The following is a 56,492-nucleotide window of genomic DNA, read 5'->3' as shown; positions in this document are numbered from 1 at the left end:
CGCTCGCAGATGCAGAAGTCGCCAAATCTGGCGGGCATGACGCGCCTGCTCGAAGCGCAGCAAGCCGTCGCGGAAGAGCCGCGGCGCAGCGAGCTCGAACTGATGCGCACGCTGATCCGTCAGCGCACCAAGAATCTGCCGCGCTATACGTGCCAGAATTGCGGTTTCAGGGCGCGGCTGTTCTATTGGCAGTGCCCGGGTTGCAGCGGTTGGGAAACCTATGCGCCGCGCCGCGTCGAACCGATCACGGCGTCGAACTGACGCCAGGGCGACTGCGGCCCCGGTCGTGCGGTCGCCGCGCCGCGCGTGTGGCAGCAGTGTCTGCGCGGGCGGATTTCGCAACGGGTTCTTCACCGGCATCACTACCGGCAATCATCGCCGGAACCTTCTACCGGAAAGCGTATGAAAATCACCATTATCGGCACGGGCTACGTCGGCCTCGTCACTGGCGCGTGTCTCGCTGAGATCGGCAACGACGTTTTCTGTCTCGACGTCGATCCCCGCAAGATCGAAATCCTCAACAACGGTGGCGTGCCGATTCACGAGCCGGGCTTGCAGGAAATCATCGCGCGTACCCGCGCGGCTGGCCGCATCACGTTTTCGACCGATGTCGAAGCGAGCGTGGCGCACGGGGACGTGCAGTTCATCGCGGTCGGCACGCCTCCCGACGAAGACGGCTCGGCCGATCTGCAATACGTGCTCGAGGCGGCCCGCAACATCGGCCGCACGATGAACGGCTTCAAGGTGATCGTCGACAAGTCGACGGTGCCGGTCGGCACCGCGCAGCGCGTGCGCGCGGTGGTCGAAGAGGAGCGGGCCAAACGCGGGCTTGCGAATAGCAAGCAGCATCGCTTTTCGGTGGTCTCCAACCCCGAGTTCCTGAAGGAAGGCGCGGCCGTCGACGACTTCATGCGACCCGATCGCATTGTGCTCGGCATCGACGAAGACGAAGCCGGCCTGCGCGCGCGCGAGCTGATGAAGCGTCTGTACGCGCCGTTTAACCGCAATCACGAACGCACGCTGTATATGGACGTGCGCTCGGCCGAGTTCACCAAATACGCGGCCAACGCGATGCTCGCGACGCGCATCTCGTTCATGAACGAGATGTCGAATCTGGCGGACCGGGTTGGCGCGGATATCGAAGCGGTGCGGCGCGGCATTGGCTCGGACCCGCGGATCGGCTATCACTTCCTGTACGCTGGCTGCGGCTATGGCGGCTCGTGCTTCCCGAAAGACGTGCAGGCGCTGATTCGCACCGCCAGCGAGAGCGGCCACAATTTGCGCATTCTCGAAGCAGTCGAGGACGTGAATTACCGGCAGAAGGACGTGCTGGTGGACAAGATCACCGCAAAGCTCGGCGAAGATCTGAGCGGTCGCACGTTCGCCGTGTGGGGCCTCGCGTTCAAGCCGAATACCGATGACATGCGCGAAGCGCCGAGCCGTCGCGTGATTGCCGAACTGCTGGCGCGTGGCGCGCAGGTGCGCGCGTACGATCCGGTCGCGGTCACTGAAGCGCGCCGCGTGTTCGCGATGGACCTGCACGCCGTGCCCGAGCAGCTCGCGCGTCTGACCTTCACTGGCACGCAGGACGAAACGCTGACCGGCGCCGACGCGCTCGTGATCGTGACGGAGTGGAAGGAATTCAAGAGTCCTGATTTCGTGCATCTGAAATCGGTGCTGAAGTCGCCGCTGATTTTCGACGGCCGCAATCTATACGAACCGGACGCGATGACCGAGCTCGGCATCGACTATCACTCGATTGGACGCCCCTATGCCCAACCCATTGAACTTCCGGCCGATGCCTGAGGCCGTGCCGGTGGCCGCCCCGTCCACGCCGGCACCGGAGCTCACGGTCGTGCCGCGTGCGCGGCTCGGTGCGGCGCGCGTGCTGGTGGTCGGTGACGTGATGCTCGATCGCTACTGGTTCGGCGACGTGGACCGTATTTCGCCGGAAGCGCCGGTGCCCGTGGTGCACGTGCAGCGTCAGGAAGACCGCCTCGGCGGCGCGGCGAATGTCGCGCGCAATGCGGTCGCACTTGGCGCGCAAGCCGGTCTGCTGTGCGTGGTAGGTCACGACGAACCCGGTGAGCGCATCGTCCAGTTGCTGGGCGAAAGCGGTGTGACGCCGCATCTCGAACGCGATCCGGCGCTCCTCACCACAATCAAGCTGCGTGTGCTGTCGCGTCAGCAGCAGTTGCTGCGGGTCGACTTCGAAAACTCGCCGACGCACGAAGTACTGCTCGCGGGTCTCGCCCGTTTCGACGAGTTGCTGCCGTCGCACGACGTGATTCTGATGTCCGATTACGCGAAGGGCGGCCTGACCCACGTCACGCAAATGATCGCGCGGGCGCATGCGGCCGGCAAGCCGGTGCTGGTCGATCCGAAGGGCGACGACTGGGAACGCTATCGCGGCGCGACGCTGATCACGCCGAATCGCGCGGAGTTGCGCGAGGTCGTGGGTCAGTGGAAATCCGAAGAGGATCTGGTCACACGCGTGACGAAACTGCGTGCCGATCTGGCGTTCGGTGCGTTGTTGCTGACGCGTTCGGAAGAGGGCATGACGCTCTTCTCCGACGACGGCATCCTGCACGCGTCGGCCGTTGCACGCGAAGTGTATGATGTCTCGGGTGCGGGCGACACCGTGATCGCCACGCTTGCCGCGATGCTCGGCGCGGGTCTCACGCTGGTCGAGGCGGTTGGGCTCGCGAATCGCGCAGCCGGCATCGTGGTCGGCAAGCTCGGCACGGCCACCGTCGACTACGACGAACTCTTTCATTGACGTGGCCCGCCGGGTCCCATGCAAAGCCCCTTACTGCAAGATCATCATGACCCTCATCGTCACCGGCGCGGCCGGTTTCATCGGCAGCAATCTCGTGAAGGCGCTCAACGAGCGCGGTGAGCAACGCATCATTGCCGTCGACAATCTCACGCGCGCCGACAAGTTCAAGAATCTGGTCGACTGCGAAATCGACGACTATCTGGACAAGACCGAATTCGTCGAGCGCTTCAGGCGCGGCGACTTCGGCAAGGTGCGCGCGATTTTCCATGAAGGCGCCTGCTCGGACACGATGGAAACCGACGGCCGCTACATGATGGACAACAACTTCCGCTATAGCCGCGACGTGCTCGATGTCTGCCTCGCGCAGAACATCCAGTTTCTGTACGCGTCGTCGGCGGCCACGTATGGCGGGTCGAGCCGGTTCGTCGAAGAGCGTGAAGTCGAACAGCCGCTGAACGTCTACGGTTATTCGAAGTTCCTGTTCGACCAGGTGATTCGCCGCGTGCTGCCCACCGCGAAGAGCCAGATTGCCGGCTTCCGTTACTTCAACGTGTACGGGCCGCGCGAAACGCACAAGGCGCGCATGGCGTCGGTCGCGTTTCACAACTTCAACCAGTTCCGCTCCGAAGGCAAGGTCAAGCTGTTCGGCGAATACAACGGCTATGCTGCCGGCGAGCAGACGCGCGATTTCGTTTCCGTCGAAGACGTGGTGAAGGTCAACCTGTTCTTCTTCGACAACCCGGACAAGTCGGGCATCTTCAATCTGGGCAGCGGTCGCGCGCAGCCGTTCAACGACATCGCCAGCACGGTGGTCAACACGCTGCGTTCGCTGAACCACGAGCCGGCGCTGTCGCTCGCGGATCAGGTGCAACGCGGGCTGATCGAATACATTCCGTTTCCCGATGCGCTGCGCGGCAAGTACCAATGCTTCACGCAAGCCGATCAGACGAAGCTGCGCGCGGCCGGTTACGACGCGCCGTTCCTGAGCGTGCAGGAAGGTGTCGATCGTTACGTACGTTGGCTATTCGGCCAGGTGTAAATTTTTCGGATCCCTCTTTAAACTGGCATCTCCCGGTTGGTGATGGTCGCCAACCGGTAGTACGAGGGAGATTCCATATGTTTCGAAAAACTCTGGTTACCGCGGCTATGCTCGCCGCTTTCGGCCACGCGTATGCAACGGTCGACGTCAACTCTGCTAACGAAGACGCGCTGCGCGGCATCAAAGGCATCGGTCCCGCCAAAGCGAAAGCCATTCTCGACGAACGTGGGGCGCATGGCCCGTTCAAGGACCCGGCCGATCTCGGCAAGCGCGTCAAAGGCATGGGCGGGCATACCGTCGAGCGCCTGCAGGCGGAGGGTCTCGCTGTCGGTCCGGCTGGCGCGGCTGCTAGCACGCAGGTTGCAGCGTCTTCACAGACCAAAGGCGCGGCCGCTACGGCCGATGCGCCCAAAACCAATCCTCCGGTGGCGGTGAAGAAATAACCGGACGCCGCTCGTGCGCGCGGGGTAGCTCACTGCGCGTGCGGCTCGCGGCCGTCGTTCCCTTCATGGTCGGAGTCGTTAAGAGCACTCCTTCAGCTGTCATCCAGATGACTGGCTCCCGCGGTTCGCAGCCGCGGGTTTTTTGCGTACCGGACGCACGGCCCAACGTCCGCATCCAACGCTCGCATCCAACGCTCGCTTCGGTACGCTTCAGCCCGCCACTCGCGCGTTGCGGCGCTGCCGCGGGTTGCCGCACTCACCGCCTGCATCCATGCAGGCAGAAGGGCCGCCCGGCAGCCGCGGGCACGGTGGTTTAGAATCAAAGATTGAAGACTCCGCGCATCGACAGCACAGAACCCATATGGCTTACAAAACGATTGAAGATACGATCGGCAATACGCCGCTCGTGCAACTCGTCCGGCTTCCTGACGACGAAATCCGCAGCCGCAATAACGTGGTGCTTGCGAAGCTCGAGGGCAACAACCCCGCAGGTTCGGTGAAGGACCGCCCGGCCTTGTCGATGATCAAGAAAGCGGAAGAGCGCGGGCGCATCAAGCCGGGCGACACGCTGATCGAAGCGACCAGCGGCAACACCGGCATCGCGCTTGCGATGGCGGCGGCGATCCGTGGCTACAAGATGGTCCTGATCATGCCGGAAGACCTGTCGGTGGAACGCCGTCAGAGCATGGCTGCATATGGCGCGCAGATCCTGCTGACGCCCGTCACCGGCGGCATGGAGTACGCACGCGATCTGGCCGAGCAGATGCAGCGCGAAGGCAAGGGCCTCATCCTCGATCAGTTCGGCAATCCGGACAATCCGGCCTCGCACATCGAGGGCACCGGGCCGGAAATCTGGCGCGACACCGAAGGACGTATCACGCACTTTGTGTCGTCGATGGGTACGACCGGCACGATCATGGGCGTGTCCAAGTTTCTGAAAGAGCAGAACCAGGCGATCGAAATCATCGGCGCGCAACCCGAAGAGGGTTCGCGCATTCCGGGTATCCGCAAATGGCCGGAAGCGTATATGCCGAAAATTTTCGACCGCAGTCGCGTGGATCGTGTCGAGAACGTGAGCCAGGCAGCAGCCGAGGCCATGGCGCGCCGGATGGCTTCGGTCGAAGGCATCTTCGCCGGCATCTCGTCGGGCGGCGCGTGCGAAGTGGCGCTGCGTATCGCTCGCCAGGTCGAGAATGCAACGATCGTATTCATCGTCTGCGATCGCGGCGACCGCTATCTGTCGACCGGCGTGTTTCCCGCGTAAGGATGAGTGTGAGCATCAGCGCTCACGCGAGCCAATAGAAAAGCGCCGGTCGAGTGAACTGCACCCCAAAGGTTGGATCGATGTCCAACTTTTGGGGTGCAGTTCAGAGCCGGCGCTTTTTTTGGTCGCTCAAGATGGGGCGCACGAGGCGCCCACAGGAGGCATCACTGCGAAGCCGGGCTCGCCGGCGCCGCGTTATTGCTCGCGTTCGCCGCATCGCTTGCTTGCATCTGCGCCTTGACCCGCTGGCCCAGCTGATACACCGCGAGCGCATAGAAGAAACTGCGGTTATAACGCGTCAGCACGTAGAAGTTCTTCAGGCCCAGCATGAACTCGGTGCCGCGTCCCGGCGACGGCAGATCCACCACCGTCACCGGCGTGCCGGCTTCCGCCGCGATATCCACCTTCGGTTCATTCAGCAGCAGCCCGGCGCGCAGCAACTGGTCGAGCGGCCAGTGCGGCTCCGGCTGGCCATCGGCGGCAGCCTGGGCGACGCCCAGGCTGCCGGCATCCGAGCCGATCCGCCACACTACCGGCCGACCGTTTTCCCAGCCGTTCTGACGCAGATAATTCGCCACGCTGCCGATGGCATCCGCCTGGCTCGTGCGCAGGTCGATCTGCCGATGGCCGTCGTAGTTCACCGCATATTGCACGATGCTGCTCGGCAGGAACTGCGGAATGCCGATCGCGCCGGTGTACGAGCCGAGCACCGTGGTCGGATCGATCTGCGCGTCGCGCGTCCACACCAGGTAGTCTTCGAGATTCTTGCGGAAGGTCGCCTGGCGATCCGCGCGATTGGTGGTGTTCGGGTAGTCGAAGCTGAGCGTGGTCAGCGCATCGAGCACGCGGAAGTTGCCCATGTAGCGACCGTAGATCGTCTCCACGCCGATGATGCCGACGATCACTTCCGGTGGCACGCCGAACTCTTCGTACGCGCGTTGCAGCGTGGCCTGGTTCTCGCGCCAGAACTGCACGCCGGCATTGATGCGCACCGGGTCGAGGAAGCGCGACTGATACACGCGCCAGTTCTTGACCGACGGCGTGGGCGACGGCGTCACCAGCTTGACCGCGGTCGCCGAATAGCTGACGCCCGCAAACAGCGAGTGCAACGCGGCCGGGTCGAAGTCGTAGCGCGCGACCATGTCGTTGATGAACGTGTCGACATTGGCATTGTTCGCGTAGCGCTGCGGGATGATTTCTTCTTCGAACGTTTGCCCTTGCGGCACCGCGGATTGCGGTTGGCTTTGCGCGAGCACCACCGGCGGTTTCTTGCCGGCGCTTTGCGCGACCGCCGGACTGGTTGCCATGAACATGCACGATGCGACGGATAGTGAGGCGGCCAGCGTGCTGGTGCGAAGCCGGTTTCGTGCGGACAGAGCAAGCTTGACGGTCATAGTGGGCAAGGGGCGTGGGGCGCGTGAGACGGGAGAAAAACGGATCGGGGCAGTATACCCGACGGCTTCTGCAAAACCGTGCCCAACGCGCTACGGCGGCATCGTGTGGTAACTTGACGAGTGTTGGCGCGCCGAGGGCGCGCGCCCGTGGACGGAGACACTGCGCGCGCAGCGAAGGCGCCGCGCCGCAGAAGAGAATCATGACAACAGGCTTTTATTCCCACGCCGACTGCTTGCTGCACGATATGGGGCAATGGCATCCCGAATGCCCCGCACGCCTGCAGGCAATCGAAGATCAATTGATCGCGAGCCGCATCGACGCGCTGATCGGGCGCGAGTCGCCGCCGCTCGCCGATGAGGCCGCGCTCTTGCGCGTGCATACGCAAGCGCACGTCGATTACATCCGCAGCCGCTCACCCGTCGAAGGCATCGCCGAGATCGATCCCGACACGACGATGAACCGGCACACCTGGCAAGCCGCGTTGCGCGCGGCGGGCGCCGCGGTGGCCGCGACGGACGCGGTGATCGAGGGCCGCTACGATAACGCGTTTTGCAGCGTGCGGCCGCCCGGCCATCATGCGGAGCCGGCGCGGGCGATGGGCTTCTGCTTTTTCAACAACGTCGCGATCGCCGCGCGCCACGCGCTCGACGTGCATGGCATGCAGCGCGTTGCGATCATCGACTTCGACGTCCATCACGGCAACGGGACCGAGGCGGCGTTTTCGGGCGACTCGCGCGTACTGATGTGCAGCATCTTCCAGCATCCGTTCTATCCGTTCACCGGCGCCGACAATCAGGCGCCCAACATGTGCAACGTGCCGATGCCGGCGCGCTCGAAAGGCATGGCGGTGCGCGAGGCGGTGGACCTGCTGTGGTTGCCGCGCCTGCACGAATTCAAGCCGGAGATGCTGTTCATCTCGGCGGGCTTCGACGCGCATCGCGAGGACGATCTCGGCAACATGGGCCTCGTCGAAGACGACTACGCATGGATCACCGACCAGATGCGCGAGATCGCGAAACGCTATGCGCGCGGGCGGATCGTCAGTTGCCTCGAGGGCGGCTACAACCTGTCGGCGCTCGGGCGCAGCGTGGTCGCGCACGTGCGCTCGCTGGCCGGACTCTGAACCGCCGCAGGCCGCAGACCGAGTCAACCTGAGAGGAGCGAGCTATGACCGCCGACCATGCCGACCTGCGCGGCGCTGCACTGATCGAGATCGAACCCGATGCGTATGGCGTGCCGGGCGTCGTGCGTGTGATGATGAACCGGCCGGACGCGTTCAACGCGCTGTCCGAAGCGTTGCTCGACGAACTACAGCATGCCTTGGCTGGGATTGCACAGACGGATGCGCGCGTGGTCGTGATCGCGGGCGCGGGGCGGGCGTTTTGCGCGGGCCACGATTTGAAGGAAATGCGTGCGGAGCCGTCGCTCGCGTACTACCAGCAGCTTTTTGCCCGCTGCACCAAGCTCATGATGACGATCCAGCGCCTGCCGCAGCCGGTGATCGCGCGTGTCCAGGGCATTGCCACGGCGGCCGGCTGTCAGCTCGTGGCGATGTGCGATCTGGCCGTCGCTGCCGACACCGCGCGTTTTGCCGTCTCGGGCGTGAACCTCGGGCTCTTCTGCGCGACGCCTTCGGTGCCGCTGTCGCGCAATCTGTCGCGTAAGGCGGCGCTTGAAATGCTGCTCACCGGCGATTTCATCGATGCCGCGCAAGCGCAGCAGCAGGGCCTCGTGAATCGCGTGGTGCCAGCGGATAGCCTCGACGCGGAAGTCGGGCGGCTCGCCAGCAGCATCTGCGCGAAACCCATCGAAGCGGTGAGCGCAGGCAAGGGTCTTTTCTATCGTCAGCTCGAAATGGGCATCGAGGCGGCTTACCAGCTCGCCGGCCAGACGATGGCTTGCAACATGATGGACGACTCGGCGCTCGAAGGCGTGCAGGCGTTCATCGACAAACGCGCGCCGGACTGGAAGCGCTAGGCGGCACGCCGAAACCCGCACGCTGAAACCTGTGCGCTGAAACCTGTGCGCTGAAACCTGTGCGCTGAAACCTGTGCGCTGAAACCTGTGCGCCGAAACCTGTGCGCCGAAACCTGTGCGCCGAAACCCGCACGCCGAAACCACGCGCCAAAACCACTCGACCCATCTCCGTTCAACCCCGACCCACCCGCCTTTCGATCCACTCGATCAAAGCCTCGATCACCCGGTCGCGGTCGAGGTCATTCATCGTCTCGTGATAGCTGCCTTCGTGCAGCGTGATCGTTTTGTCGAGCGAGCCCGCGTGCTGGCCGAAGTCGCGGCTGCCTTCGGGCTCGGTGAGTTTGTCGGCGGTGCCGTGATACACCAGCAGCGGCACGCGCAGGCCCGCGCGACCCCGCTCGATGCGCGCCATCGCCAGCAGCAGCTGCGCGCCGGTGCGCGCCGGAATCGCGCCGTGGTGCACGAGCGGGTCATTGCGATTGGCGTTCACCACCGGCTGCAGACGCGAGAGTAGCGCGGCGTCGATTTTCATCGCCGGGAAGCTCGGATATAGACGGCTGATGACCTGGCTCAGCTTGAGCATCCAGCGCGGCACATCGCGGCCGGGCGCGAGCGCCGGGCTCGACAGGATCAGCCCGGCCAGCCGGCGGCCGGTCGCGTCGAGGCGTTCGATCGCATAGAGCGCGGCCACCGTGCCGCCCATACTGTGTCCCATCAGGAAGAGCGGCACGCAACTCTGCGCGGCGGCATCGAGCAAGGCCTGCGCGTCGAGCAGATAGTCGTCGAAGCGCTTCACGTAGGCTCGCTTGCCGGGCGCGAGTCCGTGGCCGCGCAGATCGATCGCGACCAGTTCGATGCCGGCCGCGTTCAGCCGGCCAGCCAGCGCGGCGTAGCGACCGGCGTGCTCGGCGAGACCGTGCAGCAGCGCGACAGTCGCGCGCATCGGCCCGATGGCCGGCCAGCGGTACAGCGGCAACGTCATGCCGTCGGCCGTCGTGACTGACGAGCGCTGCGGCGTGCTGTCGTTGCGGTTGCCGGCGCTTGCGCGCACTGGGTTGCTATGGGAGGTTTGCATGGCTGCGGGCTGTCCTGTCCTGTTTGCCCGATCATAGTCGCAGCGGCGCCTGACGCGCGAGCATGCACGTATCGCGCAGGCCTCTAATGCTTTCAGGTTATGAAAAGATCGGAATTGATTATTAAAGGGTATGTCGCCGCTGCGGTAGAATTGCCGCCTTAAATCCCAATAAAAGCAACGGCGGCCGCTTGTCGGGAGCACACAACGCTCGCTGACAGCCTCCGCCGTTTCGTTTTTCCATGATCGAAATACGCAATATCTCCCAGCGGTTCGCCGGGCCCCGGGGCTGGGTCGAGGCGCTGCACAACGTCAATCTATCGATTCCAGCGGGCGAGGTGTTCGGCATCATCGGCCGCAGCGGCGCGGGCAAGAGCACGCTCGTGCGCACCATCAATCTGCTGACGCGCCCGTCCGAAGGCAATCTCGTCGTCAACGGCCGCGATCTGACCACGCTGCCCGCCGCGCAATTGCGCGAGGCGCGCCGCGAGATCGGCATGATCTTCCAGCACTTCAACCTGCTGTCGTCGCGCACGGTGTACGAGAACGTCGCGCTGCCGCTCGAACTGGCCGGCATGAAGCGCGATGAAATCGAAGCGAACGTGCTGCCGCTGCTCGAACTGGTCGGCCTGTCGGCGCAGAAGGACCGGTATCCGGCGCAGATCAGCGGCGGCCAGAAGCAGCGCGTGGGCATTGCGCGCGCGCTGGCGAGCAAACCGAAAGTACTGCTCTCCGACGAAGCGACGTCTGCGCTCGATCCCGAAACGACGCGGGCGATCCTCGACCTGCTCAAGCGCATCAATCGGGAACTGAACCTGACGGTCGTGCTGATCACGCATCAGATGGACGTGATCAAGCAGGTCTGCGACCGCGTCGCGGTGCTGGATGCGGGTCGTGTGGTCGAAGAGGGCAAGGTGATCGACGTGTTCCTGCAGCCGCATCACGAGGTCACGCGCGCGCTGATCGGCGACGTGATCGCGCAGGAACTGCCACCCGCGATGAAGGCGCGGGTCGCTCAACGCCTGAAGACCGGTAGCGGCCATCTGCTGCGGCTTGCGTTCACGGGCTCGGGCGTCGATCAGCCGATCCTGTCGGAAACGATTCGCCGCTACGAACTCGACTTCAACATCCTGCACGGCCAGATCGACGAGATCCAGGGGCAGGCGTTCGGTTCGCTCGCGGTGCTCGCGGGCGGCGAACCAACCAAGGTGGCGCAGGCGCTGACGTTTCTGCGTGAACAGGGTGTGGTCGTGGAGGAGCTCTCGCATGTGGAGTGAAATGTTCGATATGTTCGTCCAGTCGTTCTGGGAAACGCTCGTGATGGTGGGCATTTCCGGACTGGTCGGCGCTTTGGTGGGCTTGCCGCTCGGCGTGTTGCTGTACTTGACGGACCGTCAGGGCGTGCTGGAGAACGTCGCGGTGAATCGCGTGATGGGCATGATCGTCAATGCGGTCCGCTCGACGCCGTTCATCATCCTGCTGGTGGCGGTGATTCCGTTCACGCGCCTCGTGGTGGGGTCGTCGATCGGCACGGCGGCCGCCATCGTGCCGCTGACGATCGCTGCCGCGCCGTTCATCGCGCGTCTGGTCGAGACGGCGCTGCGCGAAGTCGATCGCGGGCTGATCGAAGCGGCGCAGGCGATGGGCGCGACCACCGGCCAGATCGTCTTCAAGGTGCTGTTGCCGGAATCGCTGCCGGGGGTGGTCGCCGGGTTGACGATCACCTTCGTGTCGCTGGTCGGCTATTCGGCGATGGCGGGTGCGATCGGCGGCGGCGGCCTGGGCGACCTCGGGATTCGCTACGGCTATCAGCGTTTCCTGCCGGAAGTGATGTTGACGGTCGTGGTGATCCTGATCGTCTTCGTGCAGCTGGTGCAGTCGTTTGGAGATTGGCTCGTGCGTCGTTTGAGCCATAGATAAACAAGGGCCATTGGAGCCCGCCAAACAGAATCGATAGATTGGATTCGAACAAGGTCATCATGCAACGTCGTTTCATTCTCAAGCTCGCCGCCGCGCTCGGCGCCGCTTCGCTGTTCGCTACCACGGTCCATGCCGACGAGACGATCAAGGTCGGCGTCACAGGCGGCCCGCACGCGCAGATCATGGAAGTCGTGAAGACGGTCGCGGCGAAGAATGGCCTGAACATCAGGATCGTCGAGTTTTCCGACTACGTGCAGCCGAACGCGGCACTCGCCGGCGGCGATCTGGACGCGAACAGCTACCAGCACGACCCGTACTTGCAGGCGCAGGTGAAGGACCGCGGCTACAAGCTGATTCGTGTCGCGGACACGGTGACCTATCCGATGGGGATCTATTCGAAGAAGGTGAAGACGCTCGCCGAACTGCAGTCGGGCGCGAAGATCGCGGTGCCGAACGATCCGACCAACGGTGGGCGCGCGCTGTTGCTGCTACAGAAGCAGGGACTGCTGAAGCTGCGTGCCGATGCGGGTCTGAAGGCGACGCCGCTCGACATCGTCGAGAATCCGAAGAAGCTGAAGATCGTCGAGCTCGATGCCGCGCAAATCCCGCGCTCGCTGAGCGACGTCGACGCTGCCGCGATCAACACGAACTTCGCGATGGAAGCCGGTTTGAAGCCCAAGCAGGATGCGATCGCCATCGAAGACCCGAAAGGTCCGTACGTGAACATCATCGCGATCCGCGAGGCTGACCGGAACAAGCCATGGGTCGCGAGGCTGATCGCGGCATATCATTCGCCGGAAGTGAAGCAGTTTGTCGACAGCAAGTTCGGTGGGTCGGTGATTACCTCATGGTGAGCCAACCGCCTTCAGGCATCGCAAGAGATGACGGCAATGCGCAAATGAAGGGCGTAAGTAGGAACCCGGGGTTGTCGCCCGGGTTTTTTTGAAATTAAAATAGTACGACCGTTCGATATTGCCGTCACGCCACTGAGGAGCGATATCCTTCTGCTAAAGCGCCCGCGAGCAGGCTGTCATGAAGGCAGTCGCTATAATGTTCGTTGGGTTGACGTATTCGTAACTTTGGAGCGTGTGCATGAAAATCCTGGTGCCAGTCAAGAGAGTGGTCGACTACAACGTGAAGGTCCGGGTCAAATCGGATGGTACGGGTGTCGACATTGCGAACGTGAAGATGTCGATGAACCCGTTCGATGAAATCGCGGTGGAAGAAGCGGTGCGCCTGAAGGAAGCGGGCGTGGCGACTGAAGTGATCGCCGTGTCGGCGGGTGTGACGCAAGCGCAGGAAACGCTGCGCACCGCGCTGGCGATCGGCGCGGATCGCGCGATCCTGATCGAATCGAATGAAGAGCTGCAGCCGCTGGCAGTGGCCAAGCTGCTGAAGGCGCTGGTCGACAGGGAACAGCCTTCGCTCGTCATTCTGGGCAAGCAGGCGATCGACGACGATTCGAACCAGACCGGCCAGATGCTGGCGGCGCTGGCGGGGTTGCCCCAGGCAACCTTTGCTTCGAAAGTGGTCGTGGCGGACGGCAAGGCAACCGTCTCGCGTGAAGTGGATGGCGGCGCCGAAACGCTGTCGCTGACGCTGCCCGCGGTTGTCACCACCGATCTGCGCCTGAACGAGCCGCGCTACGTGACGCTGCCCAACATCATGAAGGCGAAGAAAAAGCCGCTGGAAACGCTCAAGCCTGAAGACCTGGGCGTTGACGTCGCGCCGCGCCTGAAGATGCTGAAAGTCACTGAGCCGCCGAAGCGCTCTGCCGGTGTGATGGTGCCGGACGTGAAGACGCTGGTCGAGAAGCTGAAGACCGAAGCCAAGGTGCTTTAAGTAGAACGGCAACTATGTTGCATGGGACTGGAGTAAGCGCTAAAGCGCTAACTCCAGTCGACACGGAGACAGAGCAAATGACGAATCTGGTAATTGCAGAACATGACAACGCATCGATCAAGGCCGCGACGCTGAACACGATCGCAGCGGCACAGAAGATCGGTGGTGATATTCACGTGCTGGTGGCGGGCCACAATGCGCAGGCCGCAGCGGATGCGGCCGCGAAGGTCGCGGGCGTTGCGAAGGTGCTGCTGGCCGACGCGCCGCAACTGGAGCAGGGCCTCGCGGAAAACATCGAAGCGACCGTGCTGAACATCGCCAGGGACTACTCACATATCCTCGCGCCGGCGACCGCCTACGGCAAGAACATCGCGCCGCGGATCGCCGCGAAGCTCGACGTGGCGCAGATCAGCGACATCACCGCAGTCGATTCGGCCGACACCTTCGAGCGCCCGATCTACGCGGGCAATGCGATCGCGACGGTGCAGTCGGCGGACCCGATCAAGGTCATCACGGTGCGCACGACGGGCTTCGACGCAGTGGCGGCCGAAGGCGGCAGCGCACCGGTCGAGAAGATCGAAGCCGCAGCCGATGCAGGCATCTCGCAGTTCGTGAGCCGCGAAGTGACGAAGCTGGACCGTCCGGAACTGACGTCGGCGAAGATCATCGTGTCGGGTGGCCGTGGCCTGGGCAATGGCGAGAACTACACGAAGGTGCTCGAGCCGCTCGCCGACAAGCTCGGTGCAGCGCTGGGCGCCTCGCGCGCAGCCGTCGATGCGGGTTTCGTGCCGAACGACTATCAGGTCGGCCAGACCGGCAAGATCGTTGCGCCGCAACTGTACGTGGCCGTGGGCATCTCGGGCGCGATCCAGCATCTGGCCGGCATGAAGGACAGCAAGGTGATCGTCGCGATCAACAAGGACCCGGAAGCACCGATTTTCAGCGTCGCCGATTATGGTCTGGTCGGCGATCTGTTCACGCTGGTGCCGGAACTGGTTAGCGAACTCGGCTAAGCGCCGTAGCGCCGCAAAGAAGGCGTTTGGCAGCAAACGAAGGGCGCGGGACCGATCGAGTCCGGCGCCCTTTTTTTATATCAAGGCAGGAGGAGAACTCAAATGAGCTATACGGCGCCCATCAAGGACATGCTGTTCGTGTTGAAAGAACTGGCCGGTCTCGAAGACATCGCGACGCTGCCAGGCTTCGAGGACGCGAACCTCGAGACGGCACAGGCCGTGCTCGGCGAATCGGCGAAGCTGTGCGGTGAAGTGCTGGCGCCGTTGAACGTGGAGGGCGATCGCAATCCAAGCAGCTGGAAGGACGGCGTCGTCAGTGCGACGCCGGGTTTCAAGGAAGCCTTCCACCAGTTTGCTGAAGGCGGATGGCAGGGCGTGCAACATCCGCTCGACTACGAAGGCCAGGGCCTGCCGAAGCTGATCGCGACGCCTTGCATCGAAATGCTCAACGCGTCGAACCTGTCTTTTGCGCTGTGTCCATTGCTGACCGACGGCGCGATCGAAGCGCTGCTGACCGCCGGCAGCGAAGCGCAAAAACAGACCTATGTGCCCAGGCTGATTTCTGGCGAATGGACCGGCACGATGAACCTGACCGAGCCGCAAGCCGGCTCCGATCTCGCGTTGGTGCGCACGCGCGCCGAACCGCAGGACGACGGCTCGTTCAAGCTGTTCGGCACGAAGATTTTCATCACGTGGGGCGAGCACGACATGGCGAAGAACATCGTGCATCTCGTGCTGGCGCGCACGCCGAATGCGCCCGAAGGTGTGAAGGGAATTTCGCTTTTTATCGTACCGAAGTTCCTTGTCAACGAAGACGGCTCGCTCGGTGAGCGTAATGACGTGCATTGCGTGTCGATCGAACACAAGCTCGGCATCAAGGCGAGTCCGACTGCGGTGCTGCAATTCGGCGATCACGGCGGCGCGGTCGGCCACCTGATCGGCGAAGAGAATCGCGGCCTTGAGTACATGTTCATCATGATGAACGCGGCGCGTTTCGCGGTGGGCATGCAGGGTGTCGCGGTGTCGGACCGCGCGTACCAGAAGGCGGTCGCGTATGCGAAAGATCGCGTGCAGAGCCGCCCCGTGGATGGCTCCGCGAAGCAGCCCGTGGCGATCATCCAGCATCCGGACGTGCGCCGGATGCTCGCGACGATGCGCAGCCTCACCGAAGCGTCACGCGCGCTGGCGTATGTCGCCGCGGCGCATTGCGACATCGCGCATCGTCATCCCGACGCAGCTACACGCGCTGAACATCAGGCGCTCTACGAGTTCCTCGTGCCGATCATCAAGGGCTGGAGCACGGAGTTGTCGATCGACGTCACGAGTCTCGGCGTGCAGGTGCACGGCGGCATGGGTTTCATCGAAGAAACCGGCGCCGCGCAATACTACCGCGACGCGCGCATTCTGCCGATCTACGAAGGCACGACCGCGATTCAGGCCAACGACCTGATCGGCCGCAAGACCTTGCGCGACGGCGGCAAGGCGGCGAAGGCGCTGCTCGGCGGAGTGGCCGCAACGGTCGAAGCGCTCGGTTCGCAGCAAGGCTCGGCATTCGGGTCGATGAAGCAATATCTGGCCGAGGGTCATCGTGCGATGAGCGCGGTGGTCGATTTCGTCGTGGAGAATGCGAAGGGTGATCCGAATGCGGTGTTCGCCGGTAGCGTGCCGTATCTGAAACTGGCCGGCATCGTGCTGGGCGGCTGGCAGATGGCGCGCGCGCTGCTCGTGGCAGCTCACAAGCGCGACGAAGATCCTTCGTTCTACGGCGCCAAGATCGCGACCGCGCAGTTTTATGCAGAGCATGTGCTGCCGCAGGCGTCGGCGCTCGAAGCGTCGATTGTCAGTGCGAAGGGTGGCGAAGGTGTGCTGGCTTTGTCGGAAGATCAGTTCTGATGCGACGCTCGCGGCGGTATGCGTCGGCATGAAAACAAACGGCGCCTCACGATGTGAGGCGCCGTTTGTTTATGGGGCTGATTATTGGCCTGATTCGCGCGCCGGCCGGTCAGCACCACCGCCTACCGGGGCCAATGCGAGGGGCAATGCGACAGCGACAGCGACAACGCGACGCGCAATGAGCGTCGCCGACGCGGCTTCACGCATAAGCCGGCCGAGGCGTACCCGTGGTCTCGCCGAGATAGCGATGCACCGATAGATCGTCGGCCTTGATGGCCGGCTGCTTGCCCGACATCACGTCGGCCAGCAACTGTCCCGAGCCGCACGACATGGTCCAGCCCAGCGTGCCATGACCGGTGTTCAGGAACAGGTTCGCGACCGGCGTGCGGCCGACGACCGGCGTGCCGTCCGGCGTCATCGGCCGCAGGCCGGTCCAGAACGAGGCTTGCGACGTGTCGCCGCCGCCGGGGAACAGGTCGTTCACGCACATTTCGAGCGTCTCGCGGCGCGCCCGGCGCAACGACTTGTCGAAGCCGACGATCTCCGCCATCCCGCCGACGCGAATCCGGTCGTCGAAACGGGTGATCGCGATCTTGTAGGTTTCGTCGAGCACGGTGGAGACAGGCGCAGCCGCTTCATTGACGATTGGCGCGGTGATCGAATAGCCCTTGAGCGGATACACCGGAATCTTCACCAGACCCGCGAGGAACTGCGTCGAGTACGAGCCCAGCGCGACGACGAAGGAATCCGCACGCACCAGCTCGCCGCCGCATTGCACGCCGGCGATACGTTCGCCCGTCATCGCGAGGGCGTCGATCGGCGTGTTGTAGCGGAATTTGACGCCCAGCTGCTCGGCCAGTGCGGCAAGACGCGTGGTGAACATCTGGCAGTCGCCGGTTTCGTCGCCCGGCAGCCGCAAACCGCCTGTCAGCTTGTGCGACACCGCGGCGAGAGCCGGCTCCGCACGCACGAGTTCAGCGGCCGATAGCAATTCGTACCGCACATTGGCGTCCTGCAGCACGGCGATGTCTTTGGCGGCGCCGTCGAACTGCTGCTGGGTGCGGAACACCTGCAGCGTGCCGCCCGTGCGGCCTTCGTACTGGATGCCGGTTTCGGCGCGCAGCGCCTGCAGGCAGTCTCGGCTGTATTCGGCGATACGGACCATCCGGCCCTTGTTCACCGCGTAACGCGACGCCGTGCAGTTCTGCAGCATTTGCCACATCCATTGCAGCTGGAATTGCGTTCCGTCGAGCCGGATCGCCAATGGCGCATGCTTCTGGAACATCCACTTGACGGCCTTCAACGGCACGCCAGGCGCGGCCCATGGCGACGCGTAGCCCGGCGAGATCTGGCCGGCATTGGCGAAACTCGTTTCGAGCGCCGGGCCGGCCTCGCGGTCGATAACGGTCACTTCATGACCGGCGCGTGCGAGGTAATACGCACTGGTCACCCCGACGACGCCACTGCCCAAAACGACGACTCGCATAGCTGCTCCAGAAGATTCGGAAAAGTTTGGAGGGCGCTGCGCTCGTCGATTCGTTGGATTTCATTCGATTCACGAGGTGTAATGCGGTTCGCCCAGTGTTAACCGCTATACTATGGACAGTCAGGTAGGTTTTGTTATCGTATTTTCATAATTTTCAGCAAAAACACCATGCGCACACAACGCCAACCGGTCCGGGCCCTCGACAAGCTCGATCGAAAGATCCTGCGGCTCCTGCAGCAGGACGGCCGCATGGCCATGAAGGACCTGGCCGAACAGGTCGGGCTGTCGGTGACGCCGTGCATCGAACGGGTCAAGAGGATGGAGCGCGATGGCGTGATCATCGGCTACTACGCACGTGTGAACCCGACGGAGCTGGGTGCGGCGCTGCTGGTGTTCGTCGAGATCACGCTCGATCACAAGAGCGGCAACATGTTCGACCAGTTCCGGCGTGAAGTGCAGAAGATTCCCGAGGTGCTGGAATGCCATCTCGTGTCTGGCGACTTCGACTATCTGATCAAGGCGCGCATCGGCGAAATGGCCGACTACCGCAAGCTGCTCGGCGACATCCTGCTGCAATTGCCGGGCGCGGTGCAGTCGAAGAGCTACGTGGTGATGGAGGAAATCAAGGAAACGTTGACGATTGCGGTGGGCGATTAGGCGCGCCAGTTGCCACTGCGACGCCAGGCTCGACAAACGGCGTAAACACTGTATATTTATACAGGTGTTTGCGCCGTTCATGTTTTGCGTGGCCAGCCCGTGACTAACCCCGATATCCATTCCGCTCGAGAATTTCCGATCGCGCCGCCCGCGCCCCGCAAGGGGCGCGGGGCGGTGACGAACCTGCAAGGCCGCTATGAAGTCGACCAGCGCGAAGCCGTGGACGACGGTTGGCTGCCGGCAGCAGAAGAAGACCACGAGTCCAAGGTCTTGCGAACCCAGGTTTTCGAGGAGCGCGCGAAGACCATTCTCACGCGCAACGCGTCGCCGGATATTCCGTTCAGCGTGTCGCTGAACCCCTATCGCGGTTGTGAACACGGTTGCATCTATTGCTTTGCGCGGCCCACGCATAGCTATCTGGGGTTGTCGCCGGGGCTCGATTTCGAAAGCCGGATCTACGCAAAGATCAACGCGCCTGAGTTGCTCGAGCGCGAATTGTCGAAGAAGTCCTACGAACCAGAGCCGATTGCGCTGGGCGTGAACACAGATGCGTGGCAGCCCGTCGAGCGCGACCTACGTCTCACGCGCCGGGTGATCGAGGTGTTGAGCGAACGCAATCAGCCGTTCGCGGCCATCACCAAATCGTCGCTGATCGAGCGTGATATCGACCTGCTCGCGCCGATGGCCGCGCGTGGGCAATTCATGGCGGCCATCACCATCACGACGCTGGACGCCGAGATGGCGCGCACGCTCGAGCCGCGTGCGGCTACGCCATCGCGTCGGCTACGCACTATCCGCACGTTGAGCGAGGCGGGCATTCCAGTCGGCGTCAGCATTGCGCCTGTCATCCCGTTCGTCACCGAGCCGGACATGGAGCGTGTGCTCGAGGCTTGTGCGCAAGCCGGTGCGAGCAATGCGAGCTATATCGTGCTGCGCTTGCCGTGGGAAGTTGCGCCGCTGTTCAAGGATTGGCTCGCTGCGCATTTTCCCGACCGCGCCGATCGTGTGATGAGCCGCGTGCGCGATATGCGCGGCGGCAAGGACTATGACGCGTCTTTCGCCACGCGGATGAAAGGAGAGGGCTTATGGGCGGATCTGCTCAAGCAGCGCTTCCATCACGCCGCACGGCGTTTGGGATTGAACCGGCGCGACCGCGGCATTCTCGATATGTCGCATTTCCGGCGGATCGAACCGTCGCGTGCGGACGAGCCGGCTCGCGACGGTCGTCAACTGGATCTTTTCTAGCGGGTCACTGCGAAATCGCTTTGGCCGCTTCCACCTGACTTTCGAAGTAGGTTTGGAACGCGAGGGCGAGGCCGGTCATTAGCAGAAATGCGCCGATCAGCAGCGAAAAGATCACGACGAAAATGACCGTCCAGCCGGAGCGGCTTTTGCGTTGCGCCTGCGCATTGAACTGCGCGTCCCATTTTTCATCAGGGCGCAATCCATAGACGATCGCGGCGAGAAACGCGGAAAGCAGCGAAACCGCGCCGAAAAAAGCCAACACCCAGCCGAGTATCGAAGCCCGCTCGCTTGCCACCAGCAGCATCACGCCAGGAATGCCAATCAATGTGCCGATCAGATGGGCCCAGCCGAAAATGTCGCGTTTGCCGAACAGATAGAAGCGGTGGGCGCCGAGGCTGCCCAGCAGGAACGCCAGCGCGGCGGTAATCGTCTTGGATCTGAAGCGGGTGGGAGTCGAAACAAGGGTGGACATGTAGGCGTGGGCAGAGTGACAGGCGGTCGAAAGGAGCGGCGCGCCGATCGGGCGCGGACCGACGCGCATTCTACGCCCGCCGGGCGTCGACGGTCACGCGGCGGGTAAAGAGGAGGGCAAAGCGGGGAGGGCAAAGCGCGGTCTTGGCAAAATGAGCGCGTTACGGGCAATTCGCGCGTGGCTGGCGCGAGGGCTGGCCGGCCCGAAGGGAGGCAGCGAGGCGCCCGGACTCCGGCACCCCGGTCGCGTGCGCCGTCGAGCCTACGGCGCCGAGTACGTCACGCGATAAATCGCGCCGGCGTAATCGTCGCTGATCAGCAGCGAACCGTCGGGCAACGGTAGTACGTCGGCGGGGCGGCCCCAGACGGCTTCGCCGGGCTGCAGCCATCCTTCGGCAAAGACCTCTTGACGCGCTTTGCTGCCGTTTGGTTCGGTGATCACGCGCACGACACGGTAGCCAACCTTCGTGCTGCGATTCCAGGAACCGTGCTCGGCGATGAAAATATTATTGCGGTACGCGGCAGGAAACATCGAACCGTCGTAAAAGCGCATGCCGAGCGCTGCGACATGCGCGCCCAGCTTGACCACCGGCGGCGTCAATGAGCTGCACGGACGATCCTTGCCGAATTTCGGATCGGGCGTATCGCCGCCATGGCAGTACGGAAAACCGAAATCCATCCCGGCACGCGGCGCGCGATTGAGCTTGTCGTCGGGCACGTCGTCGCCCATCATGTCGCGACCGTTGTCGGTGAACCACAGCTCGTGCGTCAGCGGATGCCACGCGAACCCCACCGAATTGCGTATGCCGCGCGCCACGACTTCATAGTGATTGCCGTCAGGGTCCATGCGGCCGATCATCGCGAACCGGTTGCGGTCTTTCAGGCACACATTGCAGGGCGCACCTTGCGGCACGTACAGCTTGCCGTCCGGGCCGAAAGCGATGAATTTCCAGCCGTGTTGCGTTTCGGTGGGCAGGGTGTCGATCACGACGGCCGGCTTGGGCGGATCGTTCAGGTGAGCGTCGATCGCATCGAAGCGTAGGATCCTGGACACCGCCGACACATACAGTGCGCCATCGCGCCACGCCACGCCGGCCGGCATGGCTAGCCCGGACGCGAGCACGTGGCGAGCCGTCACGCGGTCGTTTTGCAATTCCAGCGCGTAGACGTGGCCGTCGAGGCTGCCTACGTAAAGAATGCCCTTCGGCGACAGTGCCATCGCGCGGGCAGACGGGACGGCGTCCGACAAGACCTCGATGCGAAAGCCCGGCGGCAGTCTGATGCGCTCGACCGGTAGTGCGGCACCCGCCGACACGGCTTGAGCGGCGAGCCACGCAGCCGCTACCGAGCGCAATGCCCGGATTCGAACTGGGTGCGCAAGGCCGGGAAACCGCGAGGAGACGCGAAAGGAGGTACGAAAATGAGCACGAAAACAAGCAGGAAAACAAGCAGGAAAACAAGCAGGAAAAAAAGCAGGAAAAAAAGCAGGAAAAAAAGCGCTGGGCGGCAAGAGTTTCACGGGCGCTCCGTCAGGTAGTTCGGGCGTTTGAGCGTGGTCCACGGCGCCTGTCCAGATGGCCGGCGCAGCGCTGCCGCTCAGTTTATCCCGGTAAGTGTTTGTTATGGCGTCGGTTTCCCGCTATAATCGCGTGTTTCAGTTGTTCCGAACCCCGGTTTTCAAGGATTCTAGTATGGTCATCATCCGCTTGGCTCGTGGCGGCTCCAAGAAGCGCCCGTTCTACAACATCGTCGCAACCGATTCGCGTAACCGTCGTGACGGCCGCTTCATCGAGCGCGTTGGCTTCTACAACCCGGTCGCGACGAAGGGCGAAGCACTGCGTATCGCTCAAGATCGCCTGACGTACTGGCAAGGTGTTGGCGCACAACTGTCGCCGACCGTCGAGCGTCTCGTGAAGGAAGCGCAAAAGGCGCAGCCGGCTGCTTAATGGTAGCTCGCGTGCGCATCGTCGTCGGTTCGGCCGGCGGCTCGCGCAGCTTGCGTGAGCAGTTCGATGCGCGAGTTGTTGTATTGAAGCAGACGTCGAAGCTGGCAGCGAGGTTTTCATATGTCTGAGCGTGATTCCAGTAGTTCAGGGCGCGCCAAGGCAGCTCCGCGCGCAAAGACGTCTGGTCAGGCGCCGTTCGGTGCATTCGTCCGCAAGCCGGTCGAACGAGCCGCCGGCAGGGCGCAAGCCCAGCTTGCAGAAGCCGGTTCCGGCGTAGCAGAAATGCGCGCAGAAACGGCGGAAAGCTGGCCGGCCGATGCGGTCGAGGTCGGCGCGATCGTCGACGCTTACGGCCTCAAAGGCTGGGTCAAGGTCGCCGCGCATGCGGATGCCGGCCGAGGCGGCGACGCTTTGCTGAGCGCGGAGCGCTGGTGGCTGCTGAAAGGCCATGAGCGCAAGTCGGCGCCGTCATTGCAGGCGAAAACGCATGGCGACAGTGTGGTTGCCCATCTGGGCGGCGTCACTGACCGTGACGTGGCGCAAGCACTGCGCGGCTCCCGCGTGTATATCCGCCGCAGCGAATTTCCGGCCCTCAAAGCCGATGAATTCTACTGGGTCGATCTGCTCGGCCTGGATGTGGTGAACATTGCCGGGGTCAACCTCGGCAAGGTTGCAGACATGATCGACAACGGTGCGCACTCGGTCATGCGTATCGAATACCCGGCTACCGACAAAAACGGCAAGCCGGTCGCAGGCGAGCGCTTGATCCCGTTCGTCGGCGTCTTTGTCAAAACGGTGGACCAGGCGGCGAAGCAGATCATCGTCGAGTGGGAAGCCGATTACTAAAGTCATTCGCTGAATGGAGAGAGCGATGCAGTTCGATGTCGTCACGCTCTTTCCAGAAATGTTCCGCGCGCTGACCGACTGGGGTATCACCAGCCGTGCCGCGAAGCAGGAGCGCTATGGGTTGCGTACGTGGAATCCGCGTGATTTCACCACCGACAACTACCGTACGATCGACGATCGCCCGTACGGCGGCGGCCCCGGCATGGTGATGCTGGCGAGGCCGCTGGAAGACGCGATTTGCGCGGCGAAAGCGGCGCAGGCGGAGCAGGGCATCGGCGCGTCGCGCGTCGTGATGATGTCGCCGCAAGGCGCCACGTTGAATCACGACCGTGTCATGAAGTTCGCCGCCGAACCCGGTCTGATCCTGTTGTGCGGACGCTATGAGGCGATCGATCAGCGTTTGCTCGACCGTGTCGTCGACGAAGAAGTCAGCCTTGGCGACTTCGTGCTGTCGGGCGGTGAGTTGCCTGCGATGGCGTTGATGGATGCAGTCGTGCGCCAGTTGCCCGGCGTGCTGAACGACTCGCAGTCGGCGGTGCAGGACAGCTTTGTCGACGTGCTGCTCGATTGTCCGCATTACACGCGGCCGGAGGAATACCATGGCGTGCGTGTGCCCGATGTGCTGCTCGGCGGCCATCATGCGGAGATCGAAGCGTGGCGCCGGCGCGAAGCATTGCGCAACACGTTGCACAAACGGCCCGATCTGATCGAGAAGGCCAGAAAGAACAAGATGTTGAGCCGTGCCGACGAGGCATGGCTCGCGAGTCTCGCGAAGGAAGCGTCGAAGGCGTAAAGCCTGCGGCCTTTCGAGCAGACACCAGGCGGTGCCGTCCATGCGTGTACGGCGCCAGATGTGAACCCATCCTCTATCGGGGCCGTAGCCGCAAGGCAGGTACGAACGCCGACAAGATGGATCCAGGAGATCAGTAATGAATCTGATTGCAAAACTCGAGCAGGAAGAAATCGCCCGCGCCCTCGGCGACAAGACCATCCCCGACTTCGGTCCCGGTGATACGGTGATCGTCAGCGTGAACGTGGTTGAAGGCACGCGTAAGCGTGTTCAGGCTTACGAAGGCGTCGTGATCGCCAAGCGTAACCGTGGTCTGAATTCGTCGTTCATCGTCCGCAAGATTTCGTCGGGCGAAGGCGTCGAGCGTACGTTCCAGACGTACTCGCCGCTGCTGGCAAGCATCGTCGTGAAGCGTCGTGGCGATGTGCGTCGTGCAAAGCTGTACTACCTGCGCGAACGTTCGGGCAAGTCGGCCCGAATCAAGGAAAAGCTGGTCTCGAAAGACCGCGCTGCTCCCCAAGCGTAAATGCTGTAAGAAAAAGCACCCCTCGTGGGTGCTTTTTTGTTTGCCAGGTCAAAATAGCGGCATGTCCCCTATCCGCTCATTTCGAGAGACCCGTTGATCCGCCCTGTCTTTGAGCCTGAATCGCTTCCCGTCGAAGCGACGGGCGCCCATCTGCCGCCGGTCGCCGGCGAGCGCCTCACGCCCGACGCCTTGCGCGCACGCTTCGAGCAGCGTCTTGACTGGACGCCCGAGCCCTTCATTGAAACGCCTTGGCGCACCATCACGACCGATCCACGCGTTGCCGCCGTGCTGGTGCCGCTGGTGGTGCGCGCGCACGGGCTGACCGTGCTGCTCACTCAACGTGCCGACCACCTGAACGATCACGCCGGTCAGGTGAGCTTTCCGGGTGGCCGCCAGGAACCCTTCGATGCCGACGCCATCGCGACCGCGCTGCGCGAAGCGCAGGAAGAAGTCGGCCTCGCGCCGTCGCGAGTCGAAATTCTCGGCGCATTGCCCGACTATCTGACGGGCACTGGCTTTTGCGTGACACCGGTGATCGGCCTCGTGCACCCGCCGTTCGCATTGACCATGGATACGCTGGAAGTGGCCGAAGTCTTCGAAGTGCCACTCGCTTTCCTGATGGACCCGGCAAACCACGAAGAGCGCGTGTTCCGTTTTGAGGGCGGCGAGCGCCGCTTCTTCGCGATGCCGTATCCGCGCAGTGAAGCTGCGGACCCGAGCGCGCAGAGCGAGCGCAATCGCGACAGCCAGGTTGGCGGCCACCATTTCATCTGGGGCGCAACGGCGGCGATGCTGCGCAACCTGTATCGCTTCCTCGCGGCGTAACGCGCGCCGGACTGTGCGGTCATCGGGTGTTTGTCAGTGTCGGCGCTCAGTCGCATCCGACCCTGTGCTATCGTTATAAAACAATTGTAAAAACTCAAAAAGCACGGCGCATCGCATGACTTTTTTCTCCGTATTGCTGGCCCTGATCATTGAACAGGTTCGCGCGCTGTCACCGAACAATCCGGTGTCGGCGTTGCTTCAATACCATGCGGAGTCGGCGGCGCACGGATTCGATGCCGGCAAGCCGAAACATGGTCTGCTCGCCTGGCTCGTGGTGGTGGTGCCGTGGACATTGGCGGTCGCACTCGTCTACTACGTGCTTTATCACATTCATTTTGCGCTGGCGTTCCTGTGGAACGTCGCGGTGCTGTACTTCACGCTCGGCTTCCGCCAGTTCAGCCATTACTTCACGGACATCCACCTCGCGTTGAACAACGACGACGTGCCGCGCGCGCGTGAAATTCTGAATGAATGGACCGGGCTCGAGACCATCGACATGCCGGTCAGCGAGATCGTCCGTCACACGCTGATTCACGCGGTGGTCGCGTCGCACCGCCATGTATTCGGCGTGTTCTTCTGGTTCCTGATTCCGGTGGGGCCGGCGGGTGCAGTGCTATACAGGGTCGCCGAATATCTGGCGCGCGCATGGGCGCGTCCGGCCGACGATCGTACCGTCGCGTTCTCGAGCTTCGCGCAACAGGCGTTCTTCGTGATCGACTGGGTGCCGGCGCGCTTGACGTCGCTGGGCTTTGCGATCGTCGGCAATTTCGAAGACGCGATTTATGCGTGGCGCAATCATGCGCGTCAGTGGCCTGACGCGAACGACGGCGTGTTGCTGGCCGCGGGCAGCGGGGCACTCGGCGCGCGTTTGAGCGGGCCGCTTGCCGAACCGTCGAGCCTCGACGCGCTCGCCACCGGCGACGGTGGCCCGCTGCAGGTCGGCGACGATTGCACGCCGCGCACGCTGCAATCGGCGGTGGGTCTGGTGTGGCGCGCGGTGGTGCTGTGGATGATTCTGCTGTTGATGCTGACCATCGCGGTGTGGCTCGCCTGATACCGGCACGCCAGCGCAGCGCATGAAAAAAGCCAGGCATTGCCTTAATGCCGTTCAGTTAAGCAACTGAACGGCATTTTTGTTTGGTTGCGAGCAAGGGTTGTAAACGGGGCGCGGCGATGTTAACTTTCATCGCCATGCTGGCCGATGATCTGCGCCTACTTGAGGCATTGCCTGGCTTTTTACTGTCCGAATGACACGATTTCGCCGTCGATCGTCGGCCCGCTCTGCGCCACCTCATCCGTCCAGCGGATCACGCGCCGTCCCGCATTGCCAGCACACCGTGAACTGCGCTTCGAGCTGTTCGCCGCACTGGCGGCATTGCCAGCCAGGCGAGCCCGCCGCCGGTCCCTGCGAAGCCGCATCGATCAAACGTCGGGCCATCGCCTCGTCGCGTTCATCGACGAGCCACAATTCGGGCGCGCACTGATCGGCCGGAATATCGCCAAGCGCGCCGTTCAGATAGCGGTTGTGCAACTCGCAGGCAATGCCCGCGGTCTCCAGCAGGTTGACCCAATGCTGTCCCGTGATCAGGTTCGGTGCGCGCATCAGTTTCATGTCAGCGCACGATCTGGCTGGCTTCGTGCACGAGTTGCGCATACAGTGCATGCCGTTCACGACGGATGCGCCCATCGGCGACCGCTTCGAGAATCGCGCAGCCCGGCTCGTGCAAGTGATGGCAGTTGTAGAAGCGGCAGTTCGGCAGCAGCGGCCGGAACTCGGGAAACGCGCGCTCGAGCCGGCCCTCGGTGAGGTGATGCAGGCCGAACTCCTGAAAGCCCGGCGAGTCGATCAACGCGCCGCCGCTGCCTTGGCCGTCTGCGGCAGCGGGGTTGTCCGGCAGCGGATAGAGCCGTGTGAAGGTCGTCGTGTGACGCCCGCTGTTCAACGCGGTCGAGATTTCGCGCGTGGCGACTTCGGCATCCGGAATCAGCAGGTTCACGAGCGTCGACTTGCCCATGCCGGACTGGCCGAGCAGCAGCGTCGCGTGTGCGTGCAGATGATCGATCAAAGCGGCGCGCGCAGCCTCGGGCTGGGTCCTGATCGACATCTCGACGACCGCATAACCCAGCGCGCGATACGGTTCGAGCCGCTTGCGCGCGCCGTCGAGCGCGTCGGTGACGTCGGTCTTGTTCAGCACGATCAACGGCTTCAGCTCGTTCGCTTCGGCCGCGACGAGCGCGCGGCCGAGCAGGTCTTCGCTGAAATGCGGCTCGGTGGCGAGCACGATCAGCAGTTGATCGAGATTGGCGGCGAACAGCTTCGACTTGTACTGATCCGAGCGATACAGCAGATTGCGCCGCTCGCCGATCTCCACGATCACGCCTTGATCGGCCGAAGTCGGCTCGTACATCACGCGATCGCCCACCGCGACTTCGCTGCGCTTGCCGCGCGGGAAGCACTGGAGCATTGGTCCGCCGTGTTCGGGCGCGACCAGATAGTGGCGGCCATGCGCGGCCACCACGAGGCCGCCCACGCGCGTGGCGGCCGGTGCGCGCGATACTTTCGGGGCGCGGCTGCTCATGCGTGCCGCAGCAAACGATCGATCCGCTGTGACGCCGGCGGATGCGAATAGTAGAACGCGGTGTAGAGCGGATCGGGCGTCAGCGTCGATGCGTTGTCCTCGTACAGCTTGACGAGCGCGTTGACGAGGTCTTGCGCATCGGTTTGCGTTGCGGCGAACGCGTCGGCTTCGAACTCGTGTTTGCGCGAGGTGAGGCTGCCAAGCGGCGTGACGAAGAACAGAAACACCGGCAGCGCGAGGAAGAACAGCACCAGCGCGAGACCGCTATTGCCGCCGATCAGCGACGGCCGCACGCCCAGCCCTTCGTAGAACCACACGCATTGCGAGAGCCAGCCGAGCAGCGCGAGCATCGCGAGGCTGATCGCGAAGGTGACGAGCATCCGTTTGATCACATGACGGCGCTTGAAGTGGCCGAGTTCATGCGCGAGCACGGCTTCGATCTCGCTGCCCGACAGGCGCGCAAGCAGCGTGTCGAAGAACACGATCCGCTTGGCCGCGCCGAAGCCGGTGAAGTACGCGTTGCCGTGCGCCGAACGGCGGCTGCCGTCCATCACGAAGAGACCCTTGGCGGCGAAGCCGCAGCGCCGCATCAGCGCTTCGATGCGGGTTTTCAGCGCCTCGTCCTTGAGCGGTTCGAACTTGTTGAAGAGCGGCGCGATGAACGACGGATACAGCACCAGCACGAGCATCTGGAACACCACCCAGACGATCCATGTCCACAGCCACCAGAGACTGCCGGCCTGGTTCATCAGCCACAGCACCACGAACAGCAGCGGCAGGCCGAATGCGACGCCGAGCAGCGCAGCCTTGAGACGGTCGACGAAGAAGATGCGCTTGCTCATCCGGTTGAAGCCAAAGCGCTGTTCGATCACGAACTGCCGGTAGTACTCGAATGGCAGATCGATCGCACTGGTGATCGCGATCACCGCGGCGACCAGCGCGATCTGGCCGGCGTAGCCGCGGCCGAGCCAGTCGGAGATCGCCAGATCGAGCGCCTGCACGCCGCCTAGCAACGTGAGGCCGATCAGCACGGCTGCGCCGACGACGATCTCGATCATCGTGAGGCGCGTGCGTGCGACGGTGTAATCGGCGGCGCGCTGGTGCGCGCTCAGTGCGATGGTGTCGGCGAACTGGCTCGGCACCTGCTCGCGGTGGCCGGAAACGAAGCGGATCTGCCGCGACGCTAGCCAGAGTTTGGTACCGACCATCGCCACGACGGCGACGACGAACAGAACAGTGAAGTACAGAGTAGGCATCCGGGGATTCCGTGGTATCTATGCGAGAATTATATGTTTCTTCCCGCCTCGCGGCGGGGCCACGCTCAAACCAATCTCAAACGAACCAGCGCTGCGGCAGGCGGGCTTCCAGCGAAGCCGTCGGTCCGGCCATCAGGGTTGCCTTCATGACTGACATCCTCGCCTCCACCGAAACGCCGCCGCTCGTGCGCAGCGACATGAATCTCGTCTGGCTCGACATGGAAATGACCGGGCTCGAGCCGGACTCCGACCGCATCATCGAAATCGCGGTGGTGGTGACCAATTCGACGCTCGACAGGATGGTCGAAGGTCCGGTGCTGGCGATTCACCAGAGCGACGAGACGCTGGCGAAGATGGATCAGTGGAATCAGAACACGCATGGCCGCTCGGGCCTGATCGGCCGCGTGAAGGCGTCCACGGTCAGCGAAGCCGATGCCACCGAACTGATCCGCGATTTTCTCGCGCAGTACGTGCCGCCCGGCAAATCGCCGATGTGCGGCAACTCGATCTGCCAGGATCGCCGCTTCATGGCGCGTTGGATGCCGGATCTGGAGCGTTTCTTCCATTACCGCAACCTCGACGTGAGCACGCTGAAGGAACTGTGTCGCCGCTGGCAGCCGACTGTCTACAAGGGTTTCCAGAAGCGCGCGATGCACACGGCGCTGGCGGACATCCATGAATCGATCGACGAACTGAAGTACTACCGTGAGCACTTCCTGATTCCGTCGGCACCGGATGCGTCGGCCAGCGCGGAAACGAGTGTGGAATAAGCACCGAATCAGCGCCGAACCAGCAACTAGGCCGGGCGGGGCGCGCGCTGCGCGCTCTTCGGCCGGAACGCCTTGACCACCTCGGCATTGGTTTCCACATACGGCCCGCCGATCAGGTCGATGCAATAGGGCACCGCCGCGAAAATTCCGGGCACCTTCACCGTGCCGCCCGGATCGGCCTCACGCAGACCTTCCAGCGTTTCCTTGATCGACTTCGGCTGACCCGGCAGATTGATGATCAGCGCCGCGTGTGCCGCCGTTTCGCGGATCACCGCCACTTGGCGAGAGAGGATCGCGGTCGGCACGAAATTCAGGCTGATCTGCCGCATCTGCTCGCCGAAGCCCGGCATGTCTTTGGTTGCGACCGCAAGCGTCGCCTCGGGCGTCACGTCGCGGCGCGCCGGGCCGGTGCCGCCGGTGGTCAGCACCAGATCGCAGCCTACCTCGTCGACCAGTTCGATCAGCGTCGCCGAAATGGTGGGCGCGTCGTCCTGAATCAGCCGCGTGACCACCTGCCACGGTGAGCTCAGCGCCGCACCGAGCCACTCCTGCAACGCCGGAATACCCTTGTCTTCGTACACGCCCGTGGCGGCCCGGTCGCTGATCGACACAAGGCCGATCACGATCTCGTCGGGGTGCTTGCGGGGCTGCCTTTGTGCGTGCTCATTTGCCTGCTTAGGTGCCTGCTCATTTGCCTGCGCGTTTGCCTGCGCATTTGCCTGATTAGGCGTCGGGGTCGTCATCGTCGTGCTCCGGGGCGTTGTCGGCATCGGCATCGCTCTGCGCGGACGGGCTATCCGCGTTCTTGATCCACTGGAACAGTTCGCGGAAGTAGCGCGGCGGCTTGCCTTGCTGCGCTTCCTTGCGGGCATTGCGGATCAGCGTGCGGCCTTGCTGCGGGTCGGCGCTCGGGTGCTGGTGGATGAAGTCGGTCAGCGCGGTGTCGTCGGCGAGCAGTTTCTCGCGGGTGCGCTCGATCCAGTGAAGTCTGGCCGTTTCCGTCTTGTTGACGCCGTTGTAGGTATCGAGCGCGGTGCGCAGCGCGGCGGTTTCCTCGTCGAGCAGCGAGCGCATCACGCGGCCGACGTATTGCAGCTGGCGGCGCTTGCCTTCGTGATCGGTGATGCGGCGCGCCTCGCGCACGGCTTCGTCGAGCTTTTCGGGCATCGGCATGCGCTTGAGTGCGTCTTTGGGCAGCGCGATCAGCGCCGCGCCCAGCTCCTGCAGTGCGTGCATTTCGCGCTTGAGCTGGGACTTGCTGGGACGGTCGTAGCCGTTTTCGTCGACTTCCGGCACGGCGGATTCGATCGGTTGAATGCGGGTTTTGCGTGTCATGCCGGTATTGTAGCGTGCCGCGCCCGCCGCACCGCCGGTGCGCCAGAGCACGCCGCCTCGCGTCCTGCGAAGCGGTGCCGGGCCGGCACGCGCGGGTCATGCTGCAGGACATCGCCGGAGCCCGCCGCGACGGTTGGCAAATGCCAGGTACGGCGGCGCGTACCTTGCTATGATCGCGGGAATGCGCAATCCGCACGTGCGCACGCAGATGCGCGACAGGTGCGAACACCCAGGGCCGCTCGGCCCCGAACAGGACGGCAACGACAATGGCAGCAGACATGGACGTCAAGCAGCGCTTTTTTCCGCATACCCAGGATGAACTGAAGGAAATCGCCTCGGACATCCTTCGTCACGCGAAGTCGCTCGGCGGCACCGACGCGGCAACCGAGATTTCTGAGGGCGACGGCCTGTCCGTCTCCGTGCGGCGCGGCGAAGTCGAGACGATCGAACACAATCGCGACAAGATGGTCGGCGTGACGGTGTTCATCGGCAACAAGCGCGGCAACGCGAGCACCTCGGATTTTTCGTCGCAAGCGCTGAAGGACACGGTGGCGGCGGCCTACAACATCGCCCGCTTCACCGCCGAAGACGACTGCGCCGGGCTCGCCGAAGCCGAATTGCTCGAAACCGCGCCGCGCGATCTCGATCTCTATCACCCGTGGAATCTGTCCGCCGACGAAGCAGTGAGCATCGCTCGCCGCGCCGAAGACGCCGCGTTCGCGACCGATCCGCAGATCAAGAACTCGGAAGGCGCCAGCGTCTCGGCGCAGCACTCGCAGTTCGTGCTGGCCACGTCGCGCGGCTTCCTCGCGGGGTACCCGTATTCGCGCCACTACATCGCATGCGCGCCGATCGCTGGCAGTGCCCGCAACATGCAACGCGACGACTGGTACACCTCGACGCGCAGCGCCACGGAACTGGCCGACCCGGAAGCGGTGGGCCGTTATGCGGCGCAACGCGCACTCGCGCGCATCGGCGCCCGAGGCCTCGATACGCGCAAGGTGCCGGTGCTGTTCGAAGCGCCGCTCGCAGCGGGGCTGCTCGGCGCGTTCGTGCAGGCCACGAGCGGCGGCGCGCTATACCGCAAGACGTCGTTTCTCGTCGACAGCCTTGGCAAGCCGGTGTTCGCGCCGCACGTGCAGGTGGTCGAGGATCCGCACGTGGCACGCGCGATGGGCAGCGCGCCGTTCGACGAAGAAGGCGTGCGCACGAGGCAGCGTTCAGTGGTGAAAGACGGCGTGGTGGAAGGCTATTTTCTGTCCACTTACTCCGCGCGCAAGCTCGGCATGCAGACCACGGGCAACGCGGGTGGCTCGCATAACCTGTCGTTCCGCAGTACGAACACGCGTCCCGAGGACGACTTCGAAGCCATGTTGAAGAAGCTCGGCACCGGCCTGCTGCTGACCGAACTGATGGGGCAGGGCGTGAACTACGTGACGGGCGATTATTCGCGCGGCGCGTCGGGCTTCTGGGTCGAGAACGGCAAGATCCAGTATCCGGTCGAGGAAATCACCGTGGCGAGCACGCTGCAGGAGATGTTCCGCCATATCGTCGCGATTGGCGCGGATACGATCACGCGCGGCACCAAGCAAACCGGCTCGGTGTTGATCGAACGGATGACGATCGCGGGACAGTAAGCCAGTCCAGCGGCGCGCGATGCTCGCAATCGCGTTACGCCGGCGCATATGAAAACGCCACGCAAGTCATTGCGTGGCGTTTTTTCTTGGGCGCGGTGCGGCTCGCGACTGTGACCGGCCATAACCCGGCTATAACCTGGCAACTACGCGGCAACTAGGTGCCAACTACGCGGCCGGCCCCAACCGGCCCTTCCTTCAGCCCCGGCGCCGCGTGCTCAGCCTCGCTCTGACCCGCTTGCGTTGGTACGTGACGAACGCGTAATCGAAGTCGTTCGGCGCATCCGCGCGATGCGTTTCGTGCGCGACTTCTTCCCACTCGTTTTCATCGATCTTGGGGAACGTGACGTCGCCCTCGAAGTCGGCGGAAATCTCGGTGATGATCAGCTTGTCCGCCTGGCGCAGCCCTTCCACGTACAACTGTGCGCCGCCGATCAGAAACGCCTCCGGCGCCTGGTCCTGGGCGGCGAGCCGCAGCGCGTCCTCGAGGGTCGTGGCGGCGTCGCAGCCCTGGAATCGCCGAGTGACATCACGTGTCACGACGATGTTGCGGCGTCCCGGCAACGGCCGGCCGATCGATTCATGCGTCTTGCGGCCCATGATGATGGGCGCGCCCATCGTAGTACGCTTGAAGAACGCGAGGTCTTCGGGCAGTCGCCAGGGCAACTGGTTGTCGCGGCCGATCACGCCGTTATTGGCGCGAGCGACGATCAGGGTGAGCGTCGTCATCGAATGGAAAGAGGAACATTAACCGGACGATTCTACCTGACACGCCGGCGAGGGCTGCCGCGCGGCACTTGCAGCCTCTCGCGGGACAGGGCGCTCGCGCGCCGGATCGTCGGCCGCGAGGATCGGCCTGTCGTTGGCGCCGCGCAGTCCGCGCAAGTCATGCTGAACTATCCGCCGGTACGGCGTGACACGCGAAATAGTCCGCTGCTGCACCCGGCAGTTTGTTCGCGCTACTTTATCTGGTACACGGCGACATTGCCCTGGACGTTGCCTTGCGCAGCGCGCGCCGCACCGACCGGAATTGGTATTGGAATGGGCAGCGGAATCGGCCGCGGCGACGGCGGGGCGATCTCGTCCCAAAGCGTTACATGCTCGCCACTACTGCGCATCAGTTGGGGCGTTACTCCCACCATCAGCATGCCGGCCCCGCCGCCGCGTTGCCGCTCCAGCATTCGGACGTCGAGCGAAAGATCGTTCACGGATGCGGCGGCGGGCTGCGCTAGCGTGGTGGGTTGCGGCTGGGCGCTGTGCGCATCGACGCCGCAAGGCAGTGCGATCAGAACGGGCGCAACGCAAATCGCGATGTTCGAGGTAATGCTGCCTGGATCAATGTGGCAAAAGAATCGCATGATGAACCTCCCTCATGCACCCGCATTTAGCGAAACCTGTGCCATCGCGCGCAATCGGTTGATGCGTCAGGATGTGACCCGAAACCTCGGAGCTGACGTACGAGAAATCGGAGAAAAGTGTTTCAGCCGTGAAACGTCAGGCAGAAAATACCTATAATTCGCTAATCATTGCGGTACGAACTACTGCCCGCGCGGCGCCGCGAAAGTGCCTCGACTAATTTTTTATTTGTCGGCTTAATGATGCTTTTCGCCCGCTGCGCCTTGGTGGCAAAAGGGTCCCCGGATTAAATTCGCGTAATTGTTTTCCAAGCGGCGCGCGTATAGTAAGCTCTCGAAAAAGAGCTTTGGATTTAAAAAAGGCCACTAACAGGCCGTCTCAAACACACACGCCGCTTTCTTGGGGATCAGCTGTCCGCACGGAATGGAATGGCCGTTCGGTTTTTGCCAATCGCGAATCCCGGACGAGTCAGCGTGTCTGAATCGCAGTTCAGGTGCGTGCGTCATCCTTAACGTTCGTTGACGAGAGGATCTGAATAATGGAATCCGCAACGCGGCAACTGATTTATGTTTCGCGCGATCCGAGCGCGGAGCTGAATACGCGTTTTCATCAACGTGGCTGGCACGTCGAAGTCGTGGGATCGGCGCGCGATGTGCGTCGGGCGGTTCGCGCCGGAATGGCAGCGGGCGGCCTGCTCGATCTCTCCAGCGATTTCCAGCCGCATGAAATCGCCGCTTTCGAGTCCTGTCTGACCATGCCCAACGTCGGCTGGGTGGCCGCCACCATGCCGGGGCAGCTGCAGGACGCCGGCTTGCGACGGCTCGTGCGCGACTATTGTTTCGATTATGTGACGGTTCCGTATTCGGGCGACCGCATCGTCGATTCTGTCGGGCACGCATACGGCATGATCTCGCTTGGCGAGCCGGCTTCGAACGACGGATCGCAGGGCGCGGAAGGCGAAATGGTCGGCTCGTGCGACGCGATGCTGGCGCTGTTCCGTTCGATCCGCAAAGTGGCGATGACCGACGCGCCGGTGTTCATCTCAGGCGAATCAGGCACGGGCAAGGAGTTGACCGCGGTCGCGATTCACGAGCGCTCGGCGCGGCGCAATGCGCCCTTTGTGCCGATCAACTGCGGCGCGATCCCGCCGCACCTTCTGCAATCCGAACTATTCGGCTATGAGCGCGGCGCATTCACCGGTGCCAATCAGCGCAAGATCGGCCGGGTGGAAGCGGCCAACGGCGGCACGCTCTTTCTGGACGAAATCGGCGACCTGCCGCTCGAAAGCCAGGCGAGCCTGCTGCGTTTTCTGCAGGAGCGCAAGGTCGAGCGGCTGGGCGGACACAGCGCGATCGACGTGGACGTGCGGATCATTTCGGCGACTCACGTGGACATGACCGCTGCGATGATCGAAGGACGGTTTCGTTCCGACCTCTATCACCGGTTGTGTGTGCTGCAGATCGACGAACCGCCGCTGCGTGCGCGGGGCAAGGATATCGAACTGCTCGCGCGCCACATGCTGGAACGTTTCAAGAAAGATGCGAGCCGCCGCTTGCGCGGCTTCGCGCCCGATGCGATCGCCGCGTTGCATAACTACGGCTGGCCGGGCAATGTGCGTGAACTGATCAACCGGGTGCGGCGCGCAATCGTGATGTCGGAGGGCCGCGCGATCACCGCGCGTGATCTCGAGCTGGCCGAGTATGTCGAGATCGTGCCGGTGTCGCTCGCGCAAGCGCGCGAAGCAGCTGAACGGCAGGCGATCGAGCTGGCGCTTTTGCGCCATCGCGGGCGGCTCGGCGACGCCGCGCAGGAACTCGGCATCTCGCGCGTGACGCTGTACCGGCTGCTGTGTTCGCACGGCATGCGTCACATGGAGGGCGAGCAGCTGGCCGCGCCGCATGGCGATTTGCCGGCTTCGGTGCCGCATCTCTAACGCGTGTGATCCGTCCGCTGCCAGTTGTTTGCCAGTTGTTTGCCGGGTGGCAGCGGGCGTCACGCGAGCGCTCGTGACGGAGCGAGCTTTACGGCGAGAGCCTCCAGCTTGCCCCGACCGCACTCCGACGGGCTGCGCAACGAGGTCCAAAAACCAGCTCTCGCAATCAGGCCCATCACGTATCGTGGTGAAGCTCGCACTCGCGGCGAGCCTTGGCCCATGGCACCGGGCGATAGCCACCACGCCCTCCGTTCGCCACGACATTCCCCTGATATTTGCACCGCGGCATACCCCGACCAGGCGCCGCTCGACTGCGCTTGTTAAAATCGGGTTTTCCTCTCAATCTCCGTGGCGCGCGCATCGATTGCGGTCGCGCCTCGTCGAAGGACCCCGCATGAAACAATACCTCGACCTCGTCCGCACGATTCTCGACACCGGCACGTGGCAGGAAAACCGCACCGGCATCCGCACCATCAGCATGCCGGGCGCGATGTTGCGCTTCGATCTGCAGCAAGGCTTTCCCGCGGTCACGACGAAAAAGCTCGCGTTCAAGTCGGCGGTGGGCGAACTGGTCGGGTTTCTGCGTGCGTCGCGCAGTGCCGCGGATTTTCGCGACCTCGGCTGCAAGGTGTGGGATGCGAACGCCAATCAGAATCCGCAATGGCTTGCCAATCCATATCGGCAGGGACCGGACGATCTCGGCGACGTGTACGGCGTGCAATGGCGTCAGTGGCCGGCGTACAAGGTGCTGGACGAGAGCGCGAGTGCGCAGCTGGCCGACGCGGCTGCGCGCGGCTTCCAGGTGGTGACCCGTTTCGAGGAAAACGGCAGCTCCAAAGTGCTGCTCTACAAGGCAATCGATCAATTGCGCCAGTGCCTGGACACGATCATGCAGAATCCCGCCGACCGGCGCATCCTGTTTCATGCGTGGAACCCGGCGGTGCTGGATCAGATTGCGTTGCCTGCTTGCCATCTGCTTTACCAGTTCCTGCCGAACGTGGCACGCCGCGAAATCTCGCTGTGCCTCTACATTCGCAGCAACGACGTCGGCCTCGGTACGCCGTTCAATCTGACCGAAGGCGCCGCGTTGCTGCATCTGGTCGGACGGCTGACGGGCTATACGCCGCGCTGGTTCACATACTTCATCGGCGATGCGCATATCTACGAGAATCAGCTCGATATGCTGCAGCAGCAGCTGACGCGCGAGCCGTACGCGAGCCCGACTCTGGCCATCTCGGACCGCGTGCCGGACTACGCGAAAACCGGCGTGTACGAACCGGAATGGCTAGAGAAGATCGAGCCTGCGGATTTCTCGCTGGTCGGCTACCGGCATCACGAGCCGCTGACGGCGCCTATGGCTATCTGAGCGCGCATCGGCGGGCCGCCTTGCCGGCTCGAAAGAAAAACCCGCGTTCGCGAGAACGCGGGTTTTTTTCATGCTGCAGCGGGTTACATCGATTGGCAAACCAGGGGAGGGCGCTCGGATATGCCGCGCTCAGCCTTTGTGATGTTCGTCGTGGTTGCCGCCGCCCGAATGCTGTTCGGCGTGTTGTTGCTGCGGCCGTGGTTCGGGGCGCGGCTGCTGCACCGGCTGTGGACGCGGCTCAGGACGCGACTGCTGCACCTGCTGTGGGCGCGGTTCAGGGCGCGGCTGCTGCACCTGCTGCGGACGCGGTTCAGGGCGCGGCTGCTGCATCTGCTGCGGGGGTGGCTCGAAGCGCGGCTGCTGCATCTGCTGTGGACGCGGTTCCGGGCGTGGCTGCTGCGCCTGCGGAATCGGCGCCGGCCGCGGCTCAGGACGCGCCTGTTGCTGCTGCTGAACTTCCGCAGGCCGTGGCACCTGCGGCTCAGGCTGACGTTGCGTCGACATCTGCTGCTGCGCAGGAAACGCCTGCTGACGCGCCTGCTGCTGCGCCGCCGGGTTCTCCACCGGACGCGGTACGCCATGCTGCTGCATCGCCGCGTTGGCCTGTGCGCCCGGCTGTTGCCCGAAGCCCGGCCGTCCAGCCTGCTCCTGCGGGCCACCGAACTGTTGAGCCCGCTGTTGACCCGGTTGTGCTTGCTGGGCCATTGGCGTGTGCGGCCGCGTCCATGCCGGCTCGTGGCCGCCGGTGGCGCCTGGCTGCTGACTTGCCGGCTGCGGGCCACCATGTTGCTGTGCGAACGCCGCCGGATTGCCGCCGCCCGCCTGCGGCGGCCGCGGCACGCCATTCGACTGGCGCCCCATCTCGCCAGACTGCGGCGCGCGCTGATTGTTGACCATCGGCGGCGGCACGGCCGGCCGCGCTTGCGATTCTGCGCCGCGCGGCAACTGACCGGGCTCCGCGCCCGGCCGCGGCCCGGCCTGCTGCATGCCGCCAGGCGTGCCCGGCACTGGCGCGCCCGCAGTCGCGCCCGGCGGATGGGCAGCAATATGCGACTGGACCACCCGCACGTTCTGCATCGGCAGCGCGCCGCCGCCAGCCATATGCGCCGGCACCGCGGTGCGCACGATCGGCTCGCCGCCGCCTGGCACTCGCCCGCCGCCTTGCGCGAAACGCTGGGCGAGTCTGTCGTGATAAGCGGCCGGCACGACCGGATTACGCGTGGCGACCACCGGACGCGCGACGACACTCGCCGGCGGCCGGTAGTTCGCGTTGCGCATACCTGACCCAAAGCTCTCGCGTACCGGCGCGATGCCTACGCCGCCGGGGTTGATCCGCGCGCTGTGCCATTGGCGCGGATCGACCTGCTGCGCGAAGCGTCCGACCGGCTGGCCATGCACGAACGCGGTCGCCGGCACGGCCGTCAGGCCGCCGCGCGCCCGATAGTTGACGTACGTGTTGTGGATGTTAGTCACGTTGTAGTTGTTGATGGTCGTCGTCCGGTTGACGCGGTTGTAGTAGCCCGCGCTCCAGTGATCGTGATCGCGCCAATGCGGATGCCACGGTTCGCCCGGGCCGAGCGGGAACCACGCGACGCCGGCCGCCACGACCCCGCCGATCGCCAGATTCACACCCCAATCGGCCCCGCCGCCGCCTTCGTCGTCGCCGACGAAGGCGACCAGCGCGGGCGCGTAGACGGGCGGCGCGTCGGCCACGATCGGGCCCGGCACCCACGCCCACGAGTCGTCGAGCTGAGCCCAGCGGCCGTAGTGATAGGGCGCGAAGCCCCACGGCTCGTCATCGACCCAGGTCCAGCCCCACGGCGCCTGCCAGACCCAATGGCCGTCGTGGTACGGCGCCCAGCCGGCGGGCGTGGCGCGCGGCACCCACACTTCGCCGTATTGCGGGCTGTCCTGCCACGTGCCGTTCGCATCCAGGTCCTGGTAGCCGGGGACGTCGCGCGACACGTAGCGTGCCGACACCGAGTGGTCTTCCGCGGCATCACGGCTCACGGCCCACTGATCGAGGCTGTCGAGGCCGGGAACCTGATTGTCGGCAAGCTGTTGCAGGTTGGTACCGCCGAAGCGGATCTGCCGGCCGGCCGCCACCGGCAGCTGGCCGCTGTCGCCGTACACGGTCGCGCTGCCGCTGCGCACGGTGACGGTGGTGCTGCTGCCGTCGGGCGCGACGTCGACCCGATAGTCGCCGGGTTCGTTCACGCCGACGGCGAGATTCGGCGTGTCGATTTCGTAGGACGAGCCGGGCGCAAGTTCGCGCACGCGCGTCGACAACGTACCCTGCGCGACTTTCAGTTGCGCGCTGCTGTCGTCGAGGTTGAGCACGTCGAGGCTGGTGGACTGGCCGAGGCGCACCGCGGTCGAGCCGATGTGCAGCTCGGAGCGCGCGTTCTGATCGTTCCAGAGCTGGTCGCCGGTGGTGAGCGGGCGGTTGATCTGCGCGTACGACCAGTCGGTGGCGCCGGCGGGTTCGGTGGTGACGGTGCCGGCGGTGTAGTTCAGACGCGCGATGCGGCCAGGCGGGTCGGTGTCCTGAGTCGCGGTCGCGGCCCGGGGCGTCGGCTGGATGTCCTGCGCCAGTGCGGTCTGCGCGGCGCACAGGAACACCGCAGCGGCGATCAGTGTGTAGCGGGCGGGGCGGTATCCCGAGCGCGGGCGTGGGGTGACGGTTCTCATGATTTATCTCCAACGGACGCGGCAATCTGCTCGGTCCGTAAGTCACTTTACCCGTCGTGCCTGTTTCAAGACGCGCACTTTTGTAAGGCCATCATACGGGCCTGTAACAAAAGGTCTCGCTGACGCGTCGCAGCGGTTGACTGCGGAATTTTCGCGGCTACGTCAGGTGGCGGCCGATGATTCATGCCGCCAGAAACGCGTCGAAATGACGGTGGCCAGCCGGCGTGATACGCAGGATTCGTGGCCGCTCGGTCCGCTCGACCCAGCCATGCGCCGACCATGAGTCGAGCAACGCGGCGCCGAGTGCGCCGCCCAGATGCGGCCGCCGCTCGCTCCAGTCGGGGCACGTGCACGCGAAGCGGCGCCGGCGGCTTTTCTGCGCGGAGGTATCGATGCCCCATGCGGCGAAGTGGGCGGTGCCGGCCGGCGTGGGTTCGAGCACCGTGCCATGCAGCGTCAGCAGAGCGCGGTCGAGCAGCCGTTCGAATACCCGGACGGACAATTCGCCCGCCATATGGTCGTAGCAGGTGCGGGCGTAGCGCATGTCGAGCGGCACAGTGCGTACCGGACGCGGCACCGCGCGTTGCGGCGCGCTGAGCTGCGCCACGTTGGCGAGCGCCTCGATCGCCGCCGCGATTTCAGACGACGCAATCCGGAAATAGCGATGCCGGCCGCGCTCTTCGACCGCGAGCAAACCGCCGTCGGTGAGGCGCGCCAGATGGGCGCTAGCCGCCGACGGCGAGAGTCCGGCGATCATCGTCAGTTCGCCGGCGGGGCGCGCGCTGCCGTCCATCAGCGCCCACAGCATCGCGGCACGGCCGGGATCGGCGAGCAGTGCGCCGATATGGCTCAAGCCGGGGAAATGGTTCTGTTGGTCTGCAAGCGTCGCTGGCATCTGGCGTCTCCAATATTTCCGATGGGCGGCGCGAGCCGCCATGCAGTCCACTGTACCGGGCTGCGTCATTCAATGTTTCAGCTTAACCTGAACAATGCAATGCGGACGCTACGAAAAACCGCCGGGCGCGATGCCCGGCCCGTGTAGCGGCGACGGATCGGTCCGCCAGGCTAGAATCAGAGTCTGTCTTTGCAGGAACGCGTGGTCATGAAAACTCTTCTCGCCGTCACCGCAGCGGTGTTGCTGTTGGCCGCCTGCGCACAAGGCGGCGCCGGTTCGGGCTCGGGTGCGGGCACCGGCAGCATCAGCATGTACGGGACAATCGACGAAGGCATCAGCGTGCGCAAATGAACCCGCGGAACCCGCGGCTCGGTGTGCGTTCGGTGCCGGTTCGCGCCGGTTCCGTGCGTCAGCGGAAAGCTCGCGGAAAGGCGTCACGCGCGACGGGCACACATTCAGCGTTGCGAGCCGAACGAACCCGCCACGCGCCCAATATTGCGCTCGTATAATCGGCCCCTTTCAATCCATCCGATTCACCGGAGTCAAGATGAGCACCCTGCCCGTAGCGCCGCTGGACCGTTCGGAAACCACCTTCCGCTTTCTCGCCGAGCCGAGCTCGGTCAACTTCGGCGGCAAGGTGCACGGCGGCGCGCTGATGAAGTGGATCGACGAGACCGCCTATGCGTGCTCGGCGGTGTGGTCGGGACGCTATTGCGTGACGGTCAGCGTCGGCAACATCCGCTTTCGCCGGCCGATCCTCGTCGGCAATCTGGTCGAATTGCGGGCGCGGGTCGTCGCCACGGGCCGCACCAGCATGCACATTCACGTGTCGGTGCAGGCGGGCGACCCGAAGGGCGGCGAACTGCTGCAAACCACCGATTGCCTCGTCGTGATGGTCGCCGTCAACGAGAACGGCCATCCGGTCCAGGTGCCGGCTTTCGTGCCGGAAACGGATGAGCAGAAACGCCTCGCCAAGTACGCGATGGATGTGAAGGAAGCGCTCGACGCGATTGTCGAGCTGAAACCGGAAGAAGTGGCGCAAGGCAAGGTTTAGGCGGCGCGTCCAAACGGCGCGTCCAAACGGCGGCTCCAGACGGCGCCTGCAAGCGGCGGGCGCCGGCCGCCGGTCGCATGAACCGCGTTCACGTTCCCGCTCGCATGGCCGGCCATGCGCCGCAAACCGGCAGGGCGCCTGGGGGCGCGTCGCGCGAGCGGCCGGGCCATCCGGCCGCCGCCTTCGCCGATCACCCGCCGATCACCCCACCGAATGCCCGACCATATCCCTCGGCTTGACCCATTCGTCGAACTGTTGCTCCGTGACATAGCCGAGCGCGAGCGCCGCCGCCTTCAGCGTCGTGCCTTCCTTGTGCGCCTTCTTCGCGATCTGCGCGGCCTTGTCGTAGCCGATGTGCGGGTTGAGCGCGGTCACCAGCATCAACGATTCGTTCAGCAAAGTATCGATGCGCTCGCGATTCGGCTCGATGCCCACCGCGCAGTTGTCGTTGAAGCTGCGCGCGCCGTCGGCGAGCAGCCGCACCGATTGCAGCACGTTGTGCGCAATCATCGGGCGGAACACGTTCAGCTCGAAGTTGCCGCTCGCGCCGCCAATGTTCACCGCGACGTCATTGCCGAACACCTGTGCGCATAGCATGGTCAGCGCTTCGGACTGGGTCGGATTGACCTTGCCCGGCATGATCGAACTGCCCGGTTCGTTCTCCGGAATCGACAGTTCCCCGAGGCCGCAACGCGGGCCGCTAGCGAGCCAGCGAATGTCGTTGGCGATCTTGTTCAGGCTCGCCGCCACGGTCTTCAACGCGCCATGCGCGAACACCAGCGCGTCGGCCGCGGCCATCACTTCGAACTTGTTCGGCGCCGACACGAACGGCAGCCCGGTCAGCTTGCCGATCGCCGCCGCCACCTTGTCCGCGAACTGCGGATGCGCGTTCAGACCCGTGCCGACTGCGGTGCCGCCCTGCGCGAGTTCGTACAGATGCGGCAGCGCCGCTTCCACGTGCTGGATGCCGTGCTCGAGTTGCGCGACGTAAGCCGAAAACTCCTGGCCAAGCGTGAGCGGCGTGGCGTCCTGCAGATGCGTGCGGCCAATCTTGACGATGTCGGCAAACGCGCGTGCCTTGCCGTCGAGCGTGTCGCGCAGTGTCTTCAACGATGGCAGAAGATGCTTGACGATCGCCTGCGCGGCGGCCACATGCATCGCCGTGGGAAACACGTCGTTCGACGACTGGCCGCGATTCACGTCGTCGTTCGGATGCACCTTGCGCGCCTCGCCTCGCTCGCCGCCGAGCAGCTCACTCGCGCGATTCGCGATCACCTCGTTGAGGTTCATGTTGGTTTGCGTGCCGGAGCCGGTCTGCCAGACGGCAAGCGGAAACTCCCTGGGATGCTTGCCGGCGATGATCTCATCGGCCGCCTGCATGATCGCGCGGGCCTTGCTGTCGTCGAGCACGCCGAGACCCAGGTTGACCTCGGCAGCGGCGCGCTTGATGACGGCCAGCGCGTTGATCAGCTCGGGCGACTGCTTTTCAGTCGAAATGCGGAAATTCTGCAGCGAGCGCTCTGTTTGTGCGCCCCATAGACGAGCGTTCGGCACGGCGATCTCGCCGAACGTGTCACGCTCCATTCGTATGTCTTCGGTCATGGTCCACTCCGCTGGTCAAAGTTCTGCGTTGACGGGCAATAGGGAGAATAGACCCGTTAGCGCGTTCCGGTACAAACCCGCCTGCGGGTCGAAAATGTATTGGCGCGGCACCCCGTTCTCGACGTCGTTCCACACCAGCGGCGAAAGCGGCGCGCCGATCGAGCGCAGATAGGGGAGCTGGGCGTCGTCGGCGAGGGTGACGCGATAGCTTTCCTCGGGCGACGTGGCGTGTTCGAAGATCCGCGCCACCTGGGCCGCGAGCGGCGGACTATGGATCACCAGCGCCAGTTCGGTGTTCAGATGGGCCGAGCGCGGATCGAGATTCATCGAGCCGATCACCAGAATCTGGCGGTCGATCACATAGGTCTTCGCATGCAGGCTGGCGCGCGAACTCGAGCCGGCCACGTCCGGATTCGGCGTGTTCTGGACTGGCTTGAATTCGTACAACTCGACGCCTTGCCGCAACAACGGCACGCGATACGGAGCGTAGCCCGCCTGCACGGCGACCGCATCGGTCGCGGCAAGCGAATTGGTCAGCACGGCGATGCGCACGCTGCGGTGCGTCAACTCGCCGGCCGCCTTCACGCCCGCATCATGCGGGACGAGGTAGGGCGACACGATCAGGAAGTCGTGGCGCGCGTCGCGCATCAGTTCGACGAGCCGCTGCATTGGCGGGCTGACGTAGTCCGGTGAAGGATGTTCGATCTTCTCCGGCAGGTCGGCCTTGAATTCGGCAGGCGCCCAGGTCAGGCCGAGTTGCTCGCTGGCGATCTGTGCAGCGAGCGGTGTGGCGTTCAGCGGCTTCGCGTTGTACGGATCGGCGTTGGCGCGCCAATGTGCGCGCAACTCGTCGCGCGTCTGGTCGAGTTCCTTCGGGTCGAATTTCTGCTTGTTCAGGACTCGCAACGGATAGGCGATGCTGCTGTTCCAGTAGTCGTCGAAACTGGCCGAGATGTCGGCGGTAATCGGGCCGGCGGCCAGCACGTCGAGATCGCGGAATTGCAGCGTTTCGCTCGCGCTGAAATATTCGTCGCCGAGATTGCGGCCACCGACGATTGCCAGCTGGTTGTCCGCGATCATCGCCTTGTTATGCATGCGGCGCGTGAAGTGGTCGATCTGCGTGAACAGATTCGTGGCGCGTTCGAACATGCTTTGCTGCGCGCTGCCGAACGGATTGAAGACGCGAATCTCGATGTTGTCGTGCGAGTCCAGGCCCGCCATCATGCGATCGATGTCCTTGAAGTTCAGATCGTCGACCAGCATGCGCACTCGCACGCCGTGATCGGCTGCGTACAGCGCGGCGCCGAGCAGCAGTTTGCCGGTGGTGTCCTCGTTGGCGATGTAGTACTGCATGTCGAGGGTCCGGGTCGCGGCGCGCGCAAGCGCGATGCGCATCTGCAGCGCATCGGTGCCGTTCGCCAGCACACGGAACCCCGACTGGTTCGGATGCGCGGCTTCAAGCGGCGCGAGCGCGGTACGCAGCGGGGTGGTTTGCGTAGCGGGCAATGCATGCGTAAGCTGCCGGTCGAATGCGATGGCTGGTGGTTTGGTGACGCAGGCGGTCAGGAATGCCGTGACGCAGCACAGCACGAAAAAATGTCTCGCTGTCCCCCAGGAGAACTTCTCGCGGAACGTCCCCCAAGGGGGCTTCCTTCCGGGGGGGCCGCAAGGGGGCTTCCTGCGGGGCGCCCCCCAAGGGGGCTTCCTTCGGGGCGTGTTGAATGTACGCTGGCGGCGCAGTGCGCTTTGTTCGTTTTCGTCATGCCCCGGCACGCTGTCTTCCCCTTATTCACAGGCTTCTCGCGGCGCAGCGCAGTAGGCTTGCTTACGCTGTCGTGCAATCCATTTTAGGCTTCGGGAGCCGCGCTCGCCGGTCGCGATGCTTGCGTGGCCCAATACGGGTTGCCGTGGAATCCACCACCTTTCCAACCCGGAGCCGAGTCGGCGCGAACTTGCAGCGTCATATACTGGCGGCTCGGTGACAGCGCACGCTATTGGGATTCCGAATAATTCAATGGCCCTCGGATATGCCGGAGACAAACAACCTCGTCAACAGGATGTGGAGACAACTAAGCGCATGCTGGACGCTCCCGGACGCGGATGCTGCTGCCCGATCGCGTCTGCTCAACTGGCAATTGCGAGCCCTGTTCCTGATCGTGCCGATTTTCGGCGTTACCAACAGCCTGTCGGTGGCGGGACTGGTGTTGCTGCTCTGGCCCGCGCTGCCACTGCGCGGCACGGCCATCTGGTGCTTCATATACTTCGTCTGCCAGGCCGGCTGGGCCGGCCACGCATTGCGGCGCATCGACCGGCGCAGCGCGTTTCGCAAGAACGGTTACACGACACACGACCTTTGGGGTTCCGCATTCTGGTGTGCCCTTACCGCCATTTGCTGGGTAACCGGGCTGTATCTGAGTGCGCCGCTTGCCTACAGCGGAGAGGATCGCATCCTGCTGCTGTCGTTCGTGCCAGGGCTCATCGCCGCGGGCGTGCTGGCCAGTATTACCGTCCCGCTCATATCCGCCGTCTGGCTGGGCGTGATGATCCCATCCTCGTGTTTAATCGCACTGGGAGTTGACTATATAAACCGCGGCCTGATGATCGCCTTTGTGATCCTGTACGGCGTCATGCTGACGTCCGCGTTTCTGCTCATTTCCCGGATGTTTGTCGAGCGCATCGCAGCCGAGCTGGCGACCGAGCATGAGCGTCAGGTCACCGAGCTGCTGGCCGTCGACCTCAGGCGTCAAAAGGAGATTGCTGAAGAACTGGCCATCGACCTGCGACGCCAAAAGGAGATCGCCGAAGACGCCAGCCGCGCCAAATCCAGTTTTCTGGCCGCAGCCAGTCATGATCTGCGCCAGCCTGTTCATGCGCTGAGCCTGTTTGTCGGCGCGCTGCGCGACATGCCGATGTCGCCGGAAGTCGAGCACCTCGTGGGGCAGATCGATGCATCCACCAACGCCATGGACGGCTTGTTCACGGCCCTGCTGGATATCTCGAAGCTCGATGCGGGAGTCGTGGAAGTGCATCGCCGTCCGTTTGCGATTGGCGCCGTTCTGGCTCGCGCCTGCCGCGACCACGCAGGTGAAGCCTCAGCCAAGGGAGTCGCGCTTTCATGTGTTCCGTGCAGCGCAATCGTCGACTCCGATCCGATCCTGGTCGAGCGCGTGATACGCAACCTGGTCTCCAATGCGGTGCGCTACACCGATCGCGGACGGATCGTCGTCGGCTGCCGGCGCAGAGGTTCACATGTTGCGGTACAGATCTGGGACACCGGGCGCGGTATTCCACCCGATCAGCATGAGCGCGTGTTCCAGGAGTATCACCAGCTCGGCAATCCTGAACGCGATCGTACAAAGGGGCTGGGTCTCGGCCTCGCGATCGTGCGCCGGGTGACCGACCTGCTGGCATGCAGGGTCACGCTGCGCTCGGAGCCTGGGCGAGGATCGTGCTTCGAGGTTGCGATCGAGCGGTCCCAGCGCGAGCCGGGTGCGCCGGAGGCATCCGCCGATGAGGTCAACCGTATCGCGGCAGCGGGACTTGTCGTGGTCGTCGATGACGAACAGGCCATCCGTGCCGGGATGTCGAGCCTGCTGACCGGCTGGGGCTACGAGGTCGTCGCGGCCGCTTCTGCAGACGAGGCCATCCAGCTTCTCGCGACGCACGAGGTGCGGCCCGATCTGCTGATTTGCGATTTCCGTCTGCGCAATGGCGAGAACGGCATCGAGGCAATCGAAAAGCTGCGCGCGGAATACAACGAAGCGATTCCGGCGATGCTGATCACCGGCGATACGGCCGCTGGGCGTCTGGTGGAGGCATATCAGGCAAGTGGGCTGGTGCTTCTGCACAAGCCGGTTCCCAATGGCCGTTTGAGGGCGGCTATGACGCATCTGATTGGGGCGCGTGATGGCGATTCTGCGGGGGCGCAGGAGGCTGCGGGGGATTGCGAATCGGCGGTGGGATGAGGAGGCGGGTGGTGCCCGCTTCGATCGCGAGTGCGCGGCAGACGGATGGTACAGGTGCCTGGCGGCATGTCGCGCGAGCGAGTCCGCCCGCGCGCATTCGACGAATTCGCCGCAGCGTTGCTCACACCGTTCATACCGACCGCGCGGGCGGTGCGACAGGCGCAGCCGGTACGCGTCGCGAGCTCAGCTTATGAAAGCGCAGCGTCATCAGCATCGCCACGCTCGCGAGGCCAGCCGCGAGTCCCCACCACAAACCGCGTGCGCCAAGCCCGAAGTGAAACGCCAGCGTATAGCCGGTCGGAAAACCGATCACCCAGTAACCGAAGGCCGCGGCGAACATCGGTATGCGGGTGTCCTTCAGGCCGCGCAGGCAGCCGGAACCGACTGTCTGCATGCCGTCGACGATCTGGAAGATCGCCGCCACGCCGAGCAGCGAGCTTGCCAGCGCGACCGTCGCCGCGTTGGCGGGGTCGTCGAGATGCAGATAGAGGCCAACGATCCAGTGCGGCGCGGCGATCAGCACGATGCCCGACATGCTCATGAAGCCGACGCCCAGCGCCAGCGCGACGAAGCCCGCGTGCCGCGCGGCCAGCGGCTGCCCGGCGCCGGCCCAGAAGCCGACCCTGACGTTGGCCGCCTGGCCGATCGCGAGCGGCACCATGAAGGCCACCGACGCGACGTTCAGCGCGATCTGGTGCGCGGCTAGTTGCGATTCGCCGAGCAGTCCGACCATCAGCCCGGTGGCGAGGAAGAGCGTCGACTCGACGCCGTAGGTGATCGCGACCGGCCAGCCGATGCCGAACAGTTCGCTCATCAACGGCAATTTCGGCCGCGTCGCGACGACGAAATGGCGATAGCGCGGGCGCAGATGCAGCAGCGCCATCAGCACGAGCGCGGTCAGCCAGACGGTGATCGAGGTCGCAGCCGCTGAACCGAGAAAGCCGAGCCGCGGCAGCCCATACGCGCCGTGAATCAGTCCGTAGTTCAGAAACGCGTTGACGCCGACGCTCACGAGCGACACCCACAAGAGCCGCCGCGCCGCGCCGATTGCCGGCAGGAACGAGCGCATCAGGCCGACGCCGATCAGGCTGGCGGGCGCACCCCAGCGCAGCACCGCCGCGTATTGGCCGACATTGTGCGCGAGCAGCCCGGGTTCGCCGAACGCCAGCAGAATCCGCGACGCGAACGACAGCAGCACGAACGCCGGCAGCGACAGCAGCACCGCCAGCACGAGGCCGGTCCAGTAGATATGCGGCACGCGGCTGTCGTCCTGGGCGCCGCGCGCATGCGCCACGCTCACGCTGACGGACGTCAGCACCCCTTGCAGCAGCGTGACCACGACGAAAAACAGGTTCGCGCCGAGCCCGCCGGCGGCCAGCGCATCGGGGCCGAGCGAGCCGAGCAGGATCGTGTCGGTGACGCCCATCGCCATTTGCGACAGCTGCGCGATCGCGAGCGGCGCGGCGAGCCGTGCGGTATCGGCGGCGTGGCGGGACAGGGTCGGCGGCCTGGTAGCCGCCCGGGTCAGGCCGGATTGGGTCATGAAACGCTTGGGTTGCGGAAGTGGCGACAGCGTGACCGCGCTCGCGAGCGGCGCGCCTCGTGCGCCAGCGGCACGGTCGGCGCGGGCGGGTCGGCGAGCGGTGGCGAAGCCGGGCAGCGCGGTCGTGAGCCGGTCGTGTCGGCCGACGGTTTGTCTGTCTAAACCGACAGCTTATTGCCTCGACCGGGCGATGTCGATGGAGGAAGCACGATTTTGGTGCGCGCGGTCCTGCGGATTTCCGGAGGCCGGCATGGGAGCCGCGAGCGGCGCGGCGTCAGGCCTCGTGGACGGCGATCCGTGTGTCGCCCAGCAACACGACCTGGCCCGCGCGGATCTTGCAGGTTTTGCGCGTTTCCACCCGGCCATCGACGGTCACGGCGCCGTCCGCGACCATCATTTTTGCCGAGCCGCCGCTGTCCGCGAGGCCCATGATCTTCAGGAGATTGTGCAGTTCGACGTAGTCGCCGCTGAGCGTGAAATCAAGGTTAGGCATGGCGTTCGCACCTTCAGGCAAAGGGTTCGCATCATACGGCAGAAGCTTGCCCCGGATGAAGCTCGCAGTGTGCGCGTAGTTCGCGCAAGCGATTGCAGCGGGAAGACCGCGCGAGGCAAGCGGAAAAGACCATGCCGACGCTCCGTCCGCGCATTGCGCCAGTCAGCACGCGTGCATCACCGCGCGCATCACCAGAAGCACGCTCAAAAAAGGGTCGCTTGTCGGGAATGGTTGTATGGATATACAGTATGCGTCGCCAACCTGAATCCATCCAACGCCCGATCTCCCTGATTTCACCGTGCTCTCCGTCGCCGAATCTCCGCCGCCGTTCGATACCTCCGCCTGGCTGGCGAAACTCAACGACGCGCAACGCGAAGCCGTCGAATACGGCGCCGACACGCCGAACGCGCCCGCCGGCGCACTGCTGGTCATCGCGGGCGCCGGTTCGGGCAAGACCAACACGCTCGCACATCGCGTCGCCAATCTGGTCGTCAAGGGCGCCGACCCGCGCCGCATCCTGCTGCTGACCTTTTCGCGCCGCGCCGCGCTCGAAATGACGCGCCGCGTCACGCGCATCGCCGGCGCGGCGCTTGGGGCGCGTGCGTCGCTCGCGCAAGGGCTCAGCTGGTCGGGCACCTTCCACAGCGTCGGCGCGCGGCTGCTGCGCGAGTACGCCGATCTGATCGGCCTCGCGCCGGCCTTCACGATCAACGACCGCGAAGACTCCGCCGACCTGATGAACCTCGTTCGTCATGAACTCGGCCTGTCCGCGAAAGAGCGGCGCTTTCCGGCCAAGAGCACCTGCTTTGCCATTTACTCGCGCGTCGTGAACACCGGAGCGTCGCTAACCCACGTGCTCGATAACGCGTTCCCGTGGTGCCGCGAATGGGAGGCCGATCTGCGCATGCTGTTCGCCGCGTATGTCGACGCGAAACAGAAGCAGAGCGTGCTCGACTACGACGATCTGTTGCTCTACTGGTCGCATATGGCCGCCGAGCCGGCCATCGCAGCCGATCTGTCGGCGCGCTTCGATCACGTGCTGGTCGACGAGTACCAGGACACCAACCGTCTGCAGGCGTCGATCCTGCTCGCGCTGAAGCCGGACGGTCGCGGCCTGACCGTGGTCGGCGACGACGCGCAGTCGATCTACTCGTTTCGCGGCGCCACCGTGCGCAACATCCTCGATTTCCCCGCGCAGTTCGATCCGCCCGCCAAACAGGTCACGCTGGAGCGCAATTACCGCTCGAGCGCGCCGATCCTGGCCGCGTCGAACGCGGTGATCGAACTGGCCAGCGAGCGCTACACGAAGAATCTGTGGACCGACAGGGCGTCGGCGCAGCGTCCGCGCCTCGTCACCGTCGCCGATGAAGCCGATCAGGCGCGCTACATCGTCGAGCAGGTGCTCGAAGCGCGCGAGCAGGGGCTCAAGCTCCAGTCGCAGGCGGTGCTGTTTCGCGCCGCTCATCACAGCGCCGCGCTGGAGATCGAACTGACGCGGCGCAACATTCCGTTCGTCAAATTCGGCGGCTTGAAATTTCTCGATTCGGTGCATGTGAAGGACGTGCTGGCGGTGCTGCGCTGGGCGGAGAATCCGCGCGACCGGGTCGCCGGCTTCCGCGTCGTGCAACTGCTGCCGGGCGTCGGGCCGGCCACCGCGGCGAAGGTGCTCGACGAGATCGCTGCGCGCGCTGGCGCCGGCAATCCGGTCGATACCGCCGCCGGCGCACTGGCCGCGTTCGCCGCGCCTGCGCGCGCGCAGGAAGACTGGCAGCCGTTCGTCAGGCTGATGTCGAGCGTGTATGGACGGCAGACGCCGTGGCCTGCCGAGTTCGAAATGGTGCGGCGCTGGTATGAGCCGCATCTCGAACGCAATCACGAGGACGCCGCGATCCGTCACGCGGACGTGCTGCAAATGGAGAGCATCGCGGGCACGTATGCGTCGCGCGAGCGCTTTCTGACCGAGCTGACGCTCGATCCGCCCGACGCCACCAGCGACGAGTCCGGTGTGCCGCTGATCGACGAGGACTATCTGATCCTGTCCACGATCCATTCGGCGAAGGGGCAGGAGTGGCGCAACGTGTTCGTGCTGAACGGTGTCGACGGCTGCATTCCGTCCGATCTCGGCACCGGCAGCGAAGACGAAATCGACGAGGAACGGCGCCTGTTATACGTGGCGATGACGCGAGCGAAGGAAGACCTGCATATCGTCGTGCCGCAGCGTTTCTACGTGCACAACCAGACGCATATGGGCGATCGACACGTGTGGGCGTCGCGCACGCGCTTCATCCCCGCGCATCTGATGCCCTTGTTCGACGCCTATGCGTGGCCGCGCCTGCCGGTGCCGAGCGCGCCCACGGCCGCGGGGCTCGCCGCGGCTGCGCAGGCGAAGATCGAGATCGGAGCAAGGCTCAGGAAGATGTGGGACTGAGCGCGCGGCGCCGCGCGTTCGGGTGCGGCACAAGCGCGGCACGAGAGTGGCACAAGCGCGGCACGAGAGCGGCACAAGCGCGGCACAAGCGTGGTTCAAGCGCGTGGCAGCCGCGGTGGCTGGATTCGCTGTGGCTGGTCGCCACGCCGGCCGGTTGGCCGGTTGCCGGCGACAGAAGACGCCTAGCGCGACTGCCGTTGCTGTTGCTGCGGCACCGGACGCGGCGGCACGAAGAAATTGCGCAGCCATGCCGCCAAGCGTGAAAACACGTCATACGGCTCTTCGACGAATATCTCCGGCTTCAGCAGGCGCAGGAATTCCATGATCTGCTGCGCTTCCTGTTTCTGGAACGAGCCGTGCGAAATGCCCAGACGCAAAAGCCCGCGCAGCTCGCCGAGCTTCTCGCGCGCCGCGCTGCCCACGCTCGATTCACATGCCACCTTGGCCTCATAGACCCGCTGGCGCAGCGATTCCGCCAGCCGCCATGCGGGCGTCTGCATGACTTCCTCGAGCGCCTGGATGTCTTGTACCGCGCTCTTGATCTGCGCGGCGAGCGGATCGATCAGCGTGGCATCGCCTTCCGCTTCCTTGACGATCGCCGCTGCCCAGTCGCGGCATTGCTTGGCGAGTTCTTCCGGCGTCCATTCGGAACGGGCCGCGAAGCCGAAGCCGAACTCGCCCGCCTGCCGCATCAGAATCGCGACGACGTCCGGAAATTCCTTGTCCAGCGTGCGTTTGGCCCATGCGTACTGACCACCTTGCAGCATCCGTTGAACCGCGTGTTCGGTCAGCGGCACCATGTTGTCGAGCAGCTTGGCGCGCAAAAAGTCCTCAAATGACGGTGTCGCGAACTGCGGATCGAGCTTTAGCGAGACCCGCAGAAAAGCGTCGAAATCCTTGCGCAGCGACGCAATGGTCTCGTCCTTGAGTTTGAGGGTGATTTGACCCATGTGTTATCCCGTTTGGTCCTGCCGCGCGGCCTCGTCACGTCATCCCGGCCGCATGCGGAGCCTGGGCGACGCGATGCCAGATGGCGACGCGGTTGATTGCTGCCGTTGCCGCGTAACCAGCGGGACCAATCCCGATGCGCGGACCTCGACTTCATATCGGCGGATTCGGCGGAAACTTAAGGGCGTGCGGGCGCAGGACGGCCCGCTTTAGAGGGACGTGTCGCCCGGCTGGCGCTTGCAGAGCGCCGCGCGGACCGGACGACGGCTGCGCGCGCCTATTTGAGCACGACGCATTGCCAGACGAAAAACACCGTCAGGCCGACCGCGATGGTCAGAAGCGGCCGCCGCGTCAGCGCGCTGACGACGACCGCAGCCAGGGCGCCGACCAGCTGCGGATTGCGCCAGGTCAGCTCGGCGCTCGCGCCGTGCGGCGAAACCGCCATCGGCACGATGATCGCCGTCAGCACGGTGACCGGCACGAAACCGAGGGCGGTGCGCGCGAGCGGCGGGAACACCAGACGCTCGCCGAGCACGAAAACGGCGGCGCGGATCACCCATGTGATCACCGCCATGCCGAAGATCAGAACGACGTAGTTCATCGCGTGGCCTCCGCGGTTTCGCGGGCGCCGCGCAGGTTGGGACGCGCCGTCGACAGCAGCACGCCGATCGCCACGCCTGCGAACACCGCGCCGAGCAGACCGAGCTTGTACGGCCACGCCTGCCAGAAAAAGGCCAGCGTGCCCGCGGTGGCGGCTGCCGCGATGTAGCGCAGCGCGACCAGTTGCGGCACGACGATCGCAATGAAGGTGGCGACCATCGCAAAGTCGAGCCCGAGCGATTGCAGGCCTGGAAAGGCCGCGCCGAACAGCAGGCCGGCGACGGTCCAGAGCTGCCAGTTCAGATACATCGCGAGGCCGGCGCCGAAGAAATAGTGCGGACCGACCGTGCCGGGTTCGCGGTGGCGATAGTGCTCCCATGCGACCGCGAAGACTTCGTCGGTGAGCAGCGCGCCGAGCGCCCAGCGCCAGCGTGCCGGCAGATGCGCGACGTGTGGCGCGAGCGTGGCGCTGTACAGCACGTGACGCAAGTTGACGACCAGCGTGGTCGCCCAAATCACGGCGAAACTCGCGTGGCCGGCGATCAGACCGAGCGCGATGAATTGCGCGGAGCCGGCGAACACGACCAGCGACATCAACTGGCCGTGCCAGAGATGCAACGGGCCGGACGCGACCAGCGTGCCGAAAATGACGCCGAATGGCGCCGCGCCGACCATCATCGGGATGATGTCGCGGGCGCCGGCCGTGAATTCCTTCATGTGGCCCGTGTGGTTGAGTTGGGGTGGGGTGGAATGGGTCAATCTTGCCTCCTGGATTAGGGAAGCATAGCGGGGACTGGTGGGTGAGGCTTGTACGTTCTTGCGGCAGGGAGCAGAAGGCTGAGGCAGAAGGCAGAAGCCGGAAGCCGGAAGCCGGAAGCCGGAAGCCGGAAGCCGCAAACCGCAAACCGGAGGGCCGCACGCGAAACGCGCGGCCAGCCACATCCGCGCGCCCCGTCAGGCCCCTTGCCAGCGCCCGGGCGGCACCCCGAACATGCGGCGAAAATGACGCGTGAAATGGCTCTGGTCGGTGAAGCCGCTCGCCGCGGCGACCTCCGTCACCGAAACGCCGGCGCGTAGCGGCGCGAGCGCGCGTTGCAAACGCACCTGATTGCGCCACGCGTGCGGCGACAAGCCGGTGGTCTGGGTGAAGAGACGCGCCGCGTGAAACGGCGATAAACCCGCTGCCTGTGCAACCTCGGCAAGCGTAACGGGCTCGACCAGATCGCCTGTCAGACGCTCCTGCATGATGGCAACGCGAACGTCGTCGGTCGCGAGCCGCGTGGGCACCGATTGCGTCTGCGAGTAGCGGGCCAGCAACGTCGACAATGCGTCGAGCATCGCGGCTTCGGCGGCGAGCGCGTCGTCGCCCGCTTCCAGCAGTCGATGGGCGCGCGCAAGCCGCGTCGCCAGATCGGGATCGCGGATCACGCCTGGCGCAAACCACGGCAGCGCCTGCGGCCGGCCGCTGAGTTCATTGGCCAGTTCGCGGATGAAGTCCACCGGCGCATACATCACGCGATACCGCCAGCCCGCCTCGACCGCCTTCGAGCCCGTATGCACCTCGCCCGGATTGATGATCGGCACGCTGCCGGCCTCGGCGACATAGTCGGAACCGCGATACCGATAGCTCTCCACGCCCGCGACGATCACCGCAATCGTGTACGCATCGTGCCAATGCGGCGTGAACTCGTGATCGTGATATTCGGCTGTGAGCAGATCCCCGCCGGGCAGAAGCGGCGTGCGCCAGTAGCGCGCGCAATTGCGGAAACGTTGGACGGCGGTCATGGTGAAAATCCGGCAGGACCGGTCAGTGTAACGCGTCGTGAGTGCGGCGGCATGGGCGTCGTGTTTGCGCGGCGCGCTCGTTGTCGGGCGATGCTTACTTGACGGGGATCGTGGTGCCGGTCGGCATCGGCACGGCGCTTACGCTGTTCTTCGCGCTGCCGCTGACGACCCGGTCGCTGTAGGTGAGATACACCAGCGCGTTGCGCTTCGCGTCGACCACGCGCACCACATGCAGCGACTTGAAGATGAGCGACATGCTGACGGAGAACACGTCGGCCTGCTGCTTGACCGGGCCGGTGAAATGGATCGCACCGACCTGACGGCAGGCGATCGACGCCTCGGTCGGATCCTCGGCGAGGCCGAGCGTGCCCTTGACGCCGCCGGTGCGGGCGCGCGACACATAGCAGGTCACGCCTTGGACGACCGGATCGTCGTAGGCCTCGACGACTACGCGGTCAGAGCCGGTGATGTGGAAGTTGGTATTGACGCTGCCGACTTCTTCGCTGTGTGCCGAAGACAGCAGCAGTGCGGTGGCCACTGCCAGCGCGATGCGCGAGGAGATAAGTTTCATGGAGTGTCGGGATGGGCGCCTGGGTTGGGTGCCTGGGTTGGGCGTGAACGCGCGCCGGGAAATCGTCATCGTATAACGAGCGCGCCCGCGAAAGGGTCGGAGGCGTTGAACCACGTGGGGCGCGCAAGCGCTGCGGTTCAGCAAGCCGGCGCGGACAGCGGGCATCGGGAAACTGCCGCATCGACTAGCGCGATCGCGATCGTGCCCTCGCTAAAGAAAGGGTGTGCGATCGCGCCAAACCGCTCAGGCAAACGCTCAG

At 64.3% G+C, this 56,492-nt stretch carries 53 protein-coding genes (1 of these 53 cut by a window edge); 30 read left to right on the top strand and 23 right to left on the bottom strand.

Going from position 1 to position 56,492, the window contains the following annotated elements:
* From lapB to cysM, 6 genes are all read left to right on the top strand, one after another.
* A protein-coding gene (gene lapB, locus BN2475_RS12070) for a lipopolysaccharide assembly protein LapB (protein ID WP_094779752.1) crosses the window boundary here: on the top strand, window positions 1-261 show its end. Its footprint begins 915 nt before the window's first position; 261 of the gene's 1,176 nt are visible here — the last part of the coding sequence; the start codon falls outside the window, past its left edge; the stop codon is at window positions 259-261.
* A gap of 141 nt (window positions 262-402) precedes the next feature.
* Window positions 403-1,806 (top strand): UDP-glucose dehydrogenase family protein, encoded by a 1,404-nt coding sequence (locus BN2475_RS12065; RefSeq protein WP_094779751.1) that lies wholly within the window; start codon window positions 403-405, stop codon window positions 1,804-1,806.
* The gene (rfaE1, locus tag BN2475_RS12060) at window positions 1,772-2,779 is read left to right on the top strand and encodes a D-glycero-beta-D-manno-heptose-7-phosphate kinase (RefSeq protein WP_094779750.1); all 1,008 of its coding nucleotides are present in this window, start codon (window positions 1,772-1,774) and stop codon (window positions 2,777-2,779) included. The genes BN2475_RS12065 and rfaE1 overlap by 35 nt, the downstream gene beginning before the upstream one ends.
* Window positions 2,780-2,825: 46 nt before the next feature.
* Complete coding sequence (gene rfaD, locus BN2475_RS12055; RefSeq protein ID WP_094779749.1) at window positions 2,826-3,818, top strand: ADP-glyceromanno-heptose 6-epimerase; 993 nt, start codon at window positions 2,826-2,828, stop codon at window positions 3,816-3,818.
* A 77-nt stretch (window positions 3,819-3,895) separates the two neighbouring features.
* Entirely contained in the window at window positions 3,896-4,261 is a 366-nt protein-coding gene (locus BN2475_RS12050) for a ComEA family DNA-binding protein (protein ID WP_094779748.1), read from the top strand.
* 361 nt (window positions 4,262-4,622) lie between these two features.
* On the top strand, window positions 4,623-5,525 hold the full coding sequence (cysM, locus tag BN2475_RS12045; protein WP_094779747.1) for a cysteine synthase CysM: 903 nt from the start codon (window positions 4,623-4,625) through the stop codon (window positions 5,523-5,525).
* Window positions 5,526-5,689: 164 nt separating this feature from the next.
* Here cysM and mltB read toward each other — a convergent pair whose 3' ends face one another.
* A complete protein-coding gene (gene mltB, locus BN2475_RS12040; protein WP_094779864.1) occupies window positions 5,690-6,838 on the bottom strand; it encodes a lytic murein transglycosylase B in 1,149 nt (382 codons plus the stop codon).
* 281 nt (window positions 6,839-7,119) lie between these two features.
* On the opposite strand from mltB, the gene BN2475_RS12035 reads away from it, so the two are divergent.
* Both BN2475_RS12035 and BN2475_RS12030 read left to right on the top strand, forming a co-directional pair.
* Entirely contained in the window at window positions 7,120-8,043 is a 924-nt protein-coding gene (locus BN2475_RS12035) for a histone deacetylase family protein (RefSeq protein WP_094779746.1), read from the top strand.
* Window positions 8,044-8,087: 44 nt separating this feature from the next.
* Complete coding sequence (locus tag BN2475_RS12030) at window positions 8,088-8,897, top strand: enoyl-CoA hydratase (protein WP_094779745.1); 810 nt, start codon at window positions 8,088-8,090, stop codon at window positions 8,895-8,897.
* A 172-nt stretch (window positions 8,898-9,069) separates the two neighbouring features.
* Here BN2475_RS12030 and BN2475_RS12025 read toward each other — a convergent pair whose 3' ends face one another.
* Entirely contained in the window at window positions 9,070-9,972 is a 903-nt protein-coding gene (locus BN2475_RS12025) for an alpha/beta hydrolase (RefSeq protein WP_094779744.1), read from the bottom strand.
* A 239-nt stretch (window positions 9,973-10,211) separates the two neighbouring features.
* Between BN2475_RS12025 and BN2475_RS12020 the strand changes: the two genes are divergently transcribed.
* The 6 genes from BN2475_RS12020 to BN2475_RS11995 all read left to right on the top strand — a co-directional run bounded on the left by BN2475_RS12020 (window position 10,212) and on the right by BN2475_RS11995 (window position 16,637).
* Complete coding sequence (locus tag BN2475_RS12020; protein ID WP_094779743.1) at window positions 10,212-11,246, top strand: methionine ABC transporter ATP-binding protein; 1,035 nt, start codon at window positions 10,212-10,214, stop codon at window positions 11,244-11,246.
* The gene (locus tag BN2475_RS12015; protein WP_094779742.1) at window positions 11,236-11,889 is read left to right on the top strand and encodes a methionine ABC transporter permease; all 654 of its coding nucleotides are present in this window, start codon (window positions 11,236-11,238) and stop codon (window positions 11,887-11,889) included. Before BN2475_RS12020 ends, BN2475_RS12015 begins: the two co-directional genes overlap by 11 nt.
* Window positions 11,890-11,948: 59 nt before the next feature.
* Window positions 11,949-12,743: a MetQ/NlpA family ABC transporter substrate-binding protein gene (locus BN2475_RS12010; protein ID WP_094779863.1), complete on the top strand. Its 795-nt coding sequence runs from the start codon at window positions 11,949-11,951 to the stop codon at window positions 12,741-12,743.
* A 238-nt stretch (window positions 12,744-12,981) separates the two neighbouring features.
* Window positions 12,982-13,731 (top strand): electron transfer flavoprotein subunit beta/FixA family protein, encoded by a 750-nt coding sequence (locus tag BN2475_RS12005; RefSeq protein WP_094779741.1) that lies wholly within the window; start codon window positions 12,982-12,984, stop codon window positions 13,729-13,731.
* A gap of 77 nt (window positions 13,732-13,808) precedes the next feature.
* A complete protein-coding gene (locus BN2475_RS12000) occupies window positions 13,809-14,744 on the top strand; it encodes an electron transfer flavoprotein subunit alpha/FixB family protein (protein ID WP_094779740.1) in 936 nt (311 codons plus the stop codon).
* A 102-nt stretch (window positions 14,745-14,846) separates the two neighbouring features.
* Entirely contained in the window at window positions 14,847-16,637 is a 1,791-nt protein-coding gene (locus BN2475_RS11995; protein WP_094779739.1) for an acyl-CoA dehydrogenase, read from the top strand.
* Window positions 16,638-16,836: 199 nt separating this feature from the next.
* Here BN2475_RS11995 and BN2475_RS11990 read toward each other — a convergent pair whose 3' ends face one another.
* Complete coding sequence (locus BN2475_RS11990; RefSeq protein ID WP_094779738.1) at window positions 16,837-18,123, bottom strand: D-amino acid dehydrogenase; 1,287 nt, start codon at window positions 18,121-18,123, stop codon at window positions 16,837-16,839.
* A 168-nt stretch (window positions 18,124-18,291) separates the two neighbouring features.
* Between BN2475_RS11990 and BN2475_RS11985 the strand changes: the two genes are divergently transcribed.
* Both BN2475_RS11985 and BN2475_RS11980 read left to right on the top strand, forming a co-directional pair.
* The gene (locus BN2475_RS11985) at window positions 18,292-18,780 is read left to right on the top strand and encodes an Lrp/AsnC ligand binding domain-containing protein (RefSeq protein ID WP_094779737.1); all 489 of its coding nucleotides are present in this window, start codon (window positions 18,292-18,294) and stop codon (window positions 18,778-18,780) included.
* 99 nt (window positions 18,781-18,879) lie between these two features.
* A complete protein-coding gene (locus BN2475_RS11980; protein WP_094779736.1) occupies window positions 18,880-20,025 on the top strand; it encodes a PA0069 family radical SAM protein in 1,146 nt (381 codons plus the stop codon).
* A 4-nt stretch (window positions 20,026-20,029) separates the two neighbouring features.
* On the opposite strand, the gene BN2475_RS11975 is transcribed toward BN2475_RS11980, so the two are convergent.
* Entirely contained in the window at window positions 20,030-20,497 is a 468-nt protein-coding gene (locus BN2475_RS11975; protein WP_094779735.1) for an NINE protein, read from the bottom strand.
* A gap of 261 nt (window positions 20,498-20,758) precedes the next feature.
* Complete coding sequence (locus BN2475_RS11970) at window positions 20,759-21,859, bottom strand: PQQ-dependent sugar dehydrogenase (protein WP_094779862.1); 1,101 nt, start codon at window positions 21,857-21,859, stop codon at window positions 20,759-20,761.
* A gap of 328 nt (window positions 21,860-22,187) precedes the next feature.
* Between BN2475_RS11970 and rpsP the strand changes: the two genes are divergently transcribed.
* From rpsP to BN2475_RS11940, 6 genes are all read left to right on the top strand, one after another.
* Window positions 22,188-22,442 (top strand): 30S ribosomal protein S16, encoded by a 255-nt coding sequence (rpsP, locus tag BN2475_RS11965; RefSeq protein ID WP_025600315.1) that lies wholly within the window; start codon window positions 22,188-22,190, stop codon window positions 22,440-22,442.
* Between the two features lie 120 nt (window positions 22,443-22,562).
* Window positions 22,563-23,288: a ribosome maturation factor RimM gene (gene rimM / locus BN2475_RS11960; protein WP_094779734.1), complete on the top strand. Its 726-nt coding sequence runs from the start codon at window positions 22,563-22,565 to the stop codon at window positions 23,286-23,288.
* Between the two features lie 25 nt (window positions 23,289-23,313).
* Window positions 23,314-24,081: a tRNA (guanosine(37)-N1)-methyltransferase TrmD gene (trmD, locus tag BN2475_RS11955; RefSeq protein ID WP_094779733.1), complete on the top strand. Its 768-nt coding sequence runs from the start codon at window positions 23,314-23,316 to the stop codon at window positions 24,079-24,081.
* 136 nt (window positions 24,082-24,217) lie between these two features.
* On the top strand, window positions 24,218-24,604 hold the full coding sequence (gene rplS / locus BN2475_RS11950; protein WP_094779732.1) for a 50S ribosomal protein L19: 387 nt from the start codon (window positions 24,218-24,220) through the stop codon (window positions 24,602-24,604).
* A gap of 93 nt (window positions 24,605-24,697) precedes the next feature.
* Entirely contained in the window at window positions 24,698-25,429 is a 732-nt protein-coding gene (locus BN2475_RS11945; RefSeq protein WP_094779731.1) for a CoA pyrophosphatase, read from the top strand.
* Between the two features lie 115 nt (window positions 25,430-25,544).
* Entirely contained in the window at window positions 25,545-26,483 is a 939-nt protein-coding gene (locus BN2475_RS11940; RefSeq protein WP_094779730.1) for a CobD/CbiB family protein, read from the top strand.
* Window positions 26,484-26,720: 237 nt separating this feature from the next.
* Here BN2475_RS11940 and BN2475_RS11935 read toward each other — a convergent pair whose 3' ends face one another.
* Genes BN2475_RS11935 through BN2475_RS11925 form a run of 3 tightly spaced genes read right to left on the bottom strand, consistent with a single transcriptional unit; the run spans window position 26,721 to window position 29,264 of the window.
* Window positions 26,721-27,041: a putative signal transducing protein gene (locus BN2475_RS11935; protein WP_094779729.1), complete on the bottom strand. Its 321-nt coding sequence runs from the start codon at window positions 27,039-27,041 to the stop codon at window positions 26,721-26,723.
* 1 nt (window position 27,042) lies between these two features.
* A complete protein-coding gene (gene rsgA, locus BN2475_RS11930; protein ID WP_094779728.1) occupies window positions 27,043-28,008 on the bottom strand; it encodes a ribosome small subunit-dependent GTPase A in 966 nt (321 codons plus the stop codon).
* A complete protein-coding gene (locus BN2475_RS11925) occupies window positions 28,005-29,264 on the bottom strand; it encodes a M48 family metallopeptidase (RefSeq protein WP_094779727.1) in 1,260 nt (419 codons plus the stop codon). The genes rsgA and BN2475_RS11925 overlap by 4 nt, the downstream gene beginning before the upstream one ends.
* 146 nt (window positions 29,265-29,410) lie before the next feature.
* Here BN2475_RS11925 and orn point away from each other — a divergent pair, with 146 nt between their 5' ends.
* Entirely contained in the window at window positions 29,411-30,034 is a 624-nt protein-coding gene (gene orn, locus BN2475_RS11920; RefSeq protein WP_094779726.1) for an oligoribonuclease, read from the top strand.
* A gap of 26 nt (window positions 30,035-30,060) precedes the next feature.
* On the opposite strand, the gene mog is transcribed toward orn, so the two are convergent.
* Complete coding sequence (mog, locus tag BN2475_RS11915; protein WP_245841287.1) at window positions 30,061-30,777, bottom strand: molybdopterin adenylyltransferase; 717 nt, start codon at window positions 30,775-30,777, stop codon at window positions 30,061-30,063.
* The gene (gene yjgA / locus BN2475_RS11910) at window positions 30,758-31,369 is read right to left on the bottom strand and encodes a ribosome biogenesis factor YjgA (RefSeq protein WP_094779860.1); all 612 of its coding nucleotides are present in this window, start codon (window positions 31,367-31,369) and stop codon (window positions 30,758-30,760) included. The genes mog and yjgA overlap by 20 nt, the downstream gene beginning before the upstream one ends.
* A 266-nt stretch (window positions 31,370-31,635) precedes the next feature.
* Between yjgA and pmbA the strand changes: the two genes are divergently transcribed.
* A complete protein-coding gene (pmbA, locus tag BN2475_RS11905) occupies window positions 31,636-33,006 on the top strand; it encodes a metalloprotease PmbA (protein WP_094779725.1) in 1,371 nt (456 codons plus the stop codon).
* 195 nt (window positions 33,007-33,201) lie between these two features.
* Here the strand turns inward: pmbA and BN2475_RS11900 are convergent, their stop codons facing one another.
* Together BN2475_RS11900 and BN2475_RS11895 are read right to left on the bottom strand one after the other, a co-directional pair.
* Complete coding sequence (locus BN2475_RS11900) at window positions 33,202-33,732, bottom strand: dihydrofolate reductase (protein WP_094779724.1); 531 nt, start codon at window positions 33,730-33,732, stop codon at window positions 33,202-33,204.
* Window positions 33,733-33,962: 230 nt separating this feature from the next.
* The gene (locus BN2475_RS11895; protein WP_094779723.1) at window positions 33,963-34,361 is read right to left on the bottom strand and encodes a hypothetical protein; all 399 of its coding nucleotides are present in this window, start codon (window positions 34,359-34,361) and stop codon (window positions 33,963-33,965) included.
* Between the two features lie 536 nt (window positions 34,362-34,897).
* Between BN2475_RS11895 and BN2475_RS11890 the strand changes: the two genes are divergently transcribed.
* Together BN2475_RS11890 and BN2475_RS11885 are read left to right on the top strand one after the other, a co-directional pair.
* A complete protein-coding gene (locus tag BN2475_RS11890) occupies window positions 34,898-36,292 on the top strand; it encodes a sigma-54 dependent transcriptional regulator (protein ID WP_094779722.1) in 1,395 nt (464 codons plus the stop codon).
* Window positions 36,293-36,686: 394 nt separating this feature from the next.
* Complete coding sequence (locus BN2475_RS11885; protein WP_094779721.1) at window positions 36,687-37,658, top strand: thymidylate synthase; 972 nt, start codon at window positions 36,687-36,689, stop codon at window positions 37,656-37,658.
* Between the two features lie 129 nt (window positions 37,659-37,787).
* Here the strand turns inward: BN2475_RS11885 and BN2475_RS11880 are convergent, their stop codons facing one another.
* Both BN2475_RS11880 and BN2475_RS11875 read right to left on the bottom strand, forming a co-directional pair.
* Window positions 37,788-40,349 (bottom strand): DUF6600 domain-containing protein, encoded by a 2,562-nt coding sequence (locus BN2475_RS11880; RefSeq protein WP_094779720.1) that lies wholly within the window; start codon window positions 40,347-40,349, stop codon window positions 37,788-37,790.
* Between the two features lie 181 nt (window positions 40,350-40,530).
* A complete protein-coding gene (locus tag BN2475_RS11875; RefSeq protein WP_094779719.1) occupies window positions 40,531-41,244 on the bottom strand; it encodes an ArsR/SmtB family transcription factor in 714 nt (237 codons plus the stop codon).
* 207 nt (window positions 41,245-41,451) lie between these two features.
* Between BN2475_RS11875 and BN2475_RS34620 the strand changes: the two genes are divergently transcribed.
* Together BN2475_RS34620 and BN2475_RS11870 are read left to right on the top strand one after the other, a co-directional pair.
* Complete coding sequence (locus BN2475_RS34620; RefSeq protein WP_162844471.1) at window positions 41,452-41,595, top strand: hypothetical protein; 144 nt, start codon at window positions 41,452-41,454, stop codon at window positions 41,593-41,595.
* A gap of 196 nt (window positions 41,596-41,791) precedes the next feature.
* Entirely contained in the window at window positions 41,792-42,298 is a 507-nt protein-coding gene (locus tag BN2475_RS11870) for an acyl-CoA thioesterase (RefSeq protein ID WP_094779718.1), read from the top strand.
* A gap of 201 nt (window positions 42,299-42,499) precedes the next feature.
* Here BN2475_RS11870 and fumC read toward each other — a convergent pair whose 3' ends face one another.
* Entirely contained in the window at window positions 42,500-43,900 is a 1,401-nt protein-coding gene (gene fumC / locus BN2475_RS11860; protein WP_094779716.1) for a class II fumarate hydratase, read from the bottom strand.
* 15 nt (window positions 43,901-43,915) lie between these two features.
* Entirely contained in the window at window positions 43,916-45,490 is a 1,575-nt protein-coding gene (locus BN2475_RS11855; protein WP_245841286.1) for a phospholipase D family protein, read from the bottom strand.
* 437 nt (window positions 45,491-45,927) lie between these two features.
* Between BN2475_RS11855 and BN2475_RS11850 the strand changes: the two genes are divergently transcribed.
* On the top strand, window positions 45,928-47,865 hold the full coding sequence (locus BN2475_RS11850) for an ATP-binding response regulator (protein ID WP_245841285.1): 1,938 nt from the start codon (window positions 45,928-45,930) through the stop codon (window positions 47,863-47,865).
* Window positions 47,866-47,995: 130 nt separating this feature from the next.
* Here BN2475_RS11850 and BN2475_RS11845 read toward each other — a convergent pair whose 3' ends face one another.
* Together BN2475_RS11845 and BN2475_RS11840 are read right to left on the bottom strand one after the other, a co-directional pair.
* A complete protein-coding gene (locus tag BN2475_RS11845) occupies window positions 47,996-49,408 on the bottom strand; it encodes an MATE family efflux transporter (protein ID WP_094779715.1) in 1,413 nt (470 codons plus the stop codon).
* A 274-nt stretch (window positions 49,409-49,682) separates the two neighbouring features.
* A complete protein-coding gene (locus BN2475_RS11840; RefSeq protein ID WP_094779714.1) occupies window positions 49,683-49,901 on the bottom strand; it encodes an RNA-binding S4 domain-containing protein in 219 nt (72 codons plus the stop codon).
* A gap of 298 nt (window positions 49,902-50,199) precedes the next feature.
* Between BN2475_RS11840 and BN2475_RS11835 the strand changes: the two genes are divergently transcribed.
* Entirely contained in the window at window positions 50,200-52,329 is a 2,130-nt protein-coding gene (locus BN2475_RS11835) for an ATP-dependent helicase (RefSeq protein WP_094779713.1), read from the top strand.
* A 182-nt stretch (window positions 52,330-52,511) separates the two neighbouring features.
* On the opposite strand, the gene BN2475_RS11830 is transcribed toward BN2475_RS11835, so the two are convergent.
* The 5 genes from BN2475_RS11830 to BN2475_RS11810 form a co-directional block, all read right to left on the bottom strand.
* The gene (locus BN2475_RS11830) at window positions 52,512-53,279 is read right to left on the bottom strand and encodes a DUF4088 family protein (protein ID WP_094779712.1); all 768 of its coding nucleotides are present in this window, start codon (window positions 53,277-53,279) and stop codon (window positions 52,512-52,514) included.
* Between the two features lie 275 nt (window positions 53,280-53,554).
* The gene (locus BN2475_RS11825; RefSeq protein ID WP_094779711.1) at window positions 53,555-53,878 is read right to left on the bottom strand and encodes an AzlD domain-containing protein; all 324 of its coding nucleotides are present in this window, start codon (window positions 53,876-53,878) and stop codon (window positions 53,555-53,557) included.
* Window positions 53,875-54,636: an AzlC family ABC transporter permease gene (locus tag BN2475_RS11820; RefSeq protein ID WP_425435528.1), complete on the bottom strand. Its 762-nt coding sequence runs from the start codon at window positions 54,634-54,636 to the stop codon at window positions 53,875-53,877. Before BN2475_RS11820 ends, BN2475_RS11825 begins: the two co-directional genes overlap by 4 nt.
* A 195-nt stretch (window positions 54,637-54,831) precedes the next feature.
* Entirely contained in the window at window positions 54,832-55,662 is an 831-nt protein-coding gene (locus tag BN2475_RS11815) for a helix-turn-helix transcriptional regulator (RefSeq protein WP_094779709.1), read from the bottom strand.
* A 94-nt stretch (window positions 55,663-55,756) separates the two neighbouring features.
* A complete protein-coding gene (locus BN2475_RS11810; RefSeq protein WP_094779708.1) occupies window positions 55,757-56,233 on the bottom strand; it encodes a CreA family protein in 477 nt (158 codons plus the stop codon).
* Window positions 56,234-56,492: the final 259 nt, after the last annotated feature.

This window comes from Paraburkholderia ribeironis, assembly GCF_900019265.1.
In the GTDB taxonomy this organism is placed as follows: Bacteria; Pseudomonadota; Gammaproteobacteria; order Burkholderiales; family Burkholderiaceae; genus Paraburkholderia; species Paraburkholderia ribeironis.
This window is presented reverse-complemented; position numbering and strand designations above follow the sequence as displayed.

Excerpts from the sequence above, each read along its gene's own strand:
- BN2475_RS12050 (WP_094779748.1), top strand. The coding sequence starts at position 3,896 with ATGTTTCGAAAAACTCTGGTTACCGCGGCTATGCTCGCCGCTTTCGGC.
- BN2475_RS11850 (WP_245841285.1), top strand. The coding sequence starts at position 45,928 with ATGCCGGAGACAAACAACCTCGTCAACAGGATGTGGAGACAACTAAGC.
- BN2475_RS11895 (WP_094779723.1), bottom strand. The coding sequence starts at position 34,361 with ATGCGATTCTTTTGCCACATTGATCCAGGCAGCATTACCTCGAACATC.
- BN2475_RS11870 (WP_094779718.1), top strand. The coding sequence starts at position 41,792 with ATGAGCACCCTGCCCGTAGCGCCGCTGGACCGTTCGGAAACCACCTTC.
- BN2475_RS11990 (WP_094779738.1), bottom strand. The coding sequence starts at position 18,123 with ATGCGAGTCGTCGTTTTGGGCAGTGGCGTCGTCGGGGTGACCAGTGCG.
- trmD (WP_094779733.1), top strand. The coding sequence starts at position 23,314 with ATGCAGTTCGATGTCGTCACGCTCTTTCCAGAAATGTTCCGCGCGCTG.
- BN2475_RS11810 (WP_094779708.1), bottom strand. The coding sequence starts at position 56,233 with ATGAAACTTATCTCCTCGCGCATCGCGCTGGCAGTGGCCACCGCACTG.
- BN2475_RS34620 (WP_162844471.1), top strand. The coding sequence starts at position 41,452 with ATGAAAACTCTTCTCGCCGTCACCGCAGCGGTGTTGCTGTTGGCCGCC.
- rplS (WP_094779732.1), top strand. The coding sequence starts at position 24,218 with ATGAATCTGATTGCAAAACTCGAGCAGGAAGAAATCGCCCGCGCCCTC.
- BN2475_RS11890 (WP_094779722.1), top strand. The coding sequence starts at position 34,898 with ATGGAATCCGCAACGCGGCAACTGATTTATGTTTCGCGCGATCCGAGC.
- BN2475_RS12020 (WP_094779743.1), top strand. The coding sequence starts at position 10,212 with ATGATCGAAATACGCAATATCTCCCAGCGGTTCGCCGGGCCCCGGGGC.
- BN2475_RS11825 (WP_094779711.1), bottom strand. The coding sequence starts at position 53,878 with ATGAACTACGTCGTTCTGATCTTCGGCATGGCGGTGATCACATGGGTG.
- BN2475_RS11975 (WP_094779735.1), bottom strand. The coding sequence starts at position 20,497 with ATGTCCACCCTTGTTTCGACTCCCACCCGCTTCAGATCCAAGACGATT.
- BN2475_RS11830 (WP_094779712.1), bottom strand. The coding sequence starts at position 53,279 with ATGGGTCAAATCACCCTCAAACTCAAGGACGAGACCATTGCGTCGCTG.
- BN2475_RS12065 (WP_094779751.1), top strand. The coding sequence starts at position 403 with ATGAAAATCACCATTATCGGCACGGGCTACGTCGGCCTCGTCACTGGC.
- BN2475_RS11880 (WP_094779720.1), bottom strand. The coding sequence starts at position 40,349 with ATGAGAACCGTCACCCCACGCCCGCGCTCGGGATACCGCCCCGCCCGC.
- BN2475_RS11900 (WP_094779724.1), bottom strand. The coding sequence starts at position 33,732 with ATGACGACGCTCACCCTGATCGTCGCTCGCGCCAATAACGGCGTGATC.
- yjgA (WP_094779860.1), bottom strand. The coding sequence starts at position 31,369 with ATGACACGCAAAACCCGCATTCAACCGATCGAATCCGCCGTGCCGGAA.
- rimM (WP_094779734.1), top strand. The coding sequence starts at position 22,563 with ATGTCTGAGCGTGATTCCAGTAGTTCAGGGCGCGCCAAGGCAGCTCCG.
- pmbA (WP_094779725.1), top strand. The coding sequence starts at position 31,636 with ATGGCAGCAGACATGGACGTCAAGCAGCGCTTTTTTCCGCATACCCAG.
- BN2475_RS12015 (WP_094779742.1), top strand. The coding sequence starts at position 11,236 with ATGTGGAGTGAAATGTTCGATATGTTCGTCCAGTCGTTCTGGGAAACG.
- orn (WP_094779726.1), top strand. The coding sequence starts at position 29,411 with ATGACTGACATCCTCGCCTCCACCGAAACGCCGCCGCTCGTGCGCAGC.
- BN2475_RS11995 (WP_094779739.1), top strand. The coding sequence starts at position 14,847 with ATGAGCTATACGGCGCCCATCAAGGACATGCTGTTCGTGTTGAAAGAA.
- BN2475_RS12005 (WP_094779741.1), top strand. The coding sequence starts at position 12,982 with ATGAAAATCCTGGTGCCAGTCAAGAGAGTGGTCGACTACAACGTGAAG.
- mltB (WP_094779864.1), bottom strand. The coding sequence starts at position 6,838 with ATGTTCATGGCAACCAGTCCGGCGGTCGCGCAAAGCGCCGGCAAGAAA.
- BN2475_RS11925 (WP_094779727.1), bottom strand. The coding sequence starts at position 29,264 with ATGCCTACTCTGTACTTCACTGTTCTGTTCGTCGTCGCCGTCGTGGCG.
- BN2475_RS11845 (WP_094779715.1), bottom strand. The coding sequence starts at position 49,408 with ATGACCCAATCCGGCCTGACCCGGGCGGCTACCAGGCCGCCGACCCTG.
- rpsP (WP_025600315.1), top strand. The coding sequence starts at position 22,188 with ATGGTCATCATCCGCTTGGCTCGTGGCGGCTCCAAGAAGCGCCCGTTC.
- BN2475_RS12035 (WP_094779746.1), top strand. The coding sequence starts at position 7,120 with ATGACAACAGGCTTTTATTCCCACGCCGACTGCTTGCTGCACGATATG.
- BN2475_RS11840 (WP_094779714.1), bottom strand. The coding sequence starts at position 49,901 with ATGCCTAACCTTGATTTCACGCTCAGCGGCGACTACGTCGAACTGCAC.
- rfaD (WP_094779749.1), top strand. The coding sequence starts at position 2,826 with ATGACCCTCATCGTCACCGGCGCGGCCGGTTTCATCGGCAGCAATCTC.
- fumC (WP_094779716.1), bottom strand. The coding sequence starts at position 43,900 with ATGACCGAAGACATACGAATGGAGCGTGACACGTTCGGCGAGATCGCC.
- rfaE1 (WP_094779750.1), top strand. The coding sequence starts at position 1,772 with ATGCCCAACCCATTGAACTTCCGGCCGATGCCTGAGGCCGTGCCGGTG.
- BN2475_RS12000 (WP_094779740.1), top strand. The coding sequence starts at position 13,809 with ATGACGAATCTGGTAATTGCAGAACATGACAACGCATCGATCAAGGCC.
- BN2475_RS11940 (WP_094779730.1), top strand. The coding sequence starts at position 25,545 with ATGACTTTTTTCTCCGTATTGCTGGCCCTGATCATTGAACAGGTTCGC.
- cysM (WP_094779747.1), top strand. The coding sequence starts at position 4,623 with ATGGCTTACAAAACGATTGAAGATACGATCGGCAATACGCCGCTCGTG.
- mog (WP_245841287.1), bottom strand. The coding sequence starts at position 30,777 with ATGACGACCCCGACGCCTAATCAGGCAAATGCGCAGGCAAACGCGCAG.
- BN2475_RS11885 (WP_094779721.1), top strand. The coding sequence starts at position 36,687 with ATGAAACAATACCTCGACCTCGTCCGCACGATTCTCGACACCGGCACG.
- BN2475_RS12030 (WP_094779745.1), top strand. The coding sequence starts at position 8,088 with ATGACCGCCGACCATGCCGACCTGCGCGGCGCTGCACTGATCGAGATC.
- BN2475_RS11935 (WP_094779729.1), bottom strand. The coding sequence starts at position 27,041 with ATGAAACTGATGCGCGCACCGAACCTGATCACGGGACAGCATTGGGTC.
- BN2475_RS12010 (WP_094779863.1), top strand. The coding sequence starts at position 11,949 with ATGCAACGTCGTTTCATTCTCAAGCTCGCCGCCGCGCTCGGCGCCGCT.
- BN2475_RS11875 (WP_094779719.1), bottom strand. The coding sequence starts at position 41,244 with ATGCCAGCGACGCTTGCAGACCAACAGAACCATTTCCCCGGCTTGAGC.
- rsgA (WP_094779728.1), bottom strand. The coding sequence starts at position 28,008 with ATGAGCAGCCGCGCCCCGAAAGTATCGCGCGCACCGGCCGCCACGCGC.
- BN2475_RS11815 (WP_094779709.1), bottom strand. The coding sequence starts at position 55,662 with ATGACCGCCGTCCAACGTTTCCGCAATTGCGCGCGCTACTGGCGCACG.
- BN2475_RS12025 (WP_094779744.1), bottom strand. The coding sequence starts at position 9,972 with ATGCAAACCTCCCATAGCAACCCAGTGCGCGCAAGCGCCGGCAACCGC.
- BN2475_RS11985 (WP_094779737.1), top strand. The coding sequence starts at position 18,292 with ATGCGCACACAACGCCAACCGGTCCGGGCCCTCGACAAGCTCGATCGA.